At 75.2% G+C, this 57,671-nt stretch carries 48 protein-coding genes, 1 tRNA gene and 1 pseudogene (2 of these 50 cut by a window edge); 24 read left to right on the forward strand and 26 right to left on the reverse strand.

Going from position 1 to position 57,671, the window contains the following annotated elements; all coding sequences use genetic code 11:
* Nucleotides 1-216: the 5' portion of a GNAT family N-acetyltransferase gene (locus tag PGB27_RS15140; RefSeq protein ID WP_274201203.1), read on the reverse strand. The gene continues 267 nt to the left of window position 1, outside the view; the window shows 216 of its 483 coding nt (coding positions 1-216); the start codon lies at nucleotides 214-216; its stop codon lies off the left edge, out of view.
* Between the two features lie 48 nt (nucleotides 217-264).
* Here PGB27_RS15140 and PGB27_RS15145 point away from each other — a divergent pair, with 48 nt between their 5' ends.
* Complete coding sequence (locus tag PGB27_RS15145; protein WP_274201204.1) at nucleotides 265-804, forward strand: TetR/AcrR family transcriptional regulator; 540 nt, start codon at nucleotides 265-267, stop codon at nucleotides 802-804.
* 67 nt (nucleotides 805-871) lie between these two features.
* On the opposite strand, the gene PGB27_RS15150 is transcribed toward PGB27_RS15145, so the two are convergent.
* Both PGB27_RS15150 and PGB27_RS15155 read right to left on the reverse strand, forming a co-directional pair.
* On the reverse strand, nucleotides 872-1,900 hold the full coding sequence (locus PGB27_RS15150) for a glycerophosphodiester phosphodiesterase family protein (protein WP_408630074.1): 1,029 nt from the start codon (nucleotides 1,898-1,900) through the stop codon (nucleotides 872-874).
* Nucleotides 1,901-1,940: 40 nt separating this feature from the next.
* Nucleotides 1,941-3,110 (reverse strand): MFS transporter, encoded by a 1,170-nt coding sequence (locus PGB27_RS15155; RefSeq protein ID WP_274201205.1) that lies wholly within the window; start codon nucleotides 3,108-3,110, stop codon nucleotides 1,941-1,943.
* A gap of 219 nt (nucleotides 3,111-3,329) precedes the next feature.
* On the opposite strand from PGB27_RS15155, the pseudogene cofG reads away from it, so the two are divergent.
* The 4 genes and pseudogenes from cofG to yhjD form a co-directional block, all read left to right on the forward strand.
* Nucleotides 3,330-4,610, forward strand: a pseudogene (gene cofG / locus PGB27_RS15160) (7,8-didemethyl-8-hydroxy-5-deazariboflavin synthase CofG); the annotation flags it as partial.
* A 26-nt stretch (nucleotides 4,611-4,636) separates the two neighbouring features.
* On the forward strand, nucleotides 4,637-5,737 hold the full coding sequence (locus tag PGB27_RS15165) for an FO synthase (RefSeq protein ID WP_274201206.1): 1,101 nt from the start codon (nucleotides 4,637-4,639) through the stop codon (nucleotides 5,735-5,737).
* A 5-nt stretch (nucleotides 5,738-5,742) separates the two neighbouring features.
* Nucleotides 5,743-7,206 (forward strand): flavin-containing monooxygenase, encoded by a 1,464-nt coding sequence (locus tag PGB27_RS15170; protein WP_274201207.1) that lies wholly within the window; start codon nucleotides 5,743-5,745, stop codon nucleotides 7,204-7,206.
* 94 nt (nucleotides 7,207-7,300) lie between these two features.
* On the forward strand, nucleotides 7,301-8,359 hold the full coding sequence (gene yhjD / locus PGB27_RS15175; protein ID WP_274201208.1) for an inner membrane protein YhjD: 1,059 nt from the start codon (nucleotides 7,301-7,303) through the stop codon (nucleotides 8,357-8,359).
* Nucleotides 8,360-8,374: 15 nt separating this feature from the next.
* Here yhjD and PGB27_RS15180 read toward each other — a convergent pair whose 3' ends face one another.
* Nucleotides 8,375-9,682, reverse strand: coding sequence for a PucR family transcriptional regulator (locus tag PGB27_RS15180; protein ID WP_274201209.1), 1,308 nt, complete (start codon nucleotides 9,680-9,682; stop codon nucleotides 8,375-8,377).
* 222 nt (nucleotides 9,683-9,904) lie between these two features.
* Here PGB27_RS15180 and PGB27_RS15185 point away from each other — a divergent pair, with 222 nt between their 5' ends.
* Both PGB27_RS15185 and PGB27_RS15190 read left to right on the forward strand, forming a co-directional pair.
* Complete coding sequence (locus PGB27_RS15185) at nucleotides 9,905-10,849, forward strand: alpha/beta hydrolase (RefSeq protein WP_274201210.1); 945 nt, start codon at nucleotides 9,905-9,907, stop codon at nucleotides 10,847-10,849.
* Nucleotides 10,850-10,860: 11 nt separating this feature from the next.
* Complete coding sequence (locus PGB27_RS15190) at nucleotides 10,861-12,381, forward strand: flavin-containing monooxygenase (protein ID WP_274201211.1); 1,521 nt, start codon at nucleotides 10,861-10,863, stop codon at nucleotides 12,379-12,381.
* Nucleotides 12,382-12,394: 13 nt separating this feature from the next.
* On the opposite strand, the gene PGB27_RS15195 is transcribed toward PGB27_RS15190, so the two are convergent.
* From PGB27_RS15195 to PGB27_RS15210, 4 genes are all read right to left on the reverse strand, one after another.
* Complete coding sequence (locus PGB27_RS15195; RefSeq protein ID WP_274201212.1) at nucleotides 12,395-13,864, reverse strand: AMP-binding protein; 1,470 nt, start codon at nucleotides 13,862-13,864, stop codon at nucleotides 12,395-12,397.
* Nucleotides 13,861-15,072, reverse strand: coding sequence for a D-alanyl-D-alanine carboxypeptidase family protein (locus PGB27_RS15200; protein ID WP_274201213.1), 1,212 nt, complete (start codon nucleotides 15,070-15,072; stop codon nucleotides 13,861-13,863). The genes PGB27_RS15195 and PGB27_RS15200 overlap by 4 nt, the downstream gene beginning before the upstream one ends.
* A 71-nt stretch (nucleotides 15,073-15,143) precedes the next feature.
* On the reverse strand, nucleotides 15,144-16,196 hold the full coding sequence (locus PGB27_RS15205) for a PA containing protein (RefSeq protein WP_274201214.1): 1,053 nt from the start codon (nucleotides 16,194-16,196) through the stop codon (nucleotides 15,144-15,146).
* A gap of 151 nt (nucleotides 16,197-16,347) precedes the next feature.
* Nucleotides 16,348-17,733 (reverse strand): prolipoprotein diacylglyceryl transferase, encoded by a 1,386-nt coding sequence (locus tag PGB27_RS15210; RefSeq protein ID WP_274201215.1) that lies wholly within the window; start codon nucleotides 17,731-17,733, stop codon nucleotides 16,348-16,350.
* A gap of 104 nt (nucleotides 17,734-17,837) precedes the next feature.
* Here PGB27_RS15210 and PGB27_RS15215 point away from each other — a divergent pair, with 104 nt between their 5' ends.
* Both PGB27_RS15215 and upp read left to right on the forward strand, forming a co-directional pair.
* On the forward strand, nucleotides 17,838-18,755 hold the full coding sequence (locus PGB27_RS15215) for a haloalkane dehalogenase (RefSeq protein WP_274201216.1): 918 nt from the start codon (nucleotides 17,838-17,840) through the stop codon (nucleotides 18,753-18,755).
* A complete protein-coding gene (gene upp, locus PGB27_RS15220) occupies nucleotides 18,748-19,377 on the forward strand; it encodes a uracil phosphoribosyltransferase (protein ID WP_274201217.1) in 630 nt (209 codons plus the stop codon). The genes PGB27_RS15215 and upp overlap by 8 nt, the downstream gene beginning before the upstream one ends.
* Here upp and PGB27_RS15225 read toward each other — a convergent pair.
* Nucleotides 19,374-19,751 carry a hypothetical protein gene (locus PGB27_RS15225; protein ID WP_274201218.1) on the reverse strand — a complete coding sequence of 126 codons (378 nt, stop codon included), beginning with the start codon at nucleotides 19,749-19,751 and terminating at the stop codon, nucleotides 19,374-19,376. The two genes, upp and PGB27_RS15225, sit on opposite strands and share 4 nt — an antisense overlap.
* 104 nt (nucleotides 19,752-19,855) lie before the next feature.
* Nucleotides 19,856-20,401 (reverse strand): cysteine hydrolase family protein, encoded by a 546-nt coding sequence (locus tag PGB27_RS15230; protein WP_274201219.1) that lies wholly within the window; start codon nucleotides 20,399-20,401, stop codon nucleotides 19,856-19,858.
* Nucleotides 20,402-20,451: 50 nt separating this feature from the next.
* Between PGB27_RS15230 and metG the strand changes: the two genes are divergently transcribed.
* From metG to PGB27_RS15260, 6 genes are all read left to right on the forward strand, one after another.
* Nucleotides 20,452-22,263 carry a methionine--tRNA ligase gene (metG, locus tag PGB27_RS15235; protein WP_274201220.1) on the forward strand — a complete coding sequence of 604 codons (1,812 nt, stop codon included), beginning with the start codon at nucleotides 20,452-20,454 and terminating at the stop codon, nucleotides 22,261-22,263.
* Complete coding sequence (locus PGB27_RS15240; protein WP_274201221.1) at nucleotides 22,260-23,192, forward strand: TatD family hydrolase; 933 nt, start codon at nucleotides 22,260-22,262, stop codon at nucleotides 23,190-23,192. The genes metG and PGB27_RS15240 overlap by 4 nt, the downstream gene beginning before the upstream one ends.
* A gap of 305 nt (nucleotides 23,193-23,497) precedes the next feature.
* The gene (locus tag PGB27_RS15245) at nucleotides 23,498-25,033 is read left to right on the forward strand and encodes a resuscitation-promoting factor (RefSeq protein WP_274201222.1); all 1,536 of its coding nucleotides are present in this window, start codon (nucleotides 23,498-23,500) and stop codon (nucleotides 25,031-25,033) included.
* A 43-nt stretch (nucleotides 25,034-25,076) separates the two neighbouring features.
* On the forward strand, nucleotides 25,077-25,979 hold the full coding sequence (gene rsmA, locus PGB27_RS15250; RefSeq protein ID WP_274201223.1) for a 16S rRNA (adenine(1518)-N(6)/adenine(1519)-N(6))-dimethyltransferase RsmA: 903 nt from the start codon (nucleotides 25,077-25,079) through the stop codon (nucleotides 25,977-25,979).
* 52 nt (nucleotides 25,980-26,031) lie between these two features.
* Nucleotides 26,032-27,033, forward strand: coding sequence for a 4-(cytidine 5'-diphospho)-2-C-methyl-D-erythritol kinase (locus PGB27_RS15255; RefSeq protein WP_274201224.1), 1,002 nt, complete (start codon nucleotides 26,032-26,034; stop codon nucleotides 27,031-27,033).
* Nucleotides 27,034-27,127: 94 nt separating this feature from the next.
* The gene (locus PGB27_RS15260; RefSeq protein ID WP_274201225.1) at nucleotides 27,128-28,957 is read left to right on the forward strand and encodes an ABC-F family ATP-binding cassette domain-containing protein; all 1,830 of its coding nucleotides are present in this window, start codon (nucleotides 27,128-27,130) and stop codon (nucleotides 28,955-28,957) included.
* 108 nt (nucleotides 28,958-29,065) lie between these two features.
* On the opposite strand, the gene pth is transcribed toward PGB27_RS15260, so the two are convergent.
* Both pth and PGB27_RS15270 read right to left on the reverse strand, forming a co-directional pair.
* The gene (pth, locus tag PGB27_RS15265; RefSeq protein ID WP_274201226.1) at nucleotides 29,066-29,656 is read right to left on the reverse strand and encodes an aminoacyl-tRNA hydrolase; all 591 of its coding nucleotides are present in this window, start codon (nucleotides 29,654-29,656) and stop codon (nucleotides 29,066-29,068) included.
* 9 nt (nucleotides 29,657-29,665) lie between these two features.
* A complete protein-coding gene (locus tag PGB27_RS15270; protein WP_274201227.1) occupies nucleotides 29,666-30,379 on the reverse strand; it encodes a 50S ribosomal protein L25/general stress protein Ctc in 714 nt (237 codons plus the stop codon).
* Between the two features lie 155 nt (nucleotides 30,380-30,534).
* On the opposite strand from PGB27_RS15270, the gene PGB27_RS15275 reads away from it, so the two are divergent.
* Nucleotides 30,535-31,185, forward strand: coding sequence for a class I SAM-dependent DNA methyltransferase (locus PGB27_RS15275; protein ID WP_274201228.1), 651 nt, complete (start codon nucleotides 30,535-30,537; stop codon nucleotides 31,183-31,185).
* A gap of 4 nt (nucleotides 31,186-31,189) precedes the next feature.
* On the opposite strand, the gene PGB27_RS15280 is transcribed toward PGB27_RS15275, so the two are convergent.
* From PGB27_RS15280 to PGB27_RS15295, 4 genes are all read right to left on the reverse strand, one after another.
* A complete protein-coding gene (locus PGB27_RS15280) occupies nucleotides 31,190-31,801 on the reverse strand; it encodes a class I SAM-dependent methyltransferase (RefSeq protein ID WP_274201229.1) in 612 nt (203 codons plus the stop codon).
* Nucleotides 31,802-31,811: 10 nt separating this feature from the next.
* Nucleotides 31,812-32,783 (reverse strand): ribose-phosphate diphosphokinase, encoded by a 972-nt coding sequence (locus tag PGB27_RS15285; RefSeq protein WP_274201489.1) that lies wholly within the window; start codon nucleotides 32,781-32,783, stop codon nucleotides 31,812-31,814.
* An 8-nt stretch (nucleotides 32,784-32,791) separates the two neighbouring features.
* On the reverse strand, nucleotides 32,792-34,279 hold the full coding sequence (glmU, locus tag PGB27_RS15290) for a bifunctional UDP-N-acetylglucosamine diphosphorylase/glucosamine-1-phosphate N-acetyltransferase GlmU (protein WP_274201230.1): 1,488 nt from the start codon (nucleotides 34,277-34,279) through the stop codon (nucleotides 32,792-32,794).
* 158 nt (nucleotides 34,280-34,437) lie between these two features.
* Complete coding sequence (locus PGB27_RS15295; protein ID WP_274201231.1) at nucleotides 34,438-36,282, reverse strand: GGDEF domain-containing protein; 1,845 nt, start codon at nucleotides 36,280-36,282, stop codon at nucleotides 34,438-34,440.
* A 169-nt stretch (nucleotides 36,283-36,451) separates the two neighbouring features.
* Between PGB27_RS15295 and PGB27_RS15300 the strand changes: the two genes are divergently transcribed.
* Nucleotides 36,452-37,228, forward strand: a complete 777-nt coding sequence (locus PGB27_RS15300) for a phosphatase PAP2 family protein (protein ID WP_274201232.1) — start codon at nucleotides 36,452-36,454, stop codon at nucleotides 37,226-37,228.
* Nucleotides 37,229-37,268: 40 nt separating this feature from the next.
* On the opposite strand, the gene PGB27_RS15305 is transcribed toward PGB27_RS15300, so the two are convergent.
* The 4 genes from PGB27_RS15305 to PGB27_RS15320 form a co-directional block, all read right to left on the reverse strand.
* Nucleotides 37,269-38,702: an MFS transporter gene (locus PGB27_RS15305; RefSeq protein ID WP_274201233.1), complete on the reverse strand. Its 1,434-nt coding sequence runs from the start codon at nucleotides 38,700-38,702 to the stop codon at nucleotides 37,269-37,271.
* Between the two features lie 64 nt (nucleotides 38,703-38,766).
* Complete coding sequence (locus tag PGB27_RS15310) at nucleotides 38,767-39,978, reverse strand: carboxylate--amine ligase (RefSeq protein ID WP_274201234.1); 1,212 nt, start codon at nucleotides 39,976-39,978, stop codon at nucleotides 38,767-38,769.
* Nucleotides 39,979-40,042: 64 nt separating this feature from the next.
* A tRNA-Gln gene (locus tag PGB27_RS15315) sits at nucleotides 40,043-40,113 on the reverse strand.
* A gap of 68 nt (nucleotides 40,114-40,181) precedes the next feature.
* On the reverse strand, nucleotides 40,182-41,138 hold the full coding sequence (locus tag PGB27_RS15320) for a heparin lyase I family protein (RefSeq protein WP_274201235.1): 957 nt from the start codon (nucleotides 41,136-41,138) through the stop codon (nucleotides 40,182-40,184).
* 540 nt (nucleotides 41,139-41,678) lie between these two features.
* Here PGB27_RS15320 and PGB27_RS15325 point away from each other — a divergent pair.
* From PGB27_RS15325 to PGB27_RS15345, 5 genes are read left to right on the forward strand one after another with little or no spacing between them, the layout of a single operon-like run.
* Entirely contained in the window at nucleotides 41,679-43,403 is a 1,725-nt protein-coding gene (locus PGB27_RS15325) for a sugar transferase (protein WP_274201236.1), read from the forward strand.
* 11 nt (nucleotides 43,404-43,414) lie between these two features.
* On the forward strand, nucleotides 43,415-44,686 hold the full coding sequence (locus tag PGB27_RS15330; protein WP_274201237.1) for a class I SAM-dependent methyltransferase: 1,272 nt from the start codon (nucleotides 43,415-43,417) through the stop codon (nucleotides 44,684-44,686).
* Nucleotides 44,683-45,504, forward strand: a complete 822-nt coding sequence (locus tag PGB27_RS15335; protein WP_274201238.1) for a glycosyltransferase family protein — start codon at nucleotides 44,683-44,685, stop codon at nucleotides 45,502-45,504. The genes PGB27_RS15330 and PGB27_RS15335 overlap by 4 nt, the downstream gene beginning before the upstream one ends.
* A gap of 3 nt (nucleotides 45,505-45,507) precedes the next feature.
* Nucleotides 45,508-46,164, forward strand: coding sequence for a PIG-L deacetylase family protein (locus PGB27_RS15340; RefSeq protein WP_274201239.1), 657 nt, complete (start codon nucleotides 45,508-45,510; stop codon nucleotides 46,162-46,164).
* A gap of 41 nt (nucleotides 46,165-46,205) precedes the next feature.
* Nucleotides 46,206-47,237 carry an NAD-dependent epimerase/dehydratase family protein gene (locus PGB27_RS15345; protein ID WP_274201240.1) on the forward strand — a complete coding sequence of 344 codons (1,032 nt, stop codon included), beginning with the start codon at nucleotides 46,206-46,208 and terminating at the stop codon, nucleotides 47,235-47,237.
* A gap of 28 nt (nucleotides 47,238-47,265) precedes the next feature.
* On the opposite strand, the gene PGB27_RS15350 is transcribed toward PGB27_RS15345, so the two are convergent.
* Entirely contained in the window at nucleotides 47,266-48,531 is a 1,266-nt protein-coding gene (locus PGB27_RS15350) for a glycosyltransferase family 4 protein (RefSeq protein ID WP_274201241.1), read from the reverse strand.
* A gap of 232 nt (nucleotides 48,532-48,763) precedes the next feature.
* Nucleotides 48,764-49,312, reverse strand: a complete 549-nt coding sequence (locus PGB27_RS15355) for a dTDP-4-dehydrorhamnose 3,5-epimerase family protein (protein ID WP_274201242.1) — start codon at nucleotides 49,310-49,312, stop codon at nucleotides 48,764-48,766.
* 64 nt (nucleotides 49,313-49,376) lie between these two features.
* Here PGB27_RS15355 and PGB27_RS15360 point away from each other — a divergent pair, with 64 nt between their 5' ends.
* Nucleotides 49,377-50,561, forward strand: a complete 1,185-nt coding sequence (locus PGB27_RS15360; protein WP_274201243.1) for a class I SAM-dependent methyltransferase — start codon at nucleotides 49,377-49,379, stop codon at nucleotides 50,559-50,561.
* A 230-nt stretch (nucleotides 50,562-50,791) separates the two neighbouring features.
* Nucleotides 50,792-51,817, forward strand: a complete 1,026-nt coding sequence (locus PGB27_RS15365) for a hypothetical protein (RefSeq protein WP_274201244.1) — start codon at nucleotides 50,792-50,794, stop codon at nucleotides 51,815-51,817.
* 22 nt (nucleotides 51,818-51,839) lie between these two features.
* On the opposite strand, the gene PGB27_RS15370 is transcribed toward PGB27_RS15365, so the two are convergent.
* From PGB27_RS15370 to PGB27_RS15385, 4 genes are all read right to left on the reverse strand, one after another.
* Entirely contained in the window at nucleotides 51,840-52,931 is a 1,092-nt protein-coding gene (locus PGB27_RS15370; protein WP_274201245.1) for a glycosyltransferase family 2 protein, read from the reverse strand.
* Complete coding sequence (locus tag PGB27_RS15375) at nucleotides 52,928-54,013, reverse strand: glycosyltransferase family 2 protein (RefSeq protein ID WP_274201246.1); 1,086 nt, start codon at nucleotides 54,011-54,013, stop codon at nucleotides 52,928-52,930. Before PGB27_RS15375 ends, PGB27_RS15370 begins: the two co-directional genes overlap by 4 nt.
* A 139-nt stretch (nucleotides 54,014-54,152) precedes the next feature.
* A complete protein-coding gene (locus PGB27_RS15380) occupies nucleotides 54,153-56,432 on the reverse strand; it encodes a lipopolysaccharide biosynthesis protein (protein ID WP_274201247.1) in 2,280 nt (759 codons plus the stop codon).
* Nucleotides 56,433-56,489: 57 nt separating this feature from the next.
* A protein-coding gene (locus PGB27_RS15385) for a heparinase II/III family protein (protein WP_274201248.1) crosses the window boundary here: on the reverse strand, nucleotides 56,490-57,671 show its 3' portion. The gene runs 1,032 nt beyond the window's last position; the window shows 1,182 of its 2,214 coding nt (coding positions 1,033-2,214); its start codon lies beyond the right edge, outside the window; the stop codon is at nucleotides 56,490-56,492.

Below are 57,671 nucleotides of genomic sequence, written 5' to 3' on the forward strand. Positions count from 1 at the left end.
CACGCACAGCACGCTGCCGACGCGCACGCCGTCGAGCTCGGCGATCCACCCGGCGTCGCGGCCCGGCACGGCGTCGGTGGCGAAGCGGGCGACGATCGGCGCCGTCACCGCGTCGATCGCCCACCCGTACTCGGCGGCGTAGAGCTCGCCGTGGGCCTGGAGCACCCAGCCCAGGTCCCCGGGGCGGCCCAGGTCCCGGATCGTCACCTCACCCATCACGACCTCCTCACTGAAACGACTGTTTCAGTGAAGCACACTGCAGGGGTGACCGGGAACGGGTCGGCGCGGCAGCAGGAGCTGCTCGAGGCCGCGTACGCGTGGGTGCTCGAGCACGGCTGGGCGGGGATGAGCCTGCGCCCGCTGGCGGAGGCCATCGGGTCGAGCCCCCGCGTGCTGCTGTTCCTCTTCGGCAGCAAGGACGGGCTGGTGCGCGCCCTGCTCGCGCGCTCGCGCACCGACCAGCTCGCCGTCGTCGACGCCGTCGGCGAGGGCGGGGAGCTCGCCGAGGTCGCGGCCCGGGTGTGGGCGTGGCTCGCCGCGCCGGAGCACCGCGCCCTGCTGCGGCTCTGGCTCGAGGCCTACACGCACTCGGTCAACGACGCCGGCGACGGCCCGTGGGCGGGGTTCGCCGCGCGGACCGTCGCCGACTGGGACGCCCTCCTCGCCGAGCACCAGGCCGTCGACGACCCGGCCGAGCGCGCCCTGCTGCTCGCCGTGCTGCGCGGGGCCCTGCTCGACCTGCTCGCCACCGGCGACGCCGCCCGGCTCGACGCCGCCGTCGCCGCCCACCTCGCGACGCTCTGAGCTCCTCCGCCGCCGTGTTCCAGCCTGGCGTCCACGCTGACGCTCAACGGCAGGAAAGCCCCCACGATCACCGGGGTGATCGCGCGGGATGGGCGTGGGGGAGAGGCAGTCCCCGGGCCGCGAGGACGGCGCGCAGCCGGTCGGGCCGGTCGGTGATGACGCCGTCCACGCCCGCGTCGAGCACCGCGCCCATCGTCGCCTCGTCGTCGACCGTCCAGACGATCACCGGCAGCCCCGCGGCGTGGGCCTCGTCGACGAGCGCGCGGGTGGTGAACGGCCGGTAGCCGGGGTCGGTGACCGTGGCGTCCTGCGGCTCCCCGTGCAGCGGCGACAGGGCGGCGACCCCGAGCGACGCCGCCGCCCGCACCACGCTGCCGCCGAACGCGTCGACGTCGAGCCCGCCCAGCCACGGCGAGGCACCCGGGGCCCCGACCTCGAGGAAGTCGGGCTCGGTGAGCGCGACGGTCGGCAGCTCCGGCGCCGCCGCGCGGGCGAGGCGCAGCGCGCCCCAGTCGAAGCTCTGGATCGTGGTCCGGCCGGCGATACCCGCGGCGCGGACCTCGTCGACGACGCGGCGGACGAACACCTCCCGCGGCGCTGTCTCCGCGGGCGCCGCCGCCTCGACCTTCGTCTCGACGTTGAACCGCACGTCGTCCGCGCCGTGGCGGCTCACGAGGTCGGCGACCTCGGCCAGCGTCGGCATCCGCGCGCCCGGCGCGAGCTGCTGCTCGGGCTGCCCCTCGCGACGCTGCGACCCGCAGTCGAGCGTCCGGACCTGCGCGAACGTCAGGTCCCTGACGTACCGGCCGACGTAGGGGAACAGCGGGTCGCCGGGCGTCGCGGGTGCGGTGTCCCGGCAGCGGCGCGGGTCGGTGCGGCGGTCGTGGGTGATGACGTCGCGGCCGTCGGCGGTGATCTGCACGTCCATCTCGAGCGTGCTCACGCCCAGCTCCAGCGCGCGGGCGAAGGCCGGCAGCGTGCTCTCGACGGTGAGGCCGAGCCCGCCGCGGTGGGCCTGGACGTCGATCACCCGGGGCGGCGCCGGCGCGGGCACGCACGCGGTGACGAGCAGCAGGAGCAGGACCGCGAGGCGCACCACGTCACCGTGGTGCCCCGGGGCGAACGCGGGGTGAACCTCAGGCGGCGAGCCCGACCAGCGCGGCCAGGATCGTCGCGAGCCCGAGCACGAGGAACGCCGCGGGGAAGCCGCCGACGGCCGTCGCGACGGCCGCCCCGCCCGCCGGGGCGAGCGCGACCGCGAGCGTCACGGGGGCGGAGAAGACGCCGTTGACCCGGCCGAACGCGCGGGTGCCCCAGCGGTCGGCGACGGTCGAGGCCTGCAGCAGCGTGTGCAGCCCGCGTCCCGCGCCCGCGACGACCGCGAGCGCGACGAGCAGCACCGTCGGCCCGGGCACGAGCGCCAGCGCGACGACCCCGGTGCTGCCCAGGAGCAGGACGCCGGCGACGCGCGTGCGCGGGGTCGAGTGCCGGACCAGCGGGACGAAGGCGAGCCGGCCCGTCACCTGCCCGACGCCGGTGAGCCCGAGCGCGAGCGCGGCCGTGCCCAGGTCCAGACCGCGCCCGACGAGCAGCGGGACGAGGTTGATGGTCGTGGCGTAGAGGCCGAACGCGCCGACCGTCATCACCGTCGCGACGACGGCGAAGCGGGGGCTGCGCAGGACGGCGCGGGCGTGGTCGGCGTCGCTCGTCCCGTCGCCCGCCGCGCCGGGACGCTCGTGCGCCCGCCACGGCGGGGTGAGGAAGGCGGCGTGCAGGGGGACGGTGACGACGGCGAGCACCACGGCGAGCACGAGGAAGACACCGCGCCAGCCCAGCGGGCCGAGCAGGGCGGCGGTCAGGGGTGCGAAGACGGTGCTCGCGAAGCCGGCGACGAGGGTGACCGTCGTCAGCGCGCGCACCCGGTCGTCGCCGTACCAGCCGGTGAGCGCGGCGAAGGCCGGCGGGTAGAACGTCGCGGCCTGGGCGAGGCCCGCGAGGGCCCAGGCGGCGTAGAACAGCGGCAGGGTCGGCGCCGTGGCGATGGCCACGGTCGCGAGGACGCCGACGACCGAGCCGGTGGTCATCACCACGCGCGGGCCGTGGCGGTCGATCAGCCGGCCGACGACGATGCCGGCGCCGGCCGAGACCAGCGCGCCGACCGAGAACGCGCCCGTGGCCGCCGCGACCGACCAGCCGGTGTCCGCGCTGATCGCCCCGACGAGCACCGGGAACGCGTAGTAGAGGACGCCCCAGCTCACGATCTCGGTGACGCACAGCGCGGCCAGCGCGCGGCTCCGGGGCTCCACGCCGCCCACCCTGGACCAGCCCGGACCGACGGGCCCGACGTGTCGCGACGGCGACGGTGTGGCGGTCCCGACGACCGGTGCGAGCGATGCCGCATCGCGCGCACGGGCGCGTAGGTTCGGGACGTGGTCTTCCTCGCCGATCTCCCGGACCCCGCGCCGCTGCCGCGCGGGCTGGTGGAGCTGCCGGAACCGCCGGAGCCGTCGCGCACCGACGTCGAGATCGCGCTCGGGCGGGCCGCGGAGGGCGCGCTCGCCGGCGACCCCCAGGACCCCGCCGCGCTGCGCGAGGCGACGACGCTGCTCGCGGCGCGGGGCGAGCAGCTCGACGCGCTGCTCGCGCTCGCCGCCGCCCGCCGCGACGCGCACCTCCGCGCCGAGGGGCGCCCGGGCGTCGTCACCTACAGCCCCAAGGTCTTCGTCCCGCTGACCCGGCTGTGCCGCGACCGCTGTCACTACTGCACGTTCGCGACGGTCCCGGGACGCCTGCCCGCGGCCTACCTCGAGCGCGACGAGGTGCTCGAGATCGCCCGCGCCGGCGCCGCGCAGGGCTGCACCGAGGTGCTGTTCACCCTCGGCGACCGACCCGAGGAGCGCTGGTCGGCGGCCCGCGAGTGGCTCGGCGCGCGGGGCCTGGGCACGACGCTCGACCACGTGCACGACGCGGCGCGGGCGGTCCTGCACGAGACCGGGATGCTCCCGCACCTCAATCCCGGCGTCATGGACCTCGTCGAGCTGCAGCGGCTGCGGGCCGTGTCGCCGTCGATGGGGATGATGCTCGAGACCACGGCGAGGCGGCTGTGGTCGCGGCCCGGCGGCGCGCACTACGGCTCGCCGGACAAGGAGCCCGCGCTGCGCCGCCGCGTCGTCGACGACGCCGGGCGGGCGCGCGTGCCGTTCACCAGCGGGATCCTCGTCGGGATCGGCGAGCACCGGGCCGAGCGGGCGCAGTCGCTGCTCGTGCTCGCGGAGTCGGCGCGCCGCGGCGAGCACCTGCAGGAGGTCATCGTCCAGAACTTCCGCGCCAAGCCGGACACGGCGATGCGCGGGGAGCCCGACGCCGAGTTCGACGCGTTCGTCGCGGCCGTCGCGGTGGCGCGGCTGATCATGCCACTCGGTGTCAGTGTCCAGGCGCCGCCGAATCTGGCGGGGGAGCTGGACGACGCGGGAGACGGAGCGCAGCGGAGCTCGACCATCGATGCGGGAGACGGAGCGCAGCGGAGCTCGACCATCGACGCCACGAGCGCGGCCCAGGACCAGGCCCTGCTGCTGCGCGCGGGCATCGACGACTGGGGCGGCGTCTCCCCGGTCACGCCCGACCACGTCAACCCCGAACGCCCCTGGCCCGGGCTCGACGCCCTGCGCGAGGTGACGGCCGCGGCGGGGTTCACCCTCACCCCGAGGTTGACCATCTATCCCCGCTACGTGCGCGACCCGAACCGGTGGCTGCACCCCGACCTCGTCGACCCGGTCATCGCGCTCGCCGACCCCGACGGGCTGGCCCGGGTGCGCCGGCCGGCGGCGGCCCGGTGAGTCTGCGCTCCCACCTCGCGCGCGCCGAGGCCGACCCCGCCGGCCTGTCCGACGAGGCTTACGTCGACCTGCTCGGCGCCGACCGCGAGGAGCTCGAGGCACTCGCCGCGCTCGCCGACGGGGTGCGGCGCGACGTCGTCGGCGACCAGCTGACCTTCGTCGCCAACCGCAACCTCGACACGGCCGTCGTCCGGGACCCCGACCACACCACGGCCCTCGTCGACGAGGCCTGGGCGCTCGGGGCCACGGAGGTCTGCGTGCAGGGTCCGCTGCCGCCCGACGTCGGGGACCGCGCGCCGCTCGACCTCGTCACGCTGATCACCGGCCGGGTGCCGCTGCACCTGCACGCGTTCCGCCCCGCGGAGGTCGCCGACGCCGCGGCGCGCCTGGGCGTCGACGCCCGCGACTTCCTCGTCGCCGCGCGCGAGGCCGGGCTCGGGTCGGTGCCGGGCACCGCGGCGCGCATCCTCGACGACGACGTCCGGGCCCTGCTCACCGGCGGCGCCGACATCCCCGCGGCGCGCTGGACCGAGCTCGTCACCACCGCGCACGAGGTCGGGCTCCGGTCCACCGCGACGATGGTCTACGGGCACGTCGAGACCCCGGCGCAGCAGGTCGCGCACCTGCGGGCGCTCGCGGCGATCCAGGACCGGACCGGTGGGTTCACCGAGTTCATCCCCATGCCCATCCAGCCCGAGGCGCTGCCGCCGGAGCTGCGAGATGGGGGCTTTCCTGGCCTTGGACGCCAGCGTGGACGCCAGGCTGGCAACCCCAGCGCCCGGGAGACGCGGGCGCTGTACGCGGTGGCGCGGCTGGTGCTGCACGGGCGGATCGACCACGTGCAGGCCGCCTGGCCCAAGCTCGGCCCCGGGCTCACGACCGCCGTGCTGCGCGGGGGTGCCGACGACGCCGGCGGGCTGCTGCTCGACGGCGCGATCGACCCGGCCGCCGGGGCGGAGGCGGGGCGCCAGCTCACGCTCGCGCAGGTCGAGGAGCTCGCCGCCGCGCTCGGCCGCGCCGCGCGTCAGCGCACGACCCTCTACGACGACGCGCCCGCCGACCGGCAGGCGGTGCTGCGGGAGGCGCAGCCCAGGTGAGCACGGTGAGCACCGACGTCGACGTCGCGGTGGTCGGGGCCGGGTTCGCCGGCATCGGCCTGGGCATCCGCCTGGCCCGGCGACGGCGCGAGTCGTTCGTCGTCCTCGAGCGCGCGCCCGGGGTCGGCGGCACGTGGCGCGACAACCGCTACCCCGGCGTCGCCTGCGACGTCCCCTCGCACCTCTACTCGTTCTCGTTCCGGCCCAAGCCCGACTGGTCGCGGGTGTTCGCGCCGGGCGCGGAGATCCACGAGTACCTGCGGGAGTGCGCCCGCGACGAGGGCCTCGACCCGCACCTGCGCCTGGGCACCGACATGCAGCGGGCCCGCTGGGACGGCACCCGCTGGCGGGTCGTGACGTCGGCGGGCACCTACCGTGCGCGGGTGCTCGTCGTGGCCGCCGGCCGGCTGTCCGAGCCCCGCATCCCCGAGATCCCGGGGCTCTCGGCGTTCGACGGTCCGGTGTTCCACTCCGCGCGCTGGGACGGGGCGGCGGCGCTCGCAGGCCGGCGCGTCGGGGTGGTCGGCACCGGGGCTTCGGCCGCGCAGATCGTCCCCGCACTGGCCGGCACCGCGTCGCACCTCGTCGTCTTCCAGCGCACCCCGCCGTGGGTGGTGCCGCGCGGCGACCGCGCCTACACCGCGCAGGAGCGTCGCGCCTTCGCCCTCGACCCGGACGCCGAGCGCGCGCTGCGTGAGGAGCTGTTCGACGAGGCCGAGCGCGCCGTCGACGCCCGCCGCCGCGTGCGCCCCGACATCGACCAGCTGCGTGACCGCGCGCTCGCGCACCTGGCCGCGCAGGTCCCGGACGCCCGCCTGCGCGCGCAGCTGCGGCCGGACTACGAGATCGGGTGCAAGCGCATCGTCATCTCCGACGACCTCTACCCGGCCCTCGGCCGCGACGACGTCACCCTCGAGCCCAGCGCCCTGGAGCGCGTCGAGAAGTCGACCGCGATCGCCGCGTCCGGCGCCCACCACCCGCTCGACGCGCTCGTGCTCGCCACCGGCTTCTGGACGACACGGCTGCCGTTCGCCCAGCGCATCGAGGGCCGCCACGGCCTGCTCGCCGACCGGTGGGCCGACGGCATGACCGCGCACGCCTCCACGGCCGTGCACGGCTTCCCGAACATGTTCGTGCTCAACGGGCCGAACGCGAGCCTCGGCCACAACTCGGCGGTCTACATGATCGAGACGCAGATCGACCACGTCCTCGGGGCGCTCGACCACCTCGCCGCCGGCGACGGCACGCCGCTCGAGGTCACCGCCGCGGCCGAGGAGGCCTACACCCGCGAGATCGACGCGATGGGCGCGGACACCGTCTGGCTGCAGGGCGGGTGCCGCAGCTGGTACGTCGACGAGGCCAGCGGACGGCTGACCCTGCTCTGGCCGGGCACCGCCCGCTCCTTCCGCGCGCGCAACGGCGTGTTCGACCCCCGGCCGTACGGACAACCGCCCGTCGGTGGCGCGTGACCCGCGCGTGGGGGGCAGCCACCCGGGGTAGCTACCCCGCGCGCGGGCCCGCCGGTCCGCCGCCAGTCGGGGACCGCGAGGGGACGCGCGCGCGATGACCAGCACCGCCAGCACGGCCGACACGGACACGTCGAGCGAGCCGACGCAGCTGGAGAAGCTGCGCGCCCGCTACCCCTGGCTCGACCACCTGGTGCGGGCGGCCTCGCGCTACACCGACAAGCACGGCGACCACTACGCCGCGGCCATCACGTTCTTCTCGATCCTCGCGCTCGTCCCGATCCTCATGGTCGCGTTCGCCGCCGCGGCGTTCGTGCTGGCCAACAACGAGGCGCTGCTCACCCAGATCCAGCAGAGCATCACGGCCGCCGTGCCGCCGGGTCTGGGCGACCTGCTCAACTCGGTCATCGACCAGGCCATCGCGCAGCGCAACACCGTCGGCATCATCGGTCTCCTCGGCGCGCTGTTCTCCGGCCTCGGCTGGATGGGCAACCTGCGCGAGGCCCTCTCCGAGCAGTGGGACCAGCGCGGGGAGCCGCCGACGATCGTCAAGAAGTACGCCGGCGACCTGTTCGCGATGATCGGCCTCGGGCTCGCCTTCGCGCTCTCGTTCGCGATCACCGGCGTCGGCACGGGCCTGTCGAACACGATCCTCGGGTTCCTCGGCCTGGCCGACGAGACCTGGGCGGGCGTGCTGTTCTTCGTCGCCGGCCTCGTGATCACCCTGGCCGCGAACTGGCTGGTGTTCCTCTGGGTCATCGCCCGCCTGCCCCGCGAGCCGGTGACGCTGCGCTCGGCGGTGCGGGCCGCGCTGTTCGCCGCGGTCGGGTTCGTGATCCTGCAGCAGGTCATGACGGTCTACATCTCGAGCGTCACGAACTCGCCCGCCGGCGCGGCGTTCGGCCCGATCATCGGTCTGCTGGTGTTCGCGAACTTCGTCTCGCGGTTCATCCTCTTCGTCACCGCCTGGGCCGCGACGCTCAAGGAGAACGAGCGCGAGGAGCTCCCCGAGCCCGCGCCGGTGATCGTCCGGCCGGCGGTGACGGTCGGGCGCACGCCGGGTCCGCGGGCCGCCGCCGGCCTGCTCGGCGCGGGGGCGCTGCTCGGGGTGCTCGGCCTCGGGTACGGGGGACGGCGCCGCCGCGACGACGGCTGACGCCTCCCGGCCCGCTCAGCCCGCCGGTGCCGCGGGCCCCAGCCAGGCGCACGCGAGCAGCGCGAGCTCGACGTCGAGACGGTCGTCGCCGAGCGGCCGGCCGCGGACCTCGTGCGCCCGGCCCACGCGGTACTTGACGGTGTTGCGGTGCACCTGCAGGCGCTTGGCGGTGCTCGCGAGGCTGCCGCCGGTCGCGAGGAACACCCGCAGCGTCTCCCGCAGCCGCCCCACCCCGGGGTCGGGGTCGGCCAGCGGGCCGAGCACCCGGCGCACCCAGGCCAGCGCGCCGTCGCGGTCGGCGCAGAGCAGGGCCACCGCGCCGACCTCGTCGAACAGCGTCACCGGCGGCGGTTCCCCACCGCCGGCGAGCGCGACGTCGCGGGCCCGGCGGGCCTGGTCGTGCGTGGTGCGGAAGCCCTCGACCCCGCCCGCCGGTGACCCGGCCGCGACGCGCAGGCCCGGGTCGTGACGGGCGAGGACCCCGGCGACGACCTCCCGCGACGGCGCCGCGTCGTCGCGACACGGCAGCCACGCCCAGGCGCTGTCGGCGTCCCACGGCACCACCAGCGGGCGGCCCGCGGCGCCCAGCGCCGTGCCGACGTCCAGGGCGACGCGCTCGAAGGTCCCGAAGCCGGCGCCGTCCGCGCCGCCCTCGCCCGGGTCGCGCCACACCACGAGCCCCAGGTGCACTGTCGAGAAGCGGTAGCCCAGCGTCGACTCCACCGCGAGCCGGTCGTCGGGCGCGGTGGGGGCGCGGCCGGCGAGCACGTCGCGGACCCGCGCCACGCGCATCGCGTGCCGGCCGCGGCGTCCGCGGTCCCGCTCGGCCTCGTAGGCCGCGACGACGTGCTGGGTGACGTGGTCGACGTACTCCATGACCACCAGCACGATGCGCTGCGAGGCCGCCGCGGCCACGTCCCCGGGCCGTCGCGTGGCCTCGGCGAACGCCCACTCCATGAGGTGCGACTGCCCGACGCGGTAGGCGCGGATCAGCGCGTTGACCGGCACCTCGTGCTGCGCGAGCCGCTGCGCGTACGCGATGGCCGCGGCCGGGGGATCGACGGCCCGCGGGTCGAGCTCGTGGCGCAGGATGTGCAGGATCGTCTCGACGTTGCCCTCGACGCTCGCGCCGAGCAGGTCGCGCAGGGCGGGGTCGCCGCGCAGGTCGTCGATGCGGGTGGCGAGCACGTCGCTGATCGAGGCACTGACCTCGCCGCGGCGCGGGGCGAGCGCGGCGGCGACCTCGGCGACCTCGCCGGCGACGTCGGTGGCGTCGGTCGCGGCGCCGTCGCGGGCCGGGGTCGCCGAGGGCTCGATCGTCACCACCTCGCGACCACCACCCGACGTCCCGACCGCCGCTGCCGGCCCTCCCGCGCGACGGTAGCCCTCCCGCGGTGTGGCGACCAGCACACGCTGTGCGACCGGGGTCGACCGACAGGGCGGGGACAAATCCGTGCGCGGCCTTCGTGCCGCGGGGACGAGGCGCGCCGCGTGTGTGATCCGTCACGGTGACGTGGCAGCGTCGCCGACCCCACAGGAGCCCCCGTGCCCGTCCACCCCGAGGCCCAAGCACTGCTCGATGCGCTCGTCGAGCAGGGCATGCCGCCGATCGAGTGCATGACCGTGCCGCAGGCGCGCCAGGCCACCGCCGCGTTCGTCGACCTTCAGCCGCCGGCCGAGGACGTCGCGACCGTGAGCGACCGCGCGATCCCGGGCCCCGCCGGCGACATCCCGGTGCGGATCTACACGCCGTCCGGCGACCTCCCGCACGGGGTGCTCGTGTACTTCCACGGCGGCGGCTGGGTGATCGGCGACATCGAGACCGTCGACCGTCCGTGCCGCCAGATCGCCAACGCCGCGGGCGTCACCGTGGTGTCGGTCGACTACCGCCTCGCCCCCGAGCACGTGCAGCCCGCGGCCTTCGAAGACTGCTACGCGGCCACGTCGTGGGTCGCCGAGCACGCCGACGAGCTGGGTGTCGACGCCTCGCGCCTCGCGGTCGGCGGCGACTCCGCCGGCGGCCACCTCGCGGCGGCGGTCAGCCTCGCCGCGCGCGACCGCGGCGGCCCGGCGATCGCCTTCCAGCTGCTGATCTACCCGGTCGTCGACTTCGACTGGACGAGCCCCTCCATCAACGACAACGGCGAGGGCTACCTGCTCGGGCGCGCGACGATGCAGTGGTTCTGGGCGCACTACCTCGGCGCGACCGACCCGAGCGACGACCCGTACACGTTCCCGCTGCGCGCCCAGGACCTCACGAACCTGCCGCCCGCGTTCGTCGCGACCGCCGAGTACGACCCGCTGCGCGACGAGGGCGAGGCCTACGCCCGCAAGCTCGAGGCGGCCGGCAACACCGTCACCGCCACCCGCTACGACGGCATGATCCACGGCTTCCTCTGGACGCTCGGCGCGACGCCGTCGGGCGCCCGGATGGTCGACGACGCCGTCGCCGCGATGCGACCCGTCCTGAGCGCCACCGTCAGCGCCTGAGAGGAGCACCCGTGACCATCACCGAGAACGCCCCCGCGGGCGCCGCGTCCGAGTCCGGCGCCGTCGAGCACGTCGACGTCGTCGTCATCGGGGCTGGTGTGTCCGGCATCGACGCCGGCCACCACTTGCGCGAGCGCTTCCCCGACAAGTCCTTCGTCATCCTCGAGAAGATGCCCGGACGGGGCGGGACGTGGTGGACCCACCGCTTCCCCGGCGCTCGTTCGGACTCGGACCTGTTCACCTACGGCTACGCCCACAAGCCGTGGCGCGGCCCGTCGATCGCCACCTCCGAGGAGATCACCAACTACCTCGACGAGGTCATCGAGGAGGACGACCTCAAAGCGGCGATCCGCTACCGGCACGAGGTGACCGCGGCGTCCTGGTCGTCGTCCGAGCACCGCTGGACCCTCGACGTGCTCCGCGGGGACACCGGCGAGACCGTGCAGATGACCTGCGACTTCCTGTGGATGTGCCAGGGCTACTACAACCACCAGGACCCCTACCGCCCCGAGTGGCCGGGGACCGAGCGGTACATCGCCAACGGGGGGGTCATCGCCCACCCGCAGACCTGGCCCGAGGACCTCGACTGGGAGGGCAAGCGCGTCGTCGTCATCGGCAGCGGCGCGACGGCGGCGACGGTCGTCCCGGCGATGGCCGAGAAGGCCGCGCACGTGACGATGCTGCAGCGCACGCCGACGTTCGTCGCCGCGGTGCCGAAGACCCACGAGCTCGCGGTGCAGCTGCGCGCGCTCGACATCCCCGAGGACTGGACCCACGAGATCCTCCGGCGGGCCTACATCGAGCAGTTCAACGAGCTGACCCGGATGTGCCTGGAGACCCCGGACGAGGCGCGGGAGTTCCTGCTCGGGGAGATGCGCCCGCTGCTGCCCGAGGGCTACGACGTCGAGAAGCACTTCAACCCGAGCTACCGCCCCTGGCAGCAGCGGATCGCGGTCGTGCCCGACGGCGACATCTTCACCGCCATCAGCGAGGGCCGGGCCTCGGTGGTCACCGACACCATCGACACCTTCACCGAGACCGGCATCAGGACCTCGTCGGGCGAGGAGCTCGAGGCGGACATCGTCGTGTCGGCCACGGGGTTCAACCTCAGCGCGCTCGGCGACATCCCGTTCACGGTCGACGGCGAGCCGGTCGACGTGTCGCAGCAGATCACCTGGCGCGGGATCATGATCTCGGGCATCCCGAACATGGCCTACGTCTTCGGCTACTTCCGGCACAGCTGGACGCTGCGCGCCGACCTCGTCTCCGACCTGGTGTGCCGCCTCCTGGCGCACATGGAGGCCAAGGGGGCGACGACCGTGACGCCCACGCTGCGGCCCGAGGACGCCGACATGGAGATCCGGCCGTGGTCGGACCCGGAGAACTTCAACTCCGGCTACGTCATGCGCAGCCAGCACAAGATGTTCAAGCAGGGCGACCGCGCGCCCTGGACGCACATGCACGAGTACGCCGAGGAGCGGCACACGCTGCCCGCGGCCGACCTCGACGACGGGTCCCTGCAGTACCGGTAGCCGCGGTAGCTGCTCACTGCTGGTACGACGACCGCCGCACCTTGCCCGCGTCGTCGCGCAGCGGTCCCGCGGAGCGTCGCCACACCCGTGGCCGCTTCGCCCGGGACAGCCGCGCGGCGGCGTGGGCGTCGAGGTCGGCGTCGGTGACCTCACCGGCGGCCGGGTCGGTCTGCACGATCGCGTGGGGGACCGCGCCCAGGTCGTCGTCGGGCGCCCCGACGACGACGCACGAGACCACCGCCGGGTGCTCGAGGACCGCGGCCTCGACCTCGGCGGGGTACACGTTCTGCCCGCCGACGACGATCATGTCGCCGGCCCGGTCGGCGAGGTAGAGGTAGCCCTCGGCGTCGAACCGGCCCATGTCGCCGAGCGACTCCCAGCCGCCCGGTCGGGTGCGGGGCTCCGCGCCGACGTAGCGGTAGGTGACCCGCCCCGGCTCCGGGCGCAGCCACAGCTCGCCGACCTCGTCGACCGCGCAGCGGCGGCTGCCGTCGAGCGTGCGGGCCTCGATCTCGCCGCCGGTGACCCGCCCGACCGAGCCCGGGTGCGCGAGCCACTCCCGACCCGTGATCGTCGTGCGCGCCTGCGCCTCGGTGGCCGCGTAGCCCTCGAGCACGCGGTCGGGGCCGAGCCAGTCGATCACCGCGCGCTTCACCGCGGGCGGGCACGGCGCGCCGATGTGGAACAGGGTGCGCAGGGCGGGCAGCTCCGGTAGCGGACCGGGCACGCGCACCATCCGCCCCATCATCGTCGGCACCGCGTAGATCCAGGTCGCGGCGTGCCGCTCGGCCAGCTCCAGGGCGCGGGCGGCGTCGAAACGGCCCATGAGGACGACGTGGTTGCCGGTCATGAGCCCGAGCAGGGAGAACAGGTACGGCGCGTTGTGGAACAGCGGCGCCGTGCACAGCAGCACGCCGTCCGGCTCGATGCGGTACACCGGCGCGCGGGTGGTGACCGACCCCGTCGTGCCCGGCTCGCCCGCGACGATGACCTTGGGGCGGCCGGTGGACCCGCCGGAGGTCGGTGCCTTCCAGGCGGGTGGGGCCGGCGCGGGCGGCGGTGGGGTGTCGGGACCCTCGGGCCGGTGCCCGAGCGGCAGGACGGCGGTGCCCGGTGGCGCGACGACCTCGGCCGACGGAGCCAGCCCGACGACGACGGGCGGGCGGACGACGTCGAGCACGGCGGCGAGCTCGCCCGGCGCGAGGCGGTGCGACACCGGCTGCGGGACGGCGCCGAGCTTCCACGCCGCGAGGGTCAGGGCGTAGTGCTCGGCGACGTCGGGCAGGGCGATCGAGACGAAGTCGCCGGGGCCCACCCCGCGACCGGCGAGCTCGTGCGCCCACCGGTTGGCGTGCGCCTCGAGCTGCGCGGACGTCCAGGTCGCGGTGTCGTCGGTGACCGCGGGCCGGTCGGGGCGCTCGCCCGCCATCCGCGTGAACGCCTCGCCGAGGGGCTCGTCCGGTGAGGCCGTCCCGGTGGTCATCGGCGCCCGGCGCGCAGCGCGAACAGCCCCCCGACCCCGGCGACGACCGCGACGAGCAGCAGCGGCGTCCCCCAGGACGACGAGACCGCCCCCGACGAGGGCGCGACCGTGTCCTCGTCGCCGTCGTCCGGCGCGGACGCGAGCTCCGGGTCCGCCGGCTGCGCGTCGGTGAGCATGCCGATGCCCTGCGGGTCCGGCAGGGCGAAGCCGTGGTCGAGCAGGACCCGGGCCTGCTCGTACATCGGCACCGGGCGCTGCTCGCCGCGCATGAGCACCACCACCAGCCGCCGCCCGTTCTGCTCCGCGGCGCCGATGAACGTGTGCCGCGCGTCGTCGGTGAAGCCGGTCTTCCCGCCGATGTAGCCGGGATAGCCGGTCGTCAGGAGCTTGTTGTCGTTGACGACCTCGAACGGCGGGTTGTCGCCCCAGCCGGGGAACGGGATGCGCCGGGTGGTGACGGCTTGCGCGAACGGTTCCTCGCGCATGGCGACGCGGAAGATCGAGGCGAGGTCGTAGGCCGAGGTCTGCATGCCCGGGCCGTCGAGGCCCGACGGCGTCGCCGCGCGGGTGTCGAGGGCGCCGATCTCGCGGGCCGTGGTGTTCATGAGGTCGACGGTGGCCGGGACGCTGCCGGCGAGCCGGACCGCGAGCGCGTGGGCGGCGTCGTTGCCCGACGCGATCATCATCGAGTCGAAGACCTGGCGGATCGTGTACTGCCCGCCGGGCCCGATGCCGACGCGCGTGCCCTCCTGGTCGGCGTCCTCCTGCGTCCCGGTGATCGTCTCGTCGAGCGGGAGCTGCCGGGCCACGAGCAGGCCGGTGAGGGTCTTCATCAGCGACGCCGGGCGCAGGCGCGCGTGCGGGTTGCGGGCGGCGAGGACGGCGCCGGAGTCGAGGTCGGCGAGCACGTAGGACACGACACCGACCGCGGGCGCGGCCGGCGCGCCCGGGGCGACCACGTCGCCGCAGCTGCCCATCGCGGGACCGCCGACGGGCGGGTCCGGGACGGGGAGCGGGGTGGGCTGGGCCTGCCCGGGCTGCGGGACCTCCGAGTCGTCGACCGGCGGGCCGGGCGCGGTGCCGAAGGGGCAGTCGACGCCCGCCGGGGCGGCGCTCGCGGTGCCCGCCGTGCCCAGGAGGCCGGGCAGGGCGCCGAGGAGGAGCGCCACGAGCACCGTCAGGAGCGCGAGCGGCCGTCGGGAACGCACCGGGGCGACAGTAGACGCCGGTCCCGCCCGGCCCGCGGGCGCCGGGCCGGGCGGGACACCCGGATGGGGACTCAGCCCTCGGCGCCGGTGTTCTCCGCCGGCAGTTCGGCGCCGTTGACCTGGGTGTCGCGGGCGGCCGGCTTGCGGTTGCCGCGGCGGGCGGTCGGGCGCGGGGCGGGCATCGGGCCGGACGAGCCGCCGCCCGGGCCGAGGATGATCTCGGCGAAGGTCGCCATGGCCTCGTCGAGGTGCCCGGCGTTGCGGCGCTCGGACTCCTCGTTGGCCTGGCGGACCAGGGCGACGACGGCCTCGTGGTCCGGGCGGTTGACCAGGGTGCCGTCGAGGCGGTCGAGGCCGTTCTCGACCGAGGTCGACAGGGCACCGACGCGCTCGCCGAGGCCGGACTCGACGCCGTCGATGCGGGTGCCGACCTGGTCGAGGCGAGAGGTCAGCGCCTCGAGGCGGCGGGCGAGGTCGCCGACCTGCTCCGCGGTCTCGGTGCGGGTGGTGGTCGCGTCGGTGCGCGCGGCCTCGCGGGTGCCGGTGAGCTCCTCGGACACGCCGCGGGCGAGGTCCTCGAGGCGGTCGCGCAGGCCGGCGTCGACGGCGTCGACGCGCTCGCGGACCGGGCCGGTGACCGCGGCGGGCAGCCCGTCGAGGCGCATCTCGTGGCGGTCGAGGCGGTTGTCGAGGTCGTCGAGGCGCTTGTGCAGGCCGGAGATCCGGTCCTCGAGCCCGTCCATGCGGCCCGCGACGCCCTCGAAGCGACCGGTCACACCGTCCAGACGGCCGTCGAGCTGGGCGAAGGGGGTGGCGAGACGATCGGCCACCCGGTCCACGAGACCCTCGACCAGGCGGGCCAGCGAGGCGATCGACGACTCCTGGCTGTCGAGCTTCGCGACGGTCTCGTCGAGGCGCTCGGCGAGCACGCTCATCTCGGTGCGGTCCGGCACGTCGGAGAGGCGCTTGCGGATCGCGCCCAGCCCGTCGAGGGCCGCGAGGCGGCCGTGGATCTCGTCCAGCGAGTCGAAGATCTGCTGCTGTTCGCTGTCCCGGACCTCGGCCGCCCGCACCAGCATGCTGCGCATGCGGTCGAAGGACATGGTCTGGCTGTTGTCGATCACGCGGCGCCCAACTCTCTGCGACGGCTCCGGCCCCGGGGGCGGCCGGTCTCGGCGGTGCCGAAGCGTAAACACCCCCCGAGGGGCCACCCCATCCGGGTGATGGACAGGCAGGCTGTCCTCCACCACAGGGGCACCAGGGGTGCGCTGGGGTTCAGTGCCGCCGCAGACGTCCCAGGAAGCGGTCCTCGAGCGCGCGCCACGCCGCCGCCTCGCGGTCGAAGGGCGGCGAGGGCGTCAGACGGGTCGGATCGGGCCGGACCACGAACGACACGAGCCAGCCCAGGCTCTCCGACGGCGCGAGGGCCTCGCGGGTGCGGGAGTCGCCCGCCCAGTCCGCGGCGTCGGTGACGAGCTCGACGGCGAGCTCGAGCTGCTCGGCGTCGACGACGTCGGGGCCCTCGCCGATGTCGTCGGCCAGCCCGGCGAGCACGTAGCGGTTCTCCGGCGCGACCTCGATCTCCAGGTCGCCGCCGGTCGCGGCGGACACCACCTCCTCCCAGGTGGTGACGGCGGCGAGGTCGTGGTCCTCGGCGCCCTCGCCGGCGATCCAGGACCGCAGGGCGCGCGCGGAGGAGAACGCCTCGATCGTCCCGCCGCGGCCGAGGAAGACCGGCTCGTCGTCGAGGTAGCACCGCAGCGTGATCACCTCGCCGTCGGGCGTGGTGATGCCGATGGGGTCGATGCCGACCTCCTCCCAGAAGCCCTCCTCGGGCTCCTCGGCGGCGTCGACGAGGTCGCTGCGCAGGGACTCGCCGGTGGTGTCCTCGCGGAGGTCCTCCGGGGCGTCAGCCAGAGGACCGGACGCAGCGGCGTCCTTCGGGTCGTCGACGACGGCCGCCGGGTCCGCGGGGTCGTTGTCCGCGTTCTCGGCGGGCGCGGCCTCCTCGCCGTCGGCGGGGTCGGGGTCGAGGTCACCGCCCTCGGTCGCCACCGGCGTCGCCGTCGCGCGCAGGCGGGCGGCACGCTCCTCGTCGACCTCGGGCGTCGTGACCATCGCGTCGAGCGCGTCGACGACCTCGTCCCAGCGCTCGTCGACGACCTCGGCCAGCTCGGCCCACAGCGCCTGCCCGTCGCGCCCGGCGAAGGCGGGCGGCCCGGCGGTCAGCGCGGCGAAGGCGGGCGTCGCGTCGAGGACCTCGTGCACGACCTCGAGGTCGCAGACGTCGGCGAGCGACCGGCACATCGCGGCGACCTCGGCGAGGTCGTCGAGGGTCCAGGTGTCGGGGTCGCCGGCCACGAGCTCGGGGACGCCGACGACGTCGTAGCGCTGCACGTCCTCGGGGGTCAGCTCGTCGACTGACAGCTTGACGACCACGGGCCAGGCGGGGTGGTCGGCGAGGTCGTGCTCCTGGCCGGACTCCTCGGCGGCCGCGACCCACGCGGCGAGGTCGGCGGCGTCGGCGAACGCGAAGAGCGCGTCGTCGTCGCCGAGGAACGCCTCCCACTCCTCGCCGTCCTGCCGCCACCGCGGCGCCCAGAGCGTGACGAGGTCGCCCGCGGTGAGCGCCAGCGTGATCGGGATGATGTCCTGCGCCATGCCGGGCGGCCTCCGCGAGCGGGGGTGTGGGGGGTGCGCGGCGCACCCTATGACGGCGGCTGTGACCTGCTCGTACCGGTCGACCGCGTGACACCCTGCCCCGCATGGACCTCCTGCGCACGCCGGACGAGCGCTTCGCCGACCTCACCGACCTGCCCGCCCCGACCTACGTCGAGGTCGACGACCCCGACGGTGGCGCCGCGGTGCGCGTCGCGACGTACGCGACGGGGCCGGACGACGGGCCGGTGGTGCTGATGCTGCACGGCGAGCCGTCGTGGTCGTTCCTCTACCGCGACGTCATGGCCACGGTGGCCGCCGCCGGGGTGCGGGCGGTGGCGATCGACCTGGTCGGGTTCGGGCGCTCGGACAAGCCGGCGCGGGTCGCCGACCACAGCTACGCACGCCACGTCGCGTGGACCCAGCAGGCCGTCGACGCGCTGGGCCTGCGCGACGCGGTGCTGCTCGGGCAGGACTGGGGCGGGCTGATCGGCCTGCGGCTGGTGGCCGCGCAGCCGGAGCAGTGGGCCGCCGTCGTCGCCGCGAACACCGGCCTGCCGACCGGCGACCGCGACATGCCCGAGGTCTGGTGGCGGTTCCGGCGGGCGGTGGAGAAGGCCGAGCAGCTCGACGTCGGGCGCCTCGTCGCCTCGGGCTGCGCGCGGGGCCTGGGGGAGGCCGCGCGCGCGGCGTACGACGCCCCGTTCCCCGACGAGAGCTACAAGGCGGGACCGCGCGCGATGCCGCTGCTCGTGCCGACCCGTCCCGACGACCCCGAGAACGGCCCCAACCGCGAGGCCTGGGACGCGCTCGGACGCTACGAGCGCCCGTTCGTGTGCGCGTTCGGCGACTCCGACCCGATCACCGGCGCGATGTCGCCGATCCTGCAGCGCCACGTGCCCGGGGCCGCCGGCCGCGAGCACCCGGTGATCGCCGACGCGGGCCACTTCCTGCAGGAGGACGCGGGCGCCGAGCTGGGACGGGTCGTCGCGGACGTCGTCGCTAGCCTCCGCGCCCATGGCTGAGCCGCAGGTCCTGCGCCACCCGCTCGTCGACGTCCGGATGACGACCCTGCGCGACGAGACCACCGACCGCGCCACGTTCCGCGCCGCGGTGCGCGAGCTGACCGCGATGGTGGTCTACGAGGCGATGCGCGACGCCGCGACGACTCCGCTCGAGGTGCGGACCCCGGTCGCGACGACGACGGGGGCGCAGCTCGCGAACCCGCCGGTGCTCGTCCCGGTCCTGCGTGCCGGGCTGGGCATGGCCGAGGCCGCGCACGCGCAGGTGCCCGGCGCGGTGATGGGGTTCGTCGGCGTCGCCCGCGACGAGGAGACGCTGCGCCCGACGCCGTACATGGAGTCGCTGCCGGCGAGCCTGGCCGGTCGGCCGGTGTTCGTGCTCGACCCGATGCTCGCCACCGGCGGGTCGATGGCCTACACGATCGACCTGCTCGCCGCCCGCGGCGCCGATGCCGTGCGCGCCATCTGCCTGCTCGCCGCGCCCGAGGGGGTCGAGCGCCTGGCGCAGGCCCACCCGAGCGTGCCGGTGTACACCGCCGCGATCGACGAGCGGCTCAACGAGCACGGCTACATCGTCCCGGGGCTCGGTGACGCGGGGGACCGGCAGTTCGGGGCGATGCCCTAGAAGGGCGGTGGGTCGTCGTCGGGGTGGACGGTGGGCGTGCTGGGGGGCGGCGCGGTGGCGAGTCCGGTACGGCGCAGGTAGCGGGCCCGCCAGTCGTGGTCGTCGTCGGTCCAGGCCGGCCGGTCGTCGGTGAGCGGTCGGGGTCGAGCGGCGGGTCGCGGCGCGACGGGCTGCTCGACGATCTTCCTGGGGAGGGTGGCGTGGTGGACGCCGGCGCGGGTGCGCCACTCGAACCTGCCCGGTGACGGTTGGCGCAGGGTCCAGCCGCCGTGGTGCTTGGCGCGGTGGTGGTGGCGGTCGAGGACCCCGAGGTTCCCGTCCAGGCTGGGCCCCCCGAAGGCGTGGTCGAGGGTGTGGTCGAGGTCGATGCTCATGTCGAGGACGCTGTCCCCGACCCCCGACAACGCCGGGCCCACAAAGGCCCGAACGAGGCCCGCGGAAGGTCATGAAGAGGTAACGATCCCCTGCACGAGGCCTCCTAGCGAGCGAGGTGTTCCACCACCGTCAGCACCTGCGCGTGCTGCGGGAACAGGCCGCCGACGAGGGCGTCGTGCAGTCCGCGGTCCGGGTCGTCGACGGCGTCGGACAGGACGGTGAGGTCGAGGTCCTCGTCGGCGGCGGCGCACACGGTCGAGGCGACGACGCCGCTGGTGGAGACGCCCGTGAGCACCAGGGCGTCGACGCCGAGGCCGCGCAGCACCGGCGCGAGGTCCGAACCGACGAACGGACCGGTGCGCCGGCGCGTCACCACGGGTTCGGCGGGCCGCGGCGCGAGGGCGTCGGGTACGGCGACGTCGTCGGACCCCTCGACCATGCGGCCCCGGAACTGCTGCCCGAACATCCGGTTCGCCGCCGGCACGGGCGCCCCGTCGGACGGGAAGGCGACGCGCAGGTGCACGACGGGCCGTGCCGCCGACCGTGCGGCGTCGAGGGCCACCGTGGCCCGCCCGATCACCGGTCCGGGATCGTCGAAGAGGCCCAGGAACCCGGCCTGGAAGTCCATCACCAGCAGTGCTGCGGGCACGGTGCCCTCCTCGTGACGATCGCGGTGGCGGCCCCGTGGAGGATGGAGGTATGAGCGTTCCCGTGCTGACCGCCGTGGCGTGGCCCTACGCCAACGGCCCCCGGCACATCGGCCACGTGTCCGGCTTCGGTGTGCCCTCCGACGTCTTCTCGCGCTACCAGCGGATGGTCGGCAACCGGGTGCTCATGGTCTCGGGCACCGACGAGCACGGCACGCCGATCCAGGTGCAGGCCGACGCCGAGGGGACGACGCCGCGCGAGCTCGTCGACCGGTACTCGCGGGTGATCCAGGACGACCTCGTCGGGCTCGGCCTGTCGTACGACCTGTTCACGCGCACGAGCACCGACAACCACCACCGCGTCACCCAGGACCTCTTCACGGCGCTGTGGAACAACGGCTACGTGCGCACCGAGAAAGCCCTCGGCGCGATCAGCCCGTCCACCGGGCGCACGCTGCCCGACCGCTACATCGAGGGCACGTGCCCGATCTGCGGCTACCCGAGCGCGCGCGGCGACCAGTGCGACAACTGCGGCAACCAGCTCGACCCGGCCGACCTCATCAACCCGCGCAGCCGGATCAACGGCGAGACCCCGCAGTTCGTCGAGACCGAGCACCTGATGTTCGACCTGCCGGCGTTCTCGAAGTCGCTCGCCTCGTGGCTCGACACGCGCACGCAGTGGCGGCCGAACGTCCTGAACTTCAGCAAGCGCCTCGCCGACGACCTCAAGCCGCGGGCCATCAGCCGCGACCTCGACTGGGGCGTGCGGATCCCGCTCGAGGGCTGGCGCGACGCGCCGATGAAGCGCTTCTACGTCTGGTTCGACGCGGTGATCGGCTACCTGTCGGCGTCGGTCGAGTGGGCCCAGCGCACCGGTGACCCGGACGCCTGGAAGCAGTGGTGGTGCGACCCCGACGCGCAGGCCTACTACTTCATGGGCAAGGACAACATCACCTTCCACTCGGTGATGTGGCCCGCGATCCTGCTCGGGCACAACGGCGAGGGCGACCCTGCTGATGGACGAGGCGGCGAGGTCGGCTCGTTCGGGCACCTCAACCTGCCCACCGAGGTCGTCAGCTCCGAGTTCCTGACGATGAGCGGCTCGAAGTTCTCCACCAGCCGCGGCACCGTCATCTACGTCGGCGACTTCCTGCGCGAGTTCGGGCCGGACGCGCTGCGCTACTTCATCGCCGTGGCCGGCCCGGAGAACCAGGACACCGACTTCACCTGGGACGAGTTCGTCCGGCGCACCAACTTCGAGCTCGCCAACGAGTGGGGCAACCTCGTCAACCGCTCGGTGTCGATGGCGGCGAGGAACGTCGGCGCGGTCCCGGAGCCGACGTCGCCGGACCCGGCCGACGACGCGCTGCTCGCGCAGTCCCGCGCGGCGTTCGACGTCGTCGGCGGGCACCTCGCGCACTCGCGGTTCAAGCAGGCGATCAGCGAGGCGATGCGGGTGGTGGGGGAGGCCAACGCCTACCTCAGCCACCAGGAGCCGTGGAAGCGCAAGGACGACCCGGCGCGCCGCGACACGATCCTGCACACCGCGCTGCAGGTCGTGCAGGACGCGAACACGCTGCTCACGCCGTTCCTGCCGCACGCGGCGCAGAAGGTGCACGAGGCGCTGGGCGGCACCGGGGTGTGGGCGGCGCAGCCGCACCGCGAGGACGCGGGCACCTCCGGCGAGCTCGGCACCAGCCACTCCGTGCTCACCGGCGACTACGCCGGCGAGCAGGCCCGCTGGGCGTCGACGCCGATCCCCGTCGGCCGCGCGCTGTCCCGGCCCACGCCGCTGTTCGCCAAGCTCGACCCGTCGCTGGGCGAGACCGGGCCGTCGTGGGCGCCGATCCAGCACGAGGGATGAGCAAGGGCAAGTCGGACCGCAACGTCCCGCCGCCGGTGCCCGAGCCCATCAGGGCCGCGGGGGACGGCGCCTGCGGAGCTCGACCCGAGGTGGGCGTGGTCGACGCCCACACGCACCTCGACGCGTGCGGGGCGACGGAGCCCGAGGTCCTCGCGCAGGTCCTCGACCGCGCCACGGCCGCCGGGGTCGAGGCCGTCGTCACCACCGCCGACGACCTCGACTCCGCGCGCTGGGCGGCGTGGGCGGCCGACACCGACCCGCGGGTGTTCGCCGCGGTCGGGCTGCACCCCACGCGCTCGAACGACCTCACCGACGACGCGCGGCGCGCCATCGAGGAGCTGACGGCGCTGCCGCGCGTCGTCGCGGTCGGCGAGTCCGGGATGGACGACTACTGGACGACGCGGCGCGAGGACTGCGCCCCGCTCGACGTCCAGCGCGAGGCCTTCGCCTGGCACATCGACCTCGCGAAGCGCACCGGGCTGCCGCTCGTCGTCCACGACCGCGACGCCCACGACCCGATCCTCGACGTGCTCGCGGCGGAGGGTGCGCCGCCGACCGTCGTCTTCCACTGCTTCTCCGGGGGCCTCGAGCTGGCGCGCCGCTGCGCCGACGAGGGCTGGTACGCGTCGCTGTCGGGCACCGCGACGTTCCGGAACGCGAACGCCGCCGAGCTGCGCCGAGCGGCGCAGTGGATGCCCGCCGAGCTGGTCCTCGTCGAGACCGACGCCCCGTTCCTGACTCCGCACCCGTACCGCGGTCGGCCGAACGAGCCCTACGTCGTCCCCCACACGGTGCGCGACCTCGCGGAGCTCCGTGACGAGCCGGCCGAGCGGTTGGCCGCGACGAGCGCCGAGAACGCCCGGCGGGCATTCGGGCTCGCCGAACAGCCTCAACCTTCACGCTCCGTGGAACGAGGGCGCACGCAGTGACGACGCTCGTCGTCGCCGGAGCACCGTTCGGCGCAACACGGTCGTGTCGGCTTGATGGTGGCGACACCCAACTCGTTACCGTGCTGTGACTCGCCGGGGTGGAGCCACCCCCGAGGCCCGCGTGGTGGGGACATCCCCAGGTCGCCACCACAGGGAGGACGCCACGAGGTCGTGACGGCTTCCCCAGGGCACGGCTCCTGCCCGGATGTACGGACGAAGTGGACTCCCCCTGTGCCTGTGCACTGCCTGCTCGCCCTGAGGTCCTCCTCGTGCACCCCGCTCGCGGCCGCCGAGGCGGACGCCCGATGAGCGCGGACACCACGACCCGCGGCCGCGTCGGATACGCGGACGCCGGCGAGTCGGACACCGCCGGGCTGCCGATCGCCGACGGCCACGGGTACGGCGAGGGCTGGTACGACCAGGCCACGGAGTACGCCCCCGAGTACGCCCCCGAGTACGCCCCGGACTACGGCTACGACGCCGCCCACGAGTTCGGCTACGACACGGGCTACCACTCGGCGTACGGCGCGTACGGGGACCAGACCCCCGGCTGGTTCGACGACATCACCGGCCCGCTGCCCGTGCAGACCCCCGCGAGCGGCCCGATCGCCCTCGGCGACCCCGACGAGTGGAACGACCTCGAGTCGTTCACCGGCGAGCAGGACGCCGACGAGCACGACGGTCTGCGCGACGCCGCGCCCGCCGGTCTCACCGCGCTGGACGACCCGGAGCGCCTGAGCACCGACACCAAGCGCCGCTCCGTCGCGGTCAAGGGCGGCGTGGCCGTCGCCCTGCTCGCGGTCGCGGCCGGCGGCAGCACCGCGGTGGCGCTGGACAAGGAGGTCACGGTCACGGTCGACGGCGTCGACCAGGTCGTGCACACCTTCTCCTCCGACGTCGCGGGCGCCCTCGAGAGCGGCGACATCGAGATCGGCCCGAGCGACCAGCTCGCCCCCGGCCCGAACGCCGAGGTCAACGACGGCGACCACCTCGTCATCAACCGCTCGCGCGACGTCGCGCTGATGGTCGACGGTCGCCCGCAGACCATCACGACCACGGCCCGCACCGTCGCCGACGCGCTCGCCCAGCTGGGCCTGCCGACCGACGGCCTCGCGAGCTCGGCGCCGCTCTCCGCGAACATCCCCGTCAACGGGATGAACCTCGACGTGCGCACGCCGAAGACGGTGACGCTCGTCGACGGCGCCAACGCCCCGCGCCAGATCACGACGACCGCGCTCACCGGCCCCGAGCTGCTCGCGCAGAACGGCCTCGCGCTGAGCCCGACCGACGTGCTCGCGGGCGGCGAGGGCCTCGCCAACGGCTCGACGATCACCGTCACCCGCAACACGGTCAGCCAGGTCACCGAGACCCGCCCGATCGCGCCGCCCATGCGCACGGTCGACGACCCGGACCTCGAGCAGGGCGAGACCCGCGTCGAGGAGCCCGGGCAGGCCGGCGAGGAGATCGTCACCTGGTCGGTCAACGCCACCAACGGCCAGGAGACCGGCCGCACGCAGCTCGGCGAGTCGCAGGTGACGCGCCAGCCCGTGGGCGGCGTCGTGCACCGCGGCACCAAGCCGAAGAGCTCGGCGCCGTCGGTCGGCCGCGGCAAGTGGGACCGCATCGCCCAGTGCGAGTCGACCGGCAACTGGTCGATCAACTCGGGCAACGGCTACTACGGCGGCCTGCAGTTCGACCGCTCGACCTGGCGCGCGTACGACGGCGACGAGTTCGCCGCCCTGCCCCACCAGGCGAGCCGCGAGGAGCAGATCGCCGTCGCCGAGCGCGTCCGCGCCGACCGCGGCGGCTACGGCGCCTGGCCGGTCTGCGGGCGCAAGTAGTCCCCGCCGGGACGCCGCCACCCCGACGGGCAGAATCGTCGGGGTGAGCGCTCCCGCCCCGCGGCTCCTCGGGCCCGCCGACGTGCGCGCCCTGGCCGCCGAGCTGGACCTGCGGCCGACCAAGCGCCTGGGCCAGAACTTCGTCCACGACGCCAACACCGTGCGCCGCATCGTCCGCCTCGCGGGCGTGGGCCCCGACGACGTGGTGCTCGAGGTCGGCCCGGGCCTCGGGTCGCTGACGCTGCCGCTGCTCGAGGTGGCGGCGGGCGTCGTCGCGGTGGAGATCGACCCGGTGCTCGCGGGCCGGCTCCCGGCGACGGCGACCGAGCGCGCGCCCGGCCGTGAGCTGCGGGTCGTCACCGCCGACGCGCTGCGGCTCGCGCCCGGCGACCTGCCGCTCGCCCCGGACGTGCTCGTCGCGAACCTGCCCTACAACGTCGCCGTGCCCGTGGTGCTGCACCTGCTCGCGGTGCTGCCCGGCCTGCGCCGGGGCCTGGTGATGGTCCAGGCCGAGGTCGCCGAGCGGCTCGCCGCGCGGCCCGGCGAGAAGGCCTACGGCGCACCGTCGGTGAAGCTCGCCTGGTACGCCGACGCGCGCCGGGCCGGGCCGGTCCCGCGTGCGGTGTTCTGGCCGGTGCCGGGCGTCGACTCGGGGCTCGTGGCCTTCACGCGCCACGACGAGGAGCTCGCGGGCGACGTCGAGCGCCGCGAGGTGTTCGCGGTCGTCGACGCCGCGTTCGCCCAGCGCCGCAAGTCGTTGCGGGCCGCGCTCGCCGGGTGGGCGGGGTCGGCGCCCGACGCCGAGGCGGTGCTGCGGGCGGCCGGCGTGGACCCGGGAGCCCGCGGCGAGTCGCTGGGCGTGACGGCGTTCACCGCGATCGCGCGGGCCGCCGGGAGACGGAGCGTCGAACGGAGCACGCCGACGGGGGAGCTCGACCATCGATGAGGCGGACCCCGACGCCCTGAGCTCAGGTCGCGCCGGTCCGTACGCTGGACGGGTGCTCTCCGCCGTCGGACCGCCGGTCACCGCCCGCGTCCCGGCCAAGATCAATCTCCACTTGGCCGTCGGCGACCTGCGCCCCGACGGCTACCACGACCTCGTCACCGTCTTCCAGGCCCTGAGCATGACCGACGAGGTCACCGTGACCTCCGCGGTGCCCGGCGCCATCGAGCCGGGGGTGTCGGTCAGCGCCGTCGACGGCGTCGACGCCACCGACGTCCCGGCCGACACCACGAACCTCGCCTGGCGCGCCGTCGAGGCCCTGGGCCGGCGGGTCGACCGCACCCCCGACGTCCGCGTGGGGCTGCGCAAGGCCATCCCGGTCGCGGGCGGCATGGCCGGCGGCAGCGCGGACGCCGCCGGCGCCCTCCTCGCCACCGCCGGGCTCTGGCGCCTCGACCTCGGGCGCGACGCGCTCATGGAGGTCGCGGCGGAGGTCGGCTCGGACGTCGCGTTCGCCCTGCACGGCGGCACGGCGCTGGGGACCGGGCGCGGCGAGCGCCTCGTGCCGGTGCTCACGCGGCACACGTTCCACTGGGTCGTCGCGGTCGCCGACCACGGCCTGTCCACCCCGACCGTGTTCGGCGAGCTCGACCGGCTGCGCGCCCGCCCCGAGGCGCCCCGGCGGGTGGGCGACGTCGAGCCGGTCCTCGAGGCGCTCGCGTCGGGGGAGGCCCGCTCGCTCGCCCTGCTGCTCGGCAACGACCTGCAGGCCGCGGCCGTGAGCCTCGACCCGGGGCTGCGCCGCACCCTGCGCGGCGGCGTCGACGCGGGCGCGCTCGCCGGCGTCGTGTCCGGCTCCGGGCCGACCTGCGTCTTCCTGTGCGACGGTCACGACGCCGCGGTACGCGTGGCCGCCGAGCTCGCCGGCGTCGGGGTGTGCCGCACCGTGCGCGTCGCCCACGGCCCGGTCCCCGGCGCCCGGGTGGTCGACGGCGACGGCGGCTCCACCGGCCCGCCCCCACGCCCCGTCGACCCCGGTCCCGGCGCCTACGCCTGACCCCCCCTCGTCCCGCCCCTTCCGCAGCGAACGGGTATCTCGCTGCTTCTATGCGTCGGAAGTCCCCGTTCGCTCCCGGCTGTGAGAGGACGCTGTGCCCAACCTCGTCAACCTCGAGTCGGTGTCGATCGGCTTCGGCGGCCCCAAGCCGGTGCTCGACGGCGTGTCCCTCGGCGTCGACACCGGCGACCGGATCGGCGTCGTCGGCCGCAACGGCGGCGGCAAGTCGACGCTGGTGTCGGTGCTGGGCGGGGTGCTGACGCCGGACAGCGGGCGCCGGAGCCCGGTCGGCGGGCTGCGGATGGCGCTGGTCGGCCAGCAGACGCGGCTGTCGGGGGCGACGGTGCGCGAGGCGGTGCTCGGACGGGCGGGAGACGAAGCCCAGCGGAGCTCGACCCCGAGGTACGTGCCCGACCACGAGTGGGCCGCCGACCCGCGCAGCCGTGCCGTCGTCGAGGGCCTGCGCCCCGGCGGCGACCGCGGGCTCGACGCGTCGGTCGACGGGCTCTCGGGCGGCGAGCGGCAGCGGATCGCGCTGTGCGCGGCGCTCGTGCAGGACCTCGACCTCCTCGTGCTCGACGAACCCACCAACCACCTCGACGTCGAGGGCGTCGGCTGGCTCGCCGAGCACCTCCTCGCCCGCCGGACCGCGCTCGTCGTCGTCACCCACGACCGCTGGTTCCTCGACACCGTCGCCTCGCGGACCTGGGAGGTCGTCGACGGCCACGTCGAGCAGTACGAGGGCGGCTACGGCGACTGGATCTACGCGCGGGCCGAGCGGGCGCGCCTCGCCGACGCCGCCGAGCAGCGCCGCCGCAACCTCGCCCGCAAGGAGCTCGCGTGGCTGCGCCGGGGCCCGCAGGCGCGCACGTCCAAGCCCCGCTACCGCGTCGAGGCGGCCGAGGCGCTGATCGCCGACGTGCCCGAGCCCCGCGACTCCGTCGAGCTCGTGACGATGGCCAAGCACCGGCTGGGGCGCACGGTCGTCGAGCTCGAGGACGCCACGCTGACCGTCGGGGACCGCACGCTCGTCGACCGGCAGACCTGGCGCATCGGCCCGGGCGACCGGATCGGCATCGTCGGGATCAACGGCTCGGGGAAGACGACGCTGCTGCGCGCGGTCGGGGGCGAGCGTCCCCTCGACGGCGGGAAGCGCGTCCAGGGCACCACCGTCCGGCTCGCGCACCTGTCCCAGGACCTCGCCGACCTGCCCCTGCACCGCCGCGTGCTCCAGGCCGTCGAGGACATCGCGGAGCGCGTGACGATCGGGCGCCACGAGCAGACCGCCTCTCAGCTCGCCGAGCGCTTCGGCTTCCCGGCGTCGCGGCAGTGGACCCCGGTCTCCGAGCTCTCCGGCGGCGAGCGCCGGCGGCTGCAGCTCGTGCGCCTGCTCATGACCGAGCCGAACGTGCTGCTGCTCGACGAGCCCACCAACGACCTCGACGTCGACACCCTCCAGCAGCTCGAGGACCTCCTCGACGGCTGGCCGGGCACGCTCGTCGTCGTCAGCCACGACCGCTACCTCACCGAGCGCGTCTGCGACCGCGTCGTGGCGCTCTTCGGTGACGGGCGCATCACCGACCTGCCCGGGGGGATCGAGGAGTACCTGCGGCGACGGGCGGCGCTCGAGGGCCGCAGCGAGGGACTCCCGCGCTCCGCCGGGGGCAGCCAGGGCGTCCCTCGCTCCACCACCCCCGCGGAGCCCGGGCGCTCCGAGGCCGAGCGGCGCGCGGCGCGCAAGGAGGTCGCGCGCATCGAGCGGCGCCTCGAGCGGATCGCCACCGAGGAGACCAGGCTCCACGAGCAGCTCGCCGCCGCGGCCACCGAGCCCGACCGGCTCCTCGCCCTCGACGCCGAGCTGCGCGCGCTGGTCAGCGAGCGTGAGCAGCTCGAGGAGGCGTGGCTCGAGAACGCGGTCGAGTGAGCCGCACGCCCAGGGCGCACGGTGGTGCTGCCGCGCCGCCGACCTCGACCGCGGAGCCGACCAGCGGCCGCGTGGGACGACGAGGCGTGCCCGACCGCTGACCGGGTGCTAGTGGAAGCGGTTCTGGGCCGGTTCGAGGCCCTCGGCGGCCAGCGCCTCGACGGCGTCGGCGGCCAGCTCGACGGAGACGTCGAGCTCCTTGCGCTCGGCCGACGACCAGCGCTTGAGCACGTAGTCGGCGGGGTCCTGGCGCCCGGGCGGGCGGCCGATGCCGAAGCGGACCCGCAGGTAGTCCTTGGTGGCGAGCGACTTCGAGATCGAGCGCAGCCCGTTGTGGCCGCCCTCGCCGCCGCCGCGCTTGAGGCGGACGACGCCGAACTCGAGGTCGAGGTCGTCGTGGACGACGATGACGTCGGTCGGCGCGACGGAGAAGAAGCGGGCGGCGCCGGCGACCGGCCCGCCCGAGAGGTTCATGTAGCCGCGGGGCTTGGCGAGCACGATGCGGCGCCCGGCGAGGCGTCCCTCGGCGACGTCCGCCCCGGAGCGCTTGTGCGCCGAGAACCGCGCGCCGAGGCGTCCCGCGAGGACGTCGGCGACGACGAACCCGACGTTGTGCCGGGTGCCCTCGTAGTCGGGGCCCGGGTTGCCCAGCCCGACGACCAGCAGGGGGCCGTCGGGCCGGGCAGCGGGGGAGCTCACGGAGGCGTGTCAGCTCTCGTCGGAGGACCCGGCAGCCCCCGAAGCGCCGCCCGCGGCGGGCTGGTCGCCGGAGGCGGCCTCGGAGGACTCGCCGGTCTCGGCGGCCTCCGACTCGGGGACGTCCTCCTCGACGCCGGCGCCCTCGGTGTCGATCTCCTCCTCCATGGCGTCCTCGGTCGGCGCCTCGGTGACGTTGACGACCAGGAGCTCGGGGTCGGAGACCAGCTCGGCGCCGTCGGGCAGGCGGATCTCCCCGGCGAGGAACTGGGTGTTCATCTCGGCGTCCTCGATGACGACCGTGATCTCCTCGGGGATGTTGGTCGCGTCGGCCTCGATGGTGAGCGTGTCCTCGTTCTGGAACACCAGCGTGCCGGAGGCGGGCTCGCCCATCGTGACGACGGGGACGTCGACCTGGACCTTCTCGCCGCGCCGGACGAGGACGAGGTCGACGTGCTCGAAGAAGCCCTTGATCGGGTCGCGGGCGATGCTCTTGGTCAGCGCGAGCTGCGGCTGCCCGCCGAGCCCGGTGACGGTGAGGAGGGCGTTGCGCCCGTTCTCGCGCATCACCGCGGCGAACTCGACGGTGTCGAACGCGAGGTGCACGGGGTCGGTGCCGTGCCCGTAGAGCACGCCGGGGACCTTGCCGGCGCGACGCGTCCGGCGCGCGGCGCCCTTGCCGAACTCGGTGCGGGCCTCTGCCGCGATGCGGATCTCGTCGGCCATGGTGTCTCTCTCCTGCGGTCGTCCCGGGGTCGGCGCGCCGCGCGCGGCCGGCCCGGAGCACCGGGAGGCCGCACCGCGTCGATCACGGCCGGTCGGGACCGGCCCTCGCCGAAGTGCGTGTCCCACGATACCGGGCGGGCCTACGCTGCCGGGTCGTGGGCCGGGTCGTGGGTGAGCCGCCGGACCGGTCGGCCACACGCGCGGGCTACGACGCCATCGCCGAGCCCTACGCCGCGACCTTCCGCGACGAGCTCGACCGCGCCCCCCTCGACCGCGCGGTGCTCGCCGCCTTCGCCGAGCTGGTGGGTCCGGACGCGGAGGTCGTCGACGCCGGCAGCGGGCCCGGCGGCGTCACCGCCCACCTGCGCGACCTCGGTCTGCGGGTCCGTGGCGTCGACCTCTCGCCGGGCATGGTCGCCCTCGCCCGCCGCGAGCACCCCGACCTCGCCTTCGACGTCGGTGACCTCGCCGACCTCGACGTGACGGGACTCGGCGGGATCGTCGCCTGGTACTCGCTCATCCACGTGCCGCCCGCGCAGCTGCCCGGCGTCCTCGCCGGGTTCCACCGGGCGCTGCGCCCGGGCGGGCAGCTGCTGCTCGGGTTCCAGGTCGGCGACGACGTCTCGCACCACGACGAGGCCTTCGGCCACCGCGTCGACCTCGACTTCCGCCGCCTGCGCCCCGACGCCGTCGCCACGCTGCTCGCGGAGGCGGGGTTCGCCGTCACCGCCCGCGCCGTCCGCGAGCCCGTCGCCGGCAGCCGCGCCGCGGCCCTGCCCCAGGCGTTCCTGATGGCGCAGCGGTGAGCGCTCAGGGGGTCGCGGCGCCGAGGTAGAGGTGCGCCATCGGGCCGGGGGCGCGCAGGCTCGGGTGCGCGACGTCGGTGACCGTCAGTCCGGCGTCGCGGACGAGGCCGTCGACGGACCGGGTGAGGTGGCACCCACCGGCGAGGCGCTGCTGGAGCCCGTCGAGGCGGTGCTGCCAGCGGGCGGTGCGGGCGTCCGGGGACAGGCCGTGCTCGAGGAAGAGCAGCTGCCCGCCCGGGCGCAGGACCCGGCGGACCTCACGCAGCGCGCGGTCGACGTCCGGGATGGTGCACAGGGTGAAGGTGCTGACGACGGTGTCGGCGGAGTCGTCGGGCAGGTCGAGGTCCGCGCCGTCGAGGCCCACGTGCTCGACCGGGATCGGCGCCGCCGCGATCCGGCGGGCACCGCGCCGCCGGGCCACGGTGGAGGGCTCGACGGCGCGCACCGACGTCACCGCCGCGGGGTAGAGCGGCAGCGTCGGCCCGCTGCCGAACCCGAGCTCGACGACCTCGCCACGGGCCCGGGCGACGGCCTGCTCGCGCAGGGCGCGGACGTCCTCGCCGCCGAGCGCGACGTCGACGATCCGGGGGACGACGTGCTCGGTCCAGAGGCCCACGCGGTCCAGGTTAGGCGTTGCCGTCGAAGAGGTTGGTGACCGAGCCGTCCTCGAAGACCTCGCGCACGGCGCGGGCGATCACCGGGGCGATCGAGAGCACGGTGAGCTGCGGGAAGCGCTTCTCGTCCGGGATCGGCAGCGTGTTGGTGATGATGACCTCGCGCGCCCCGCACGTCGAGAGCCGCTCGACCGCCGGGCCGGACAGCACGCCGTGGGTGGCGGCGATGACGACGTCCGACGCGCCGTCGGCGAGCAGCGCCTCGGTGGCCTTGGCGATCGTGCCGCCGGTGTCGATCATGTCGTCGACGAGGATGCAGCAGCGGCCGGAGACCTCACCGACGACGCGGTTGGCGGCCACCTCGTTGGGGCGGGTCTTGTCGCGGGTCTTGTGGATGAAGGCCAGCGGGACGCCGCCCATCATGTCGGCCCACTTCTCGGCGACGCGCACGCGCCCGGAGTCCGGGGCGACGACGGCGAGGTCGTGGTCGGCGTAGGTGTCGCGCAGGTGCTCGGCGAGGACCTTGTTGGCCAGCAGGTGGTCGACGGGACCGTCGAAGAAGCCCTGGATCTGGTCGGTGTGCAGGTCGATCGTCATGATCCGGTGCGCGCCGGCGGTCTTGAGCATGTCCGCGACGAGGCGCGCCGAGATGGGCTCGCGGCCGCGGTGCTTCTTGTCCTGGCGGGCGTAGCCGTAGAACGGCACGACGGCGGTGATCCGCTTGGCCGACGCCCGCTTCAGGGCGTCGATCATGATGAGCTGCTCCATGATCCACTGGTTGATCGGGGAGGTGTGGCTCTGGATCACGAATGCGTCGGAGCCGCGGACCGACTCCTCGAAGCGGACGAAGATCTCCCCGTTGGCGAAGTCGTACGCCGCCTGCGGGGTGATCGTGACGTCGAGCTCCTTGGCGATCTCCTCGGCGAGCTCGGGGTGGGCCCGTCCGGAGAAGAGCATGAGGCTCTTCTTCGGGGTCGACGACATGCTCACGGTCACGGGTCCTCCTGCATGGTCTGCTCCTCGGCGTCCGCCGCCTTCTGCGCGGCCTCGGCCGCCTGGGCCGCCGCCGTCCCGGGCCGCTTGCGCGCCACCCAGCCCTCGACGTTGCGCTGCGGGCCCGAGGACACCGCGAGGGCCCCGGGCGGGACGTCCTCGCGCACCACGGTGCCCGCGCCGGTGTAGGCGCCGTCCCCGACCGTCACCGGCGCGACGAACGTGTTGTCCGAGCCGGTGCGGACGTGCGACCCCACGACCGTACGGTGCTTGGTGACGCCGTCGTAGTTGACGAACACCGACGACGCCCCGATGTTGCTGCCCTCGCCGATCTCCGCGTCGCCGACGTAGGTCAGGTGCGGGACCTTGCTGCCCTCGCCGATGTGGGCGTTCTTCACCTCGACGAACGTCCCGATCTTGCCACGGGCGTCGAGCTCCACGCCGGGACGCAGGTAGGCGAACGGCCCCACCGACGTCTCGGGGCCGACGCGCGACGACGACCCGTGCGTGCGCACGACGGTGGCCCGCGCCCCGACGGTGACGTCGGTGAGCGTGGTGTCCGGGCCGATGGCCGCGCCCTCGGCGACCGTCGTCGACCCGTGCAGCTGCGTGCCGGGGTGCAGCGTCACGTCGCGCTCGAGGCGGACGCCGACGTCGACCCAGGTGGAGCGCGGGTCGACCACCGTGACGCCCGCGCGCATCCAGCGCTCGAGCAGGCGGCGGTTGAGCTCGGCGCCGAGGTCGGCCATCTGGACCCGGTCGTTGACGCCCGCGACCAGCCACGGGTCGGCGGTCTCGACGGCGCCGACCCCGCGCCCCTCGCCGGCGGCGATCGCGACGACGTCGGTGAGGTAGAGCTCGCCCTGGGAGTTGTGGGTGGTCAGCCGGCCCAGCGCCTCGCGCAGGAACGCCAGGTCGAACGCGTAGACCCCCGAGTTGACCTCGTTGATCGCGAGCTGCTCGAGCGTGGCGTCGCGGTGCTCGACGATCGCGGTGACCTGGTTGGCGTCGTCGCGGACCACGCGGCCGTAGCCGCGGGGGTCGTCGAGCTCGGCGGTCAGCAGCGTCACCGCGTAGCCGCCGTCGGCGTGCTCGGCGACCAGTGCGCGCAGCGTCGCGGCGTCGAGCAGCGGGACGTCGCCGTAGGAGACCAGGACCGTGCCGGTGAGGTCGGCGGGCAGCCGCGCGACGCCGCAGGACACGGCGTGGCCGGTGCCCCGCCGGCGGTCCTGCACGGCGGTCAGGACCTCGCGGTCGAGCTCGGCGGCGAGCCCGAGGGTGTGGGTGCCGACCTGCTCGCGCTCGTGCCCGACGACGACCACCAGGTGCTCCGGCGTCGCGCCGGCGGCCGCGTGCACCGCGTGGCCGAGCAGGCTGCGCCCACCGACGGGGTGGAGCACCTTCGGCGTCGCGGAGTGCATCCGGGTGCCCTCACCGGCGGCGAGGACGACGACGGCGGTCGGGCTCGCGGTCGGGCTCGGCGGCATCGGTGGCGTGACTCCCACTCGGGTGGCGGGCCGGCCCCGGGTCCGGGGCTCGTCGGGGCCGATCCTACGACCGGGGTCCGGACGCCCGGTCGGGGTGTGCGGCGGGACGGCCGGGGACGGGGCTCACGAGCGGCCGACGGGCGGGCTCACGGGCGGGCTCACGGGCGGGCACGGGTGGCGGACGCGTCGTGCGTGCGCACGGCGTCGCCCCCGGCCCGCTTGGCGGCGTACATGGCGGCGTCGGCGCGGGCGAGGACCTCGGCAGGCCCCTCGCCGTCCCGGGCCGCGACCACGCCGACCGACAGCGTCACCGGCCCGGACACCGCGCCCGCGCCCGGCAGTGCCGCCACCGCGGCCCGGGCCCGGCCCAGCGCGGCGGCCGCGTCACCGACGGCGGTGTCGGGCAGCACGACGACGAACTCGTCGCCGCCGTAGCGGGCCACCAGGTCCGGGGCGCGCAGCGACGACCGCAGCGCCGTCGCCACCCCGCGCAGGACCTCGTCGCCGCGGGCGTGGGACGCCGTGTCGTTGATCTGCTTGAAGCGGTCGACGTCGACCATGGCCACCGCGACCCCGACGGGTGTCGCGTCGCTCCGTCTCCCGTCCACCCGGTCGAGCTCCGCTGCGCTCCGTCTCCCGTCCACCCGGTCGAGCTCCGCTGCGCTCCGTCTCCCGTCCACCCGGTCGAGCTCCGCTGCGCTCCGTCTCCCGAGCACCTCCTCCAGGTGCCGGTCCAGCGCGCGGCGGTTGGGCAGGCCGGTCAGGGGGTCGGCGAGGGCGAGGGCGGTGACCTGGCCGTGCTCGCGGCGCAGGCGGTCGTGGGCGAGCCCCGTGCGCAGCGACAGCGCCCGCGCCCGGTGCAGGGCCCACAGCTCGGCCTCGAGGTCGGCGACGTAGTCGCCCAGCGCCGCCTCGGCCGCCCGGCGCCCGTGCACGGCGACGCGGGTGCGCAGCCGCGCCAGCTCCCGGGTCACCGACAGCATGAGGCTCGCCTCGCCCCGTGGCGGGTGGGCCCGGCGGGCGGCGAGCACCGCGACCGCGGCGTCGTCCTCGCCCGCGCGCTCCAGGGCCCGCGAGCGGGCGAGCTCGACGAGCAGCCGGTCGTGCTGCGAGGGGACCGGGTCCCCGCGCCCGAGCACCGCGGCGTCGCGGCGGGCGCGCTCCCGCTCGGCGTCGGTGGGGGCGGGGCCGCGGGCCGGGTCGGCGAGCACCGCGGCGGCGACGAGGAGGGGCTGCTGGTCGGGCGTCGCGGGCCGCAGGGTCGCCGCAACGGCCGCGGCGGTGGCGAGGCGGTCGCCGCCGGGCCGCCCCGCACGCTCGAGGCGCAGGCCCCACGAGATGCCCAGGCGCACGCGGTCGTAGCCGCACGGGGAGGCACCGTCGATCTCGGTGGGCGTGGATCCCCAGGCCTGGTCGACGAGCGTGCCGGCGAGGTCGTGCAGTCCCAGCGTCACCAGCGTGCCCGCGGCGAGGCGGCGGGCGCAGCGCACGTTGTGGCGGTGCTCGGCGGCGGTCGGGGCGTGGTCGACGAGGACCGGCTCCTCGAGGTGGGCGAGGCCCGTGGCCACCGCGGTGAGCGCCGCGTCCTCGTCGTCGACGAGCAGGGCGCGCCGGGCCCGCAGCATCTGGGCGTCGGCGGCGAACAGCGACAGCCCGTGCTCGGTGGCCAGGGCGAGCAGCTCGTCGAGCTGGTCGTCGAGGGGCGCCGGCGGGACGGGCGGGGAGCCCGGCTCGGCGGCGAGCAGCACCCGCGCGACGAGGCTCTGGCGCAGCAGGAGGGCGCGCGTGCCGGGCGCGCTCTCGCGGGCGGCGGGGGTGTCGAGCACGGCGTCGAGCTCGCGGGTGCTGCCCACCGGGTCGGGGGAGGGGACGAGGCCGGCCGCCCGGACCGCGGCGCCCGTCCGGGCGAGGAGGGCGGCGCGGGCGTCGGCGCGGGCCCCGGCGTCGGCGTCGAGCGCCAGCGGGAGCACCTGCGTGCGTGCTCGACCGTGATCCGCGGGCATGACCCACCTCCGGCGCCGCACCGGTTCCCTCCCGGGGGGAGCCGGCTCGGACGATCGAGCGGTCGACACCGCCAGGGGGTTGACGGAGCGCCGATCGTCGGGATGCCAGTCTGCCCCGTCCCGGGGAGCCTCCCTGACCCACCCCGGACGTCGGGCATCCTGTCGCGCCATGGCGCGCTCGACGACGGGCACGACTCCCGTGCCGACCCCCGCGCTCGCGGGGCCCACGTCCCTCCCCGACCGGCGCTCCCGCCTCGTGCGGCCCGCCGCCCGCGGCCGCGTGGCGGTGATCGCGCTGGCGGCGGCGCTCGTCACCGCCGTCCTCGCCGGGCGCTACGCCGGGGACACCAGGGCGGGGCGCACCGACCGCTCGCTCGCGGACCTGGTCGACGTCCAGCACGGGGCGGCACGGCTGCTCGCGCAGGCCTTCGCCGCGCTGGGCGGGCCGCTGCCGGTGGCCGTCGCCCTGCTCGTCCTCGCGCCGCTGGCGTGGGTGCTCCGGGGTGGGCGCGGCCTCGGGCTGGTGCTCGCCGGCCCGCCGACGGCGATGGTCACGACGTCGCTGGTGCTCAAGCCGCTCGTCGAGCGCACGCGCGGGGGCGAGCTCGCGTTCCCCAGCGGGCACACGACCTCGGTCGCCTCGCTGGCCGTGACGTGCGGGGTGCTGGTGCTGGGCCTGACCGCGGTGCCCCGCGCCGTGCGGCTGCTCGCCGTCGCCGGGCTCGCGGGCCTCGTCGTCGCCGTCTGCGCCGGGCTCGTCGTGCGCGGCTACCACTACCCGACCGACACCCTCGGTGCCCTCGGCGTCGCCGTGGCCGTCGTGCTCGGCGTCGCCCTGGCCGTGGACGCGTGGGCCGACGTCGTCGCCGACCCGGGCCCCGACCCGCGCGCCTTCGACCCCGGCGAGCGGCCCACCGACGTCCTGCCCCGGGCCTCCGAGGGCTGAGCCCCCAGCGCCCCCAGCGCCCCCAGCGCCCCCAGCGCCCTCAGTGCGCCGCGGCCATCTCGCGCGCCTCCTCGTCCGACGCCGCCGCGGGATTCGAGCCGGGCAGCGGCTGACTGCCCGGTTCGCGCAGGTACCGCACCGCGACGAGGCCGACCACGGCCGCGAGCATCAGGTAGACCGCCGGCATGACCAGCACCCCGGTCAGCGCGATCAGTCCTTCGACGATCACCGAGGTGGTGCCGCCGAACACCGAGACCGCGATGTTGAAGGTGATCGCGAGCGACCCGTAGCGCACGCCGGTGTGGAACAGCGAGGGCAGCGTCGAGGGCATGGTCGCGTTGAAGCAGACCATGGTCAGGCCGAGCAGGAAGAGGCCCGCGAGGACGCCGGGGATCGATCCGGTGCGCATCAGCAGGAACGCCGGCAGGGCCAGCACCACGAGCATGATGCAGCCGGTGAGGATGATCGGCCGGCGGCCCACCCGGTCACTGAGCTTGCCGAGCACGGGCACGACGGCCAGGAGCGCGGCGAGCAGGATGATCTGCAGGACGTGCGAGGTCGTCGTCGTCAGTGTCGGGGCGCCGTACTGCCCGAGCGTCTCGGTCAGGTAGGTGGGCACGACGGTGGTCAGCGTGTAGTTGGTGACGTTGAAGACGATCACCAGGCCGCCGCAGACGAGCACCGGGCGCCAGCCGTGGCGGGCCGCGGCGCGGAAGAACTCGCGGAAGCCCTGCCGGCCCTGGTCCTCCGACGACGAGGAGAGCTGGCTGAACGCCGGCGTCTCCTCGAGGCGGTAGCGCAGGTAGAGCCCGATCATGCCCATCGGCAGGGCGATGAGGAACGGGATGCGCCAGCCCCAGCTCAGGAGCTCGGGGGAGTCCTCGCCGAGGACGGCCTGCAGCACGGTGACGACGGCGGCCCCGAGCAGGTAGCCGGTGATCGTGCCGAACTCCAGGAAGCTGGCCAGGAAGCCGCGGCGCCGGTCGGGCGCGTACTCGGCGACGAACGTCATCGCCCCGGCGTACTCACCGCCGGTGGAGAAGCCCTGCAGCAACCGGCACAGGAGCAGCAGGAGCGGCGCCGCCAGCCCGATGGAGGCGTAGGTGGGCAGCACGCCGATCCCGAAGGTGGCCACCGCCATGAGCAGCATGGTCGTCGCGAGCGTCTTCGTGCGGCCGATGCGGTCGGCCAGCGGCCCGAAGAACAGCCCGCCGAAGGGCCGCGCCACGAACGACGCGGCGAACAGCGCGGCGGTGATGACCGGCCCGCCCGCCGTGCCCGGCGGCAGGAACACCACCTGGATCGTCGTCTCCAGGTAGGCGTAGACACCGAAGTCGTACCACTCGGTGACGTTGCCGATGCCCGACGCGGTGACGGCCCGCCGCACCAGGCTCGGCGGTGTCACCGTGACGCCGTCGACGGTGTGCGGGCCGCTCTCCTCGCCCATGGCGTCCCCCTCGTTCGTGCTCGCCATGGCGGCGGGGCTACCCGGCGGGGCAGCTCCGCCAACGCGCCGGCGCCGCCGGTCGGCGAGGGTCTCAGCGCACGCCGGCGCCGGCACGCACCGGGAGGGGGTCCGGCCCGAGGCGCTGGCGGGTGCGGGCGACGAACGGCCCGGGGTCGCGGGCGTCGAACGTCGCGAACACCCGCGACGAGAGGTACGGCCGCGTGCCGCCGAGCCACGGGAGCCGGCCGCCGCGCCAGCGCCCGAGCAGGATCGACGGGTCCTTGAACTCGTTGACCCAGTGCACGCCCTCCCGCCACGGGGTCGCGACGGGCAGCTCGCCGTGGACGAGGTGGCGGTAGGTCAGCAGCGGGAAGTCGACGCCGCAGCGCGGGGCGAGCCGGCCGGACATGTTCGGCCGCCCGTTGACCTCCATGAGCTTGTAGCGCCCGTCGCGCTCGTCCTGCTTGAACTCGACGTTGGCGAAGCCCTCGACGCCCATCGCGGCGAGGATCGCCCGCCCCGGCTCGACGACCTCGGGCACGCGGCCGCTGACGACCGCGCACGGGTAGCCGAAGTCGGGCGGCGAGAGGCGCAGCTTGCGGGAGGTCATCTCGACGCGGACCTCGCCGTCGACGACGTAGGCGTTGTAGTTGACGCCGCCGGTCTCGGGGCCCGGGATGAGCTCCTGCACCATCGTGACGATGCCCAGCGCGTGCGCCTCGCCCCACGCGGCGCGCAGCTCGCCGGTGGTGTGGACGCGCTTCATCTTGACGCCGAACGCGCGGTTGTAGCGGTAGCTCTCGGCGGGCTTGACCAGACACGGGAAGCGCAGGCGGTCGACGAGCGCCTCGAGCTCGTCGGGCGAGCCCGGCGACACGGTGCGCGGGGCCTCGACGCCGGCGCGGTCGGCGATCTCGCTGGTGATGCGCTTGTCGAGGAAGCGCTGGGCGACGACGTCGTCGGCGCACGCGACCGTGTGGCGCGCGGCGAGCACGTCACGGTGGGCGGCGACCGCCTCGAGGCCCTCGTCCGTGGTGGGCACGACCAGGCCCGGACCGTGGGTGTCGGCGAGCCGCAGGAGCGCCTCGACGTACTCGGTGGTCCGGTCGGCCGGGTCGGGGACGGTGACGCAGGTGGTGGCGTACCGGGAGTGCCGGGTCGACTCGCGCGGCGAGGAGACCACGGACACCACGGGCACCCCCGCGCGGCCCAGCGACCCAACCACGGCCAGCCCGGCCTCGTACCCGCCGAGGACGTAGGCGGGGACGGCGGCGGCCACACCCCCGGTGTGGTGCGTGCTCATGGCGGGCAGCGTAGAGACGGCCCGTGACCACGTCCGAGCGACCCGGGAACACCCGGGGACACCGCTCCGCCGCCTGGATTCGAACCAGGATCATCGGAACCAAAATCCGAGGTGTTGCCCTTACACCACGGCGGACCGTCACCGCAGCGGCGACGGTGACCATGGTGACACGCGGGCCCGGCGGTGGGCCTCGCGGTGCGCCGTCAGCGCCGCGCGCGCCGCCGGGTCATCGCGAGGACGGCCGCGCCGCCGACGAGGACGAGGAGCGCGCCGGCCGCCCAGGTCAGCGAGCCGGACGACGACGAGGAGGAGCCGGGCGCCGCGGTGGTCTCGTCCTCGACCGGGGCGGCGGTCGACGCCGTCGCGGGGGAGCGCACCGACGCCAGGGTGGGGCCGATCCGCAGGTCCTCGAGCCAGAGACGCCCGTCCTCGTCGATGCCGTCGTCGCGGTAGAGCCCGACCTTCATGTAGTTGGCCTCGTCGAGCAGCGTGCCGCCCTCCGGGCGGTAGGCGCTCAGGACGTGGTCGGCGCCCCGCCAGACGTCGACGGCGCCGCGGCTCGGGTCGCGCGAGAACGCGATGCGCATCGTCACCTCGATCCGGTCGCCACCGCGCAGCGGGCCGAGGTCCTGGAGGTCCTCGCCCTCGGCCGCGAGCATGAGGCGGTTGCCCCGCGCCTGGAGCGCCACCGGCGGGGAGCCGGAGTCGCCCTGGTGGTGCCACTGGAGCAGGAGCTGCCAGGTGTTCGCGTCCGTCGGGAAGTCGTCCGCGAGCTTGGCGACGTACGTGTAGTACTGCACGTCGCCCTCGCGCTCCTGGGGGACCCGGGGCTCGACCTCGGTGCGCGTGTCGCCGCCCTCGAGGGTGAACTGCAGCGCCTGGCGGGCCGGCGCGTCCGGCGAGGCGACCTGCTGGGGCGTGCCGTCCTGCTCGTTGTACTCGGTGCGGTTGAACGCGGCGAGCATGTTCCCGCTCTCGGGGAGCACCCACAGCGGGCGGTCCCCGGACGGCGCCGGGGACCCCGGAGCCGTCTCGGCCGTGGCGACGGGCGCCGCGACCAGCGGGACCACGAGCGCCGCCAGCGCGAGGACGACGGCGAGCGCGCCGCTCCTCCCGCGGCGCGCTCGGAGCGGCCGTCGGCTGACGACGTCGTTGGGCATCGACGGCTCTCCTCGTCCTGGACGGTCTGCCGACCTCTGCCGGCGGCCCCGGGCGCCGGGCGGACCCGGGCGGGGTCTCGCCGGCTCGTGCTGCAGGTCGACGACGTCGACGATACCGATCGCCGAGGTGAGGACCGCGTTGGTGTCGCGGCGCCCGCGGCCGTGACCTCGATCATCACGGCGAGCGACGGCGCCGGCCGCCGGGCCGGTCCCGTTCGGCCCACCAGCGACGATCCCGCGGCCCTCGGCCGCCGCAGGGGCTGTCGGACCCGGCACGTACCGTGCTCACGGACGGATCGGGCGCCGCGGCCCCGACCCGTCCGGCCGAGCCACGAACGGGTCCGGCGCGTGACCTCCCCGGCGACGCCCTCGTTGATCGCGCAGGCGGCGGGGGGTCCGAGCGGGTCCGGAATCCGCGCGGTCACGGAGGCAACCGGATCGGCTCCGAGACGTCCCACGTCCCGGAGAGGTGTCCATGGCCGACGAGGTGTCGCGGGGAGAGGACTCTCCCCGCGCGATCGAGGACGCGGGGGCGACCACGTGAGGAACGGACGAGTCGAGGCGGAGCGGGCCGACGTGCCCGCCGGGGGCGGCGTGCCCACCGACCCGCCGATGTCGGACGTCGCACGGGCCGAGGTGCCACTGACCGGGGTACCGGCCGCCGAGATGGGCCCGGAGACGGCTCCACCGCTCGACGCGGCCACGCGCGACGCGATCGCCCGCGAGGCGGCCGCCGCGCGGGAGGCGGAGCTGACCGCGCAGGGCCGCGACGTGTTCGTCGAGCCGGCCCCGACCGCGCCCGGCTTCGTCCGCATCTGGGAGGACGAGGGGCCGGAGCAGCCGGGCAGCGTCGCCACGGCCACGAGCTGGCAGCGCAAGTTCGCGCTCGCGGTGGCCGCCTCGGACCTCGCCACGCTCGCCGTGTGCATCCTGCTGGGCGCGCTCATCGGCTTCGGTGACGGCACCGGCCCGCAGAGCTCCGACCCGTGGAACCTGGCGGCGGGGGTGGCGATCCTCGTGCCGCTCGCGCTCGTCGCGTGCCGCGCCTGGGACCCCCGCACCCTCGGCCAGGGCGCCGAGGAGTGGAGCCGGCTGATCCGCGCCTTCGTCTCCGCGGCGATCGTCCTGGGTCTCGGCGGCCTCGCGGTCGAGCGCCTGGGCGTGCGGCCGTGGGTGTTCGGCGTGCTGCCGGTCGCGGGCCTCGCCGCCATGGCCGGCCGCTACCTGCTGCGCCGCTGGCTGCACCAGGCCCGCAAGCGCGGGCGCGGGATGCTGCCGGTCCTCGCGGTCGGCACCGAGCAGGCGCTGCGCGACCTCATCGAGCGCACCCGCCGCGTGCCGCACATGGGCTGGGTCGTCGTCGCGGCCTGCACCCCGACCGGTCTCGGCGAGGAGGGCCAGGGCCACGTCGCCGGGGTCCCGGTCATCGGTGACCTCGACGACCTGTCCACCAGCGTGGGCAGCGGGCGCTACGGCGTCGTCGCCGTCGCCCCGACGCCGGGCTGGAGCCCGAAGCGCCTGCAGCGCCTCGCGTGGGACCTCGAGGGCACCGGCTCCGAGCTGGTCGTCGACCCGGGCCTCATGGAGGTCGCCGGGCCGCGCCTGCACGTCGCGCCGGTCGACGGCCTGCCGCTGCTGCGCCTGACCGAGCCGCGCCTCTCGGGTGTGCCGCGGGTCTTCAAGCTCATGTTCGACCGCGTCACCACCGCGGCGATCCTGCTGCTCCTGCTGCCGGTCTTCGCGGTCATCGCGTTCGTCGTCAAGCTCGACGGCGGCCCGGTGTTCTACCGGCAGACGCGCGTCGGGCAGCGCGGCAAGACCTTCAAGATGATCAAGTTCCGGTCGATGGTGCCGGACGCGGACAAGATGCGTGACGCCCTGCTCGCCGGCACGAACGACGGCTCCGGGCCGCTGTTCAAGCTGCGCCGGGACCCGCGCGTCACCCGCATCGGGCAGCTGCTGCGCCGCTACTCGCTCGACGAGCTCCCGCAGCTGCTCAACGTCCTCGGCGGCTCGATGTCGCTGGTCGGGCCGCGCCCGCCGCTGCCCGGCGAGATCGAGGCGTACACCGACGCGGCGAAGCGCAAGTTCCTCGTGCGCCCCGGCATGACCGGGCTCTGGCAGGTCAGCGGCCGCTCCGACCTGTCGTGGGAGGAGTCGGTCCGGCTGGACCTGCGCTACGTGGAGAACTGGTCGCCGGCGATGGACCTGGTGATCATGTGGAAGACGGTCTCCGCGGTGTTCCGCGGCGACGGCGCCTACTAGGACAGACACCCTTGGACAATCCAGCCAGCAAGATCATCTGCCGGCTCTGCGGATCCGCCGACCTGGCGAGCTTCGTCGACCTCGGGGCCACCCCGCCCTGCGAGCTCTTCCTCACCGCCGAGGCGCTCGAGGCGCCCGAGCCGACGTTCCCGCTCCACCCGCGGGTCTGCCGCTCGTGCCTGCTCGTGCAGCTGCCGCCCCTCATCGACCCGGACGAGACGTTCACGGAGTACGCGTACTTCTCGTCGTTCTCGACGTCCTGGGTCGAGCACGCGCGCCGCTTCGTCACCGCCGCCACCGAGCGCGCCGGCCTGACGCGCGACTCGCTGGTGGTCGAGGCGGCGAGCAACGACGGCTACCTGCTCCAGCACGTCGTCGCCGACGGGATGCGCGCCGTGGGTGTGGAGCCGAGCGCCAACGTCGGCCAGGCCGCCCGCGACAAGGGCGTGCCGACGATCACGGCGTTCCTCTCCCCGGAGACGGGCGCGGCCGTGCGGGAGGAGCACGGCCCGGCCGCGCTCGTCGTCGCCAACAACGTCTACGCGCACATCCCCGACGTCGTGGGCTTCACCCGCGGCCTGCGGGCGATGGTGGCCGACGACGGCTGGGTGTCGATCGAGGTGCAGCACCTGCTCACGCTGATGCGCCACCGGCAGTTCGACACGATCTACCACGAGCACTTCCAGTACTACACGCTCGCGACCGCGCAGAAGGCGCTGCGCTCGGGCGGGCTCGAGCTGGTCGACGTCGAGCTGCTGCCGACCCACGGCGGGTCGATCCGGTGCTGGGCGCGCCCCACCGAACTGGGCCTGGGGCCGTCGCAGGCCGTCGCCGACGTGCTCGCCGAGGAGGCCGCGGCCGGGCTCGACACCGTCGAGGGCCACGCCGGCTTCGCCGGGGAGGTCTCGCGCATCCGCAACGACCTGGTGCGGTTCCTCATCGACGCCGCGGACGCGGGGAAGTCGGTCGTCGGCTACGGCGCGCCGGGCAAGGGCAACACGCTGCTGAACTACTGCGGCATCCGCCCCGACCTGCTCGCGTACACCGTCGACCGCAACCCGTACAAGCACGGCCGGTACACGCCGGGCACGCGCATCCCGATCCACCCGCCGGACCGGATCGACGCCGACCGCCCGGACTACGTCCTCGTCCTGCCGTGGAACCTGCGGGAGGAGATCACCGCGCAGCTCGCCCACGTGGCGGACTGGGGCGGGTCACTCGTCTTCCCGATCCCCTCGCTGCAGGTGGTCGAACCCGGGTCTGGCAAGGTCCACCGATCGTGAAGGTCGTCCTCTTCTGCGGTGGCTACGGCATGCGGATGCGCAACGGCGACTCCGATGCCCCGAAGCCGATGCAGATGGTCGGGCCACGCCCGCTCATCTGGCACGTGATGCGCTACTACGCGCATTTCGGGCACAAGGAGTTCATCCTCTGCCTGGGCTACGGAGCCCACCACGTCAAGAACTACTTCCTCGACTACCACGAGACCGAGTCGAACGACTTCGTCATGCGTCGCGGCGAGGTCGAGCTGCTCGGCTCGGACATCGCCGACTGGACGATCCACTTCGTCCACACCGGGCTCGAGTCGCCGATCGGCGAGCGCCTGCGGCGGGTGCGTCACCTGGTGGAGGACGAGGAGATCTTCCTCGCCAACTACGCCGACGTGCTCACCGACGCCCCGCTCGACGACATGATCGACCGGTTCAAGGCCTCGGACGCGTCGGCGTCGCTGCTCGCGGTCCCGCCGCAGGCGGTGTTCCACATCGTGGACATCGACCCGGGCGAGCGGGTCAACTCGATCTACCCCGTCACCGACATGCGGATCCGCGAGAACGGCGGGTACTTCGCGCTGCGGCCCGAGACGATCGACTACATCCCCGAGAACGGCGACCTCGTCGGCGACGCCTGCACCGCGCTGGCGAAGGAGGGCAAGCTGCTCTCCTACACCTACGACGGTTTCTGGCAGCCCGCGGACACCCTCAAGGAACGCAACGCCCTCGAGGCGGCGTACCGCGCCGGCACCCGGCCGTGGATGGTGTGGGAGCGGGAGCCCGAGCGCTCGCCGCTGGAGGGCCTCGTCGACGAGGCCCTCGGCCGCTGAGCCGTGCGCGCGCTGCTCCCGGAGGCGCTCGACGAGCTGGTCCTGCTCGCCGCGCACTGCGACGACGTCCCGATCGGCGCGGGCGGCACGGTGCTGACGCTCTGCCGCGCGCGGCCGGGCCTGCGGGTCCGCGCGCTCGTCCTGTCCGGCGGGGGCACGCCGCGCGAGGACGAGGAGCGCGCCGCGCTGGCGGCGTTCTGCCCGGGCGCGGACCTCGCCGTCACCGTCCTCGACATGGCCGACGGTCGGCTCCCGACGCACTGGGAGTGGGCGAAGGAGCAGCTCGAGGCGTTCCGGCGGACCTGCGAGCCCGACCTCGTGCTCGTCGGGCACCGCGGTGACGACCACCAGGACCACCGCGAGCTCGCCCGCCTGGTGCCCACGGTGTTCCGCGACCACCTGGCGCTGGGCTACGAGATCCTCAAGGCCGAGCCGGACCTCGCGCAGCCGCCGCTGCTCATGCCCCTCGAGGCCGACGTCGTCGCGGACAAGGTCCGCCTGCTGCACGAGCACTACCCGTCCCAGGTGGCCCGCGCCTGGTTCGACGAGGAGACGTTCCGGGGCCTCGCCCGCGTGCGCGGGGTGCAGGCGGGCGTGCGCTACGCGGAGGGGTTCCACCTGACGCGGGCGCTGCTCGGGGCACCCGTACCGTCAGCCTGAAGCACCGTCACAGGAAGCCACACGAAGGGGGGAGCGTTCCCATGCGCGTCCTGCTCACCGGCCACCAGGGCTACCTCGGCACCCTGATGGCGCCGCAGCTCACCGAGGCGGGGCACGAGGTCACCGGCCTCGACTCGGGCCTCTACGCCGACTGCGTGCTCGGCGAGCTGCCCGCCCCCGAGCCGCCGGCGCTGGCCGTCGACCTGCGCGACGTCACCGTCGACCAGCTCGCCGGCTTCGACGCCGTCGTGCACCTCGCGGCGCTGTCGAACGACCCGCTCGGCGCGCTGGCGCCCCAGCACACCTACGACATCAACCACCACGCCTCCACCCGCCTGGCGCGTCTGGCGAAGGAAGCCGGGGTCGGTCGCTTCGTCTACGCCTCGACCTGCTCGGTGTACGGCGCCTCGGGCACCGAGGACGTGCTCGACGAGGAGGCGCCGATGAAGCCGGTGACGCCCTACGCCGAGTCGAAGGTGCGCGTCGAGGCCGACCTCGTCGACATGGCCGACGACGACTTCGTGCCGGTCTCGATGCGCAACGCCACCGCGTTCGGGTTCTCGCCGCGGCTGCGCGCCGACATCGTGCTCAACAACCTCGTCGGGCACGCGCTGCTGTCGAACCGCATCCTCGTCATGAGCGACGGCACGCCCTGGCGCCCGCTCGCCCACGCCCGCGACATCGGCGGCGCCGTGGTCGCGGCGCTGGCGGCCCCGGCGGACGCCGTGCGCGCGCAGGCGTTCAACGTGGGCTCGACGGAGAACAACGTGCAGGTCCGCGACATCGCCGACGCCGTCAAGGTCGCGGTGCCCGAGGCCGAGCTCGTCATCACCGGCGAGACCGGCGGTGACCCCCGCTCCTACCGGGTCGACTTCACCAAGATCGGCAAGTTCCTGCCCGACTTCCGCGCCGGCTGGACGGTGGCCGACGGGGCCGCGGAGCTGGTCCGGGAGTACCGCGCCCGCGGGCTGACCCAGGAGGCGTTCGACCGGCGCTTCACCCGCCTCGCCGTCCTCAAGGACCGCCAGGCGGCCGGCTCCCTCGACGCGACGCTGCGCCCCGCCGGCGGCTGAGCGGCCGCCGGCGGGACGGCGAGGCATCTCAGCCGAGGACGAGCCGCGCCACGGCCGGCCACTCGGCCGGACGCGGGGGAGGCGGGACGCCGGGCCCGAGCACCACCGTGCGGCGCCAGTCGCGGCCGACCGCCTCCCACCGGTAGCGCTCCTGGACCAGGGCGTGCGCGGCGACCCGCAGCCGCTCCCGCCGGGCGTCGTCGTCGAGCAGGGCGAGGACCGTCGCGGCGAACCCGGCACCGTCCCGGGCGCAGGCGACGTGCTCCCCGTCCCGGGCCTGCGGCAGCGCCTCGACGCCCAGCGGCGTGGAGACGACGGCGAGACCGAGCCCGAAGGCCTCGAGGACCTTGTTCTTCAGGCCGCTCCCGCTGCGCATCGGGTTGATCATGATCGGGTAGTCGGTCACCGTGGCCGCGAGGTCCTCGACGTAGCCGGTGAGCCGGATCCCGGGGTCGTCGGCCGCGAGGTCGACGAGCCACCGGGGCGCGTCGGCGCCGATGATGCAGACCTCGACGCCCTGGTCGCGCAGCCACGGCCGGTAGACCTCGTCGAGGAAGAAGCGCAGCGCGTCGCGGTTGGGCCCGAACGCGAGGTTGCCCCAGAAGACGACGCCGCGCCGCCGTCCCGCCGCGGGGAGCGGGCGGACGTAGGTCTCGTCCAGCCCGTTCGGGATCGTGACGACGCTCCCGGAGGGCTGCCGGCCCTCGACCGCGCGGGAGTCCGCGTCGCTGATCGTCGTGACGAGGTCGAAGCCGTCGACGAACCGCGTCTCCGTGCGCCGCTTGCGGGCGACGTCCAGGTGCTCCTTGGCCCGCCGCGCCAGGCACGACGGCGCGGTGCCGGTCGTGCGCGCCCGGTCGGCGGTCAGGGCGGTGCTGTCGCAGACGTCGAGCACGACGCGCGGGCCGCCCGGGATGTCGAGGCCGGCGACGAGCTCCGCGATCTCGCCCCCGAACACCACGACGTGGGTGATCTCGCGCTCGCGGATGACCTCGAGGAGGCGCGCGCGGGCCGCGGCGAAGGCGCGCGGGCGGCTCAGCTCGAGGAAGTGCTCGTTGGACAGGCGGAAGTGGCGCCGGAGGAGGGGCGCCTCGGCCCGCAGCGGGGCCAGCTCCTCGACCGAGTCGAAGACCCCCTCCAGCGGGAGACCGGGGCGGGCCTCACCCGGCGGGCGGTAGGGCGCCACGACGAGGTGCACCTCCCCGGGCAGGTGCGCGCAGAGGTTCGCGACCCGCAGGTCGTAGCCGCTCTGGCGGGACTCGATGTGGCGCGTCGTCAGGGCCAGGAATCGCATCGCACCTCATAGTCGTCGCGAAGTCGCTCGACCGCGCCGGCGTCGCGCGTCAGGACTGGTCGGTCGTCCCGCGACGGTGCGGGACGGGTCACTTCCGGCCGGTTTGCGGTCTCCTGACCCGATCAACGGGTCCCTGCGGCGTCATGTTGAGGGCCGACCGCGCGGAGTACACGATGGAGTACTTCCCGTCATTTCGGGCATGACGCGGGGCACGGGCCGCTTGAGAGCATGATCACGCGTCGGGGCGCGCGACCAGCTCCCGCCAGGCACCGGCCGTCCGGTCCCGCTCCGAGATCGCCGTCACCGGCAGGGGCCAGCGGATCGCGAGGTCGGGGTCGTCGTGCGCGACGGCGAGGTCCTCCCCGGGCGCGTGCGGGCGGTCGATGCGGTAGCAGACGTCGGCGACCTCGGTCAGGGCCTGGAACCCGTGCAGGAGCCCCGGCGGCACGTACAGGTGGTGGAAGTCCTGGTCGTCGAGGTGGAAGGTCGCGACCTCGCCGAAGGTCGCCGACCCGGGACGGGCGTCGACGAGGACGTCGAGGACCGCGCCGTGGGCGACGCGCACGAGCTTCGCCTCGCCGCGGCCCCGGCGCCCGTGCATGCCGCGCACCGTGCCCAGGCGGGAGCGGGACTGGCTGTCCTGGGCCTCCGGCCCCAGGTCGACGCCGTGGGCGAGACCCACCGCGGTGTCGAACGTGCGGGTGAACAGGCCCCGGTCGTCGCGATGGGGTGTCGGGACGAAGACCAGGACGCCGTCGATCGTGCTCGTGCGGACCTCCACGGACCCGCACCATGCCACCCCCCGGTCGGACGTTCCCGCACCCCCCTGGAGTACAAGAAGGGCCGTGGACGCCGCACCCTCTGCGCTCGGTCACCCTCGTGACATCCCGGTCCGGTGCCGGTGGTGCCGTGCGGACCAGGGCACGGTGGTGCTCGACCTCGGGGACCAGCCCGCCGCCGACCACTTCCCGCCGGTGGACGACCCGGGTCCGGACCCGGTCCACCCGCTGCGGATGTGGCTGTGCGGCGGGTGCGGGCTCGCCCAGCTGGCCGAGGACCCGACCACCCCCGAGGAGCCGCGCGGCGCCGAGCCCGCGGCGATGGTCGCGCAGGCGAAGGACGCGGTGGCCCGGGTCCTCGCCGCGGGCCTGCTGCCCGCGGGCGGCGGCTCGATCACCGAGTTCGGCAGCCCGCACGGCGGCTCCTGGCTCGACCTGCTCGGCGCCGCCGGGCTCACCGAGGCGACACCGGGGACACCGGCCGACGTGGTCGTCGACTGCTTCGGGCTGATGCACGCCGCCGACCAGGCGGCCGGGCTCGCCGAGCGGGTGGAGGCGGTCGCCGAGGACGGGGTCCTGCTCCTGCAGTTCCACACCCTCGCGGCCATCGTCGCCGACGGGAGCTGGAACTCGCTGCGGCACGGCCACTTCGCCTACTACTCGGTGCCGGTGCTCGAACGGATGCTCGACGCCGTCGGGTTCGAGGTCGTCCACGCGTTCCTGTTCGACCTCTACGGCGGCACCGTGCTCCTCGCGGCCCGCCGTCGCGGGGCGCCCGGGCCCGCCGACCCCGTGTCCGTGGGCAGCATGCGCGACCGCGAGGTGTCCGCCGGCGTCACCGACCCCGCCGTGGTGGGCCGCCTCGAGGAGGCGACGCGGGCGAGCGCCGACGCCCTGCGCGAGCGGCTCACCGAGCTCCGCGACCGCGGACGGTCGGTGCTCGGGTACGCCGCGGCCTCCCGCGCGGTGCCGCTGCTCAACCGCGCCGGCATCGGCGCCGACCTGCTGCCCGCGGTGGCCGACGGCTCCCCGGGCAAGCAGGGCCGCCGCGTCCCCGGCGTCGGCGTCCCGATCATCGCCGTCGACGAGGTCGAGGAGCGGCACCCCGACGAGGTCGTCCTCTTCGTCACCGACCTCCTCGACGAGGTGCGCGGCCGGCTCCCCGGCGTGGAGGCGGGCGGCGGGCAGTGGGTCGTCGTCGACCCGGTGGTGCGGGTCGTGACGCCGCTCGGTGGGTCCGCGTCCGTCTGAGGCGGTCTGAGGCGGTCCGGGGGGGCTGAGCCGGGCCGAGCTCCCCCCTCGCCCGGATCCCGACGCCGCACGATCGGCGACTTCCCGCGCACTGCGCCGAATGGTCTTCTTCGTGCGCCGAACGGCGAGATCGTTCGGCGAACGGGTCGACGAGCGGTAGGGGAGCTGGGCGGATGCGGGCGCGCCGGTGGCGGAGGGACTCCTGCGGGCGGGGCACCGGGGTGACGGCGGTGACGGTCGTGCTCCTGGTGACGGTGCTCCTGGGCGTCGGCGGGCTCGCGGGACCGGCGGCCGTCGCCGACGACCGGGACGGCGGGGCCGCCGGTGACGTCGGTGACGTCCGTGCCGTCGGTGACGTGTATGCCCAGCCCTTCGCCTGGGACTCGCCGTGGAACCTGCCGCTGGCGCGCTCGGCCGCCTACGAGCGGTTCGACACCCGGGCGAAGCGCGTCTACCTCGACATCGAGGACATCAGCGTCGACCCGGCCTTCCCCGTCCGCGACCTCGACGCCGACGGGACGGACGTGCGCGTGCACGTCGACCCGGACCTGACCGCCGACGGGTCGTGGAACCACTGCTCGACCTTCCTCGTCGACTCACCCGACCGGCGCACGGTGGTCCAGGGGCAGCCCCTGCGGCTCTCTCGCGGCGGCGACCCGTCGTACCGGTACGCGTGGGACCCGCTCCCGCTGACCGGGCCCGGTCTGCTCGGCTGCCACGGGGGGTCGAACCTCTCCGGGATCGGCGGGACCGTGCGCGTCGGGGAGATGTCGGCGCCGGGACCGCTGCGGCACGCGCTGAAGATCAGCCTCAACTGCGAGCTGTCGTGCAGCAGCACCGACGGTGGGTTCCGCTGGCCGGCGTCGAAGGCCGACTCGGGCTTCGAGGAGGTGTACCGGGGCTCGAACCCGCAGGTGAAGATGGGGTCGCTCATGGCGCTGCCGCCGTCGGTCGACCCGGCGCGGTTCGAGCGGCCGGACGTCCGGAAGATCGCCGTCGCGCTGCGCGACTACGGGGCCTACGTCGTCGACAAGACCGGTGGGCCGAGCACGAACTCGCTGTCGGTCCAGGCGGGGGCGCAGGACGAGCTCCCCGGCGTGGGCTCCGACGAGATGGTGGAGCTGTTCCGCTCGCTGGCGGTGGTGACCACCAGCGCTCCCGGGACACCGGGCGGGGGGCCGCTCGGCGGGCCGCGCCGGGCCGCGTGCGCCGGGCCGTTCGCCGACGGCACCGGCGGCGCGCCGCCCGGCTGCTGACCGTTCCCGGGCGGTCGGGCCGTCAGGGGCGGCCGGTGCCGGTGATCGACCGGGCCAGGTGGCGCAGCCCCGCGGCCGCGCGCTGCTTGAGCGACCACACCTGACGCATCACCGAGGGGGGCACGCGGGTGGCCGCGGCGACGGCGAGGCTGCGGGGCCGGACGCGCTGGGCGAGGGCGTCGTCGGCCTCCGCCCGCGCCCGGGCGGCGTCGCCGGTGAGCATCGCGGTGCGGGCGCGGCCGAGGGCCTCGTGGTAGCGCAGCCGGCGCAGGCGGCGGGCGAGCGCCTCGTGGACGGCCGGGTCGCTGGAGCCCTCCGCGCCGTCCACCCAGGCCCGGACCTGGAGGGCCTGGTAGGTGCCGAGGGACTCCGGGTTGCGCGAGAGTGAGTCGGCGCGCCAGAGGTAGCGCCCGAGCTTGTCGGGGATGACCCGGACGTCGGCCCCCTGCCGCAGCAGGCGGATCCAGAGGGCCGCGTCGCACATGCCGACGTCCTTGCGGTACCCGCCGGCCGCGAACCACGCCTCGCGGCGGACCGCCGACGAGTAGTACAGGGTCGCGTCCTCGATGAACTCGGCGAGCGTCACCGAGTGCTCGAACCGCGGGTGCCGGGGCGCGCCGGCGAACGCGAACCAGGAGGGGCTGCGCGGCTCCCCGGTGGCGTCGTCGACCACGACGGCGTCGCAGCCCAGCACGTCGATCTCGGGGTGGGCGTCGAGCACCCCGGCGACGCGCTCGACGTAGTCGGGGGTCACCTGGTCGTCGCTGTTGAGGACCGCGAAGTAGCGCCCGGTCGCCACCGTCGCCGCCGCGGTGACGCCGCCCTCGACGCCGTCGTTCTCCTGCCGGAGCAGGACGATGCGCGGATCGTCGTGGGCCAGCACGATGTCGCGGATCGCGTCGTCCATGCCGTTGTCGACGACGACGAGCTGCCAGTCGGGGCGGGTCTGGGCCAGCACCGAGGCGATCGTGCCGGGCAGGTACGCCTCGGTCCGGTAGGCGGAGCAGAGGAAGGACACCGCGGGGGCGTCCACCGCGTCCCCCTCCGTGCTCGCGACGGGGTTGCTCATGGCTGCGCTGTCGACCTCCGTACCGAGCTCGAGCTGGGTGATCACGTCGGCTGTCGCTCGCCGGACGGGGCCGTCGCCGACTCCTCCTTCTGCGTGCGGCCGCGCAGCGTGGCGACGGCCCGTTTCCCGGAGGTGGTGACGCGTTGCTTGAGGGGCCAGAGGCCCGCGACCGCGTGCGGCGCGACCCGGACCGCGCCGGCGACGGCGAGGCTGCGCGGGCGGGTCCGCATCTGCAGGGCCTCGTCGGCGCGGGCCCGTGCCTCGCCCGCGTCGCCGTTGAGCAGGGCGTTGCGGGCGTGGCGGAGGGCCTCGAAGTAGCGCAGGCGGCGCAGGCGGCGGGCGAGCGCCTCGTGGACCGCGGGGTCGGCCGAGCCGGTCGCGGCGTCGAGGTAGGCCTGCTCCTGGAACCGCTGGAACGCCGCGATCGACTCGGGGTTCCGGGACAGCGAGTCGTCGCGGATCATGTAGATCCCGAGCCGGTCGGGGATCGTCCGGACGTCGGCGCCCGAGCCCACGATGCGCAGCCACATCGGCAGGTCGCCGAGCCCGTCGATGCCGCCGGCGCGCTCCCACACCTCCCGGCGCACGATCGCCGTGTAGTAGATGACCCGGCCGTCGATCAGCTGGGGGAGCGTGAGCCGGTCGGTGAAGCGGAGGCGCCCGCGCACGCCGTGCTGCTGGAAGAACGAGCGGGGCCGGTAGGAGTTCGTGCGCTCGTCGAGCACGAGCGCGTCGCACACCACCGCGTCGACCTCGGGATGGGCCTCGAGGAGCCCGGCCATGCGCTCGACGTACTCGGGCACGATCCGGTCGTCGCTGTTGAGCTGGGCGAAGTTGCGGCCCGACGCCGCGGCGACCGCCGCCCCGACGCCACCGGCGAAGCCCGCGTTCTCCTGGCGCACCAGCACGACGCGCGGGTCGTCCGCCGCCTCGACGATGTCGCGGATCGCGTCGGACATCCCGTTGTCGACGACGACGAGCTCCCAGTCCGTCCGCGTCTGGGCGAGCACCGACGCGATCGTGCCCGGGAGGTACCGCTCGGTCTTGTAGGCGGGACACAGGAAGGACACCACCGGGCGGTCGTCGGCCCGGCTGTCGGGGACGGCTCCGTCCTCCGTCGTGGACACGTCGTCCGACCCCCCTGCGATCGACCCCGTCACATCCTGTGCAGCGCTCGCCGGACGCTCCACCGGCCGCACTGTACAACCACCCTTTCGGGGGCCCGCTGCGTCGTCCCTGCTGGTGCTGCGCGGCGGGGCGAGCAGCTCAGCGTCGTCGTCGGCTCGGCGGGTGCTGCGTCATCGGCACCAGCCGGCGCCCCCCGGACGGCGGCGCTCCGGGCGGCCCGTCGCCGTCCCCGTCGGGGCCGTCATCCGCAGGCCCGTCGTCCGCAGGCCCGTCAGCCGTGTGCCCGTTGCCGGTGTGCCCGTTGGCGGTGTGCCCGTCCCCCGCGTGGCCGTTGGTGTGCCCGTGGCCGGTGTGCCCGTTCTGGCCGGTGCCCGCGTGGCCGTTCCGGCCGGTGCCGTTCTCCGCCGACCAGGCGCCCTCGGGGCGCAGCGTCTCGGTGGGCGCCGGCTCGACGGGCGCCAGGACCGTGGTCCTCGCGTCGATCGCGGGCGGCGGCACCGACGGCGGTCGCGCCGGACGGGCCGGCGGCTCGCCCGGTGGCGGCCCCGGGCGCGATGCCCGCAGCGCGACCATGCGCTGGGTCTCGGGGTTGTCCCACAGGGCGAGGATGACCGTGGGGGCGTCGAGGAGGTCGTCCTCGCCCCGCCGGGCACGGGCCCCGTCCGGGTCCTGCGGGTCGTCCGGTGTCTCGGTGCGGTCGCCCGACGGCTCCCCGCCGCCCCCGGAGCGACGGCGGCGGAACTTGACGAGGAGGTCGCGGAGCTCGCGGACCGTCGCCGGCGCCGTGAAGGACAGCACCAGCAGGTAGAGCCCGAGGAAGACGAGGAAGTCGAGGGCCAGGAAGAGCAGGCCGACCGGGACCGAGCGGCTCGCGGAGTGCAGGAGCCCGTGCTCGAGGACGGCCACGGCGGCACCGGCCACCACCGAGCTGACGAGCGGCGGGACCATGACGCGCCCGAGCTCGCCCCAGCTGACGCCGACCAGGGGACGCGCCAGCGCGAGGGTGACGAGCCCCGCGACGAGGCCCTCGAGCGAGACGGCCAGACCGACGCCCAGCAGGCCCATGCCGAGCCAGATGAGCAGGAACAGGCCGCCGATGCCGATGACGAGCGACGTGATCGTCACGCGGTGCAGGAGCCGGCTGTGGCCGGCGCCCTTGATCGACTCGCCGCTGACCGCGTTCAGCGCCGTGCCGGGACCGAAGCCGGCCATGGCGGCGACGAACACGCCGGCGGGGGCCCACTCCGGGCCGAGCAGCACCACGATGGCCGGCCCGCCGATGGTGGCGAGCAGCACGCCCAGCGGCAGCGTCGCCGTCCAGAGGAGCCGCAGCGCACGGAGGAAGCCGCGGCGGAAGCGGGCCGCGTCGTCGGCGATGCGGGAGAAGGCCGGGAACAGGACGTAGGAGGCGATCTGGATGATCGCCTGCCCGGGCAGGATGCCGATGCGCTTGCCGTACCGGAACTGACCGGCGGGGTCGGCGCCGAGGAGCCGGCCGACGATCGCGGGCTGGGCGCTCTCGCGCAGGTTCTGCGAGACGCCCTGGACGATGAGCGGGAAGGAGAACTTCGCCATCTCGCGCCAGATGCCGTAGCGCGGGCGGCCCTTGCCCGGGCGCCAGCCCGCGAGGGTCCAGGAGGCGATGAGCGTCGCGATCTGCGACGCGTAGAGGGCGGCGACCAGGCCCCAGACGCCGTACCCCATCAGCGCGCCGACGATCGCGACGAGGGCGAAGGACCCCGAGGTGATGGGGTCGACGATCAGCTTGCGCTTGAAGTTGAAGCGCCGCTGCATCAGCGCCTCGGGCACGTTCAGCAGCGCGTGGACCAGCAGCGTGCCGCACGTGGCGGCCGCGATGAGGCCGACCATCTGGTCGTCGAAGAACATCCCCAGCAGCGGCGCCGACGCCAGGGCGATCGTGGCCATCGCGACGCCCGTCAGGACGCTCGCCCAGAACGCGGTGTTGGCCGCGTCCTCGATGTCCTCGCCGCGCTGGATGAGCGCGGCCTTCATCCCGCCGCCGGCCATGGTGACGAGGTAGTTCGAGAACATCGTCCCGAGCGTGAAGACGCCGATCTCGGCCGGGCTCAGGAGCCGGGCGACGACGATGGTCTGCGAGAGCGCGATGACCTGGGTGACGAAGAGCATCGCCGCGGAGATGGTCGCGCCGCGACGCAGCGTCTTGCCCAGACCGTTGAGCGAGGGGTTGTGCTCGGCGTCGGTGACCTTCGGCGCCGGCTCCGGGTCGGACGCGTTGCCCGGACCCGCGACCGGCTCCTCGCTGACGAGCCGCATGGTGCCGTCGGGGTCGACACCGCTGTCACCGGGACGGCCCTCGTCCGGGCGCCCGGCACGCCCCGGGCCGGGTCGGCCCGGGTCGGCATCGGACGGCTCACGACCGTCGGGTGGTGGGGTCATCGCTCCGTGGGGCAGGGGGCGGCGGGCGCGCGGTCCCGTCGGAGGCCGTGGTCCATCCTAGTACCGCGGCGACGCGGCACCGGGGTCGACGACCGTCTCGCGCCCGCCGGTGCGGGCCTGCCAGCGCACCCGCACCCGTGCCCCCTCGACGCTGACCTGCGGCGCCGCCGGCACACCGGCGGCACCGCCGCCCGTGCGCAGCACGGTGGCGAGCACCGTCGGGGCCGTGCCGTCGACGGTGGCCTCGCTCCCGACCAGCCACGACCGGCGACGGCCCTCGAGCCGCTCCGACCACCAGCCGAGCTCGCTCCCGCCCTCGTCCCCGCCCCGCAGCCGCCACGGCGTCGTCGGGACGCTCGCCCCCGTCGCGAGGGCGAGGACCGGGTCGCCGTCGCGGCGCACGACGAGGCCGGTCCCGTCCGCGGCACCGGGGTCGGGGTCGGGCACGAGGTCGGGGTGCAGCGGCCAGGTGGTGCGGACCCGATGGCTCCCGCCGGTCGCCGTGAGGACGTCGACGACGAGCACCGTGTCCTCCCCGGGCGGGGCCTCGACGACCCGACGGTGCGTCACCGGGCCGTCGAGCCGCGCGTAGCCGTCGTGCTCGGCGTCCACCCGCCCCGCCGCGAGGTCGACCTCGCGGACGGTGGTCCGCGCGTGCTCGGTCCACAGGAACGCGCCGCCGGGGACGGACTGGTCGAGGTCGTCGACCGCGACCGTGGCGTGCGCCCTGGTGCTGCGGTGGGCCGCCCTCCAGTCGGGGTGCACGAAGTAGCTGCCCGTCCCGGGGTCACCGACGAGCTCGTGGCCGTCGACGGCGAGCCCGACGGCCAGCGCGTCCGCGTGGCCGTGCGCGGCGATCGACAGGTAGCCCAGCGGGCCGACGTCGACGAGCACGCGCCGGGCACCGTCGCGCAGCACGACGACCCCGCCGTCGGGGGCGTACGCGGAGTGCGGCTCCCCGCTGCCGCTCTCGGTACCGCCCTCGGTGCTCCCGATGCCCCCGATGCCCTCGCCGAGGCGCGCGGCGACCCAGGCGGCCGTGAGGTCCTCGCGGCCGCAGCGCCGGGCGGCGGGCTCGCCGGTGAGGACGGCCGCCAGCGCGAGGTGCTCGCGGACCTCCCGGACCGGCGCCGGGTCCAGGCGCAGCGCGAAGCCCTCGTCGTCGTCACCGGTGCGCGGCACCGGGTCGCCGTCGCCGACCAGGTCCGCGAGGTGCCCCGCGGACCGCCCGACGGCGGC

Origin of the sequence: Actinomycetospora lemnae, assembly GCF_028737315.1 — a bacterium.
GTDB lineage: Bacteria > Actinomycetota > Actinomycetes > Mycobacteriales > Pseudonocardiaceae > Actinomycetospora > Actinomycetospora lemnae.

Bases quoted from the DNA above. Each gene is read 5' to 3' on its own strand.
- yhjD (WP_274201208.1), top strand. From the start codon at position 7,301: ATGACCAGCACCGCCAGCACGGCCGACACGGACACGTCGAGCGAGCCG.
- PGB27_RS15195 (WP_274201212.1), bottom strand. From the start codon at position 13,864: ATGACCACCGGGACGGCCTCACCGGACGAGCCCCTCGGCGAGGCGTTC.
- PGB27_RS15210 (WP_274201215.1), bottom strand. From the start codon at position 17,733: ATGGCGCAGGACATCATCCCGATCACGCTGGCGCTCACCGCGGGCGAC.
- PGB27_RS15215 (WP_274201216.1), top strand. From the start codon at position 17,838: ATGGACCTCCTGCGCACGCCGGACGAGCGCTTCGCCGACCTCACCGAC.
- upp (WP_274201217.1), top strand. From the start codon at position 18,748: ATGGCTGAGCCGCAGGTCCTGCGCCACCCGCTCGTCGACGTCCGGATG.
- PGB27_RS15225 (WP_274201218.1), bottom strand. From the start codon at position 19,751: ATGAGCATCGACCTCGACCACACCCTCGACCACGCCTTCGGGGGGCCC.
- metG (WP_274201220.1), top strand. From the start codon at position 20,452: ATGAGCGTTCCCGTGCTGACCGCCGTGGCGTGGCCCTACGCCAACGGC.
- PGB27_RS15240 (WP_274201221.1), top strand. From the start codon at position 22,260: ATGAGCAAGGGCAAGTCGGACCGCAACGTCCCGCCGCCGGTGCCCGAG.
- PGB27_RS15245 (WP_274201222.1), top strand. From the start codon at position 23,498: ATGAGCGCGGACACCACGACCCGCGGCCGCGTCGGATACGCGGACGCC.
- PGB27_RS15270 (WP_274201227.1), bottom strand. From the start codon at position 30,379: ATGGCCGACGAGATCCGCATCGCGGCAGAGGCCCGCACCGAGTTCGGC.
- PGB27_RS15285 (WP_274201489.1), bottom strand. From the start codon at position 32,783: ATGTCGTCGACCCCGAAGAAGAGCCTCATGCTCTTCTCCGGACGGGCC.
- glmU (WP_274201230.1), bottom strand. From the start codon at position 34,279: ATGCCGCCGAGCCCGACCGCGAGCCCGACCGCCGTCGTCGTCCTCGCC.
- PGB27_RS15295 (WP_274201231.1), bottom strand. From the start codon at position 36,282: ATGCCCGCGGATCACGGTCGAGCACGCACGCAGGTGCTCCCGCTGGCG.
- PGB27_RS15300 (WP_274201232.1), top strand. From the start codon at position 36,452: ATGGCGCGCTCGACGACGGGCACGACTCCCGTGCCGACCCCCGCGCTC.
- PGB27_RS15305 (WP_274201233.1), bottom strand. From the start codon at position 38,702: ATGGCGAGCACGAACGAGGGGGACGCCATGGGCGAGGAGAGCGGCCCG.
- PGB27_RS15310 (WP_274201234.1), bottom strand. From the start codon at position 39,978: ATGAGCACGCACCACACCGGGGGTGTGGCCGCCGCCGTCCCCGCCTAC.
- PGB27_RS15320 (WP_274201235.1), bottom strand. From the start codon at position 41,138: ATGCCCAACGACGTCGTCAGCCGACGGCCGCTCCGAGCGCGCCGCGGG.
- PGB27_RS15345 (WP_274201240.1), top strand. From the start codon at position 46,206: ATGCGCGTCCTGCTCACCGGCCACCAGGGCTACCTCGGCACCCTGATG.
- PGB27_RS15350 (WP_274201241.1), bottom strand. From the start codon at position 48,531: ATGCGATTCCTGGCCCTGACGACGCGCCACATCGAGTCCCGCCAGAGC.
- PGB27_RS15380 (WP_274201247.1), bottom strand. From the start codon at position 56,432: ATGACCCCACCACCCGACGGTCGTGAGCCGTCCGATGCCGACCCGGGC.